Raw genomic sequence first — 55,784 nt, forward strand, 5'->3', positions numbered from 1 at the left:
TATTAAATTTCAGTTCTTATAATGAAGATATCATTTTAAAAGGAGGATACTACAATGGAGTTTAGCAAACTAGGAAACAGTGGATTAACAGTAAGCAAGATTGCATATGGGAACTGGATAAACCATGGTGGAAAAGTAGATGAGGATACTGCAAATGACTGTGTGAAAGCCGCACTAGATGTCGGAATTACAACGTTCGATACTGCTGATGTTTATTCAGACACTATAGCCGAAGAAGTACTTGGCCGATCTTTGCAAGGTATACGCCGAGAAAGTATAGAACTATGTACAAAAGTATGCCATCCGACCGGACCTGGAAAAAATGATCGTGGATTATCACGAAAACATATTATAGAAAATTGTAATTCATCATTAAAACGGTTGCAGACAGACTATATCGATGTCTATTATGCACATAGATTTGATACAACAACTCCCCTTGAGGAAACGATGTTAGCTTTTGCAGATCTTGTAAGACAAGGTAAAGTCCTTTATTTGGGCGTAAGTGAGTGGACATCAGAACAAATTACACGCGGTGCAGCACTTGCACGAGAATTGAACATTCCACTTATCGCTAGCCAACCTCAATATTCGATGTTGTGGCGAGTTATTGAAACTGATGTAATACCAACATGCCAACGTGAGGGACTTGGTCAAGTTGTTTGGTCTCCCCTTGCACAAGGTATTCTCACAGGAAAATATCAACCTGGTAAACCAATACCGAATCAATCACGTGCTAACTCAGATGCTGGTAAACCATTTTTCCAAAAACTCGTGCAACGTTGGATGAGTGATGATGTACTCACTGCTATCCAGAAACTCAATCCCATCGCGCAAGAAACTAATCTTACCCTATCTCAACTCGCAGTTGCTTGGGTGCTACAAAATCCAGCTGTTTCCTCTGCAATTATTGGCGCATCAAATCCGGAGCAAATAAGAGAAAACGTAATTGCTTCTAGTGTTAAATTGCAACCTGAAATTATGTATCAAATTGATAGCGTACTAAAAGGTTTTGTTGAGTACGATCCGAGTAAAACAGGTTGAATCATCAGTGACTTTAAAATAAAAATAGAAGTTTTCCTTTCCAAATTCCCCACTGCCCATCCCATCAAGATGGGCTTTTACTTTTCAAATTCAAATTGTGAAGTCATATAAACCTCTCTAACAACTGTTAAAAAGTTCTCTAACACAACAGACTTTTCATCTAGTCTCCATCCAGCATATAAATTTATTTTCGGGGTATTTTCTTGTATTGCTTTATATATGACTCCCGATTTTTTATAACTTTCCACTGATGATGGAACGACAGAAATCCCCATTCCTGTAGCAACTAAATTCACAATCGTTTGCATTTGAATCGCTTCTTGAACGATATTCAAACTTACTCCATGTTCCCAAAAGTAACTAATAATTAAATCATAAAAATTTGTACCAAAATGACGGGGAAATAAAATAAATGGTTCATTAACTAACGATTTGATTGAAATGTTAGGTAACGAAACTAAAGGGTGACCTTGATGTAAAACCAATTTTAAACACTCCTCAGAACAAACTTCGGAAGACAATATTTCATTATTCTGCTTAGAACGAATAAATCCAATATGAATTTGTTTTTCATAGAGTGCTTTTATTTGCTGGTCTGTTGTCATCTCGCGTAATATGAGCTGTATTTTAGGAAAACGTTCTCGGAATTTTTTTAATATCTCTATAACGGTTTCTGTAGAATCGACAAAACCAATTATTAAATGTCCTATCTTCCCTTCATCCGCAAGCTGTGTTTCTTTAATGGTTCTATCTACTTGAAGCAACGTTTGCCGTGCACCTTCTAAAAATATTTTCCCAGCATCGGTAAGTTCAACCATTCTTTTTGTTCGATGAAAAAGTTGAACCCCTAATTCTTCTTCTAATTTACGAATTTCTTGGCTTAAAGGAGGTTGTGCCATCATAAGACGTTCTGCTGCACGACTAAAGTTTAATTCTTCTGCCACCGTTATGAAATACCTCATTTTCCGAATATCCATTTCAATCCCCCTATCATTTACAACTAATAAAGCTTTCTATTTTATTATTAAAAAGTGTTTATATATCTAGTATTTCATTTATTCTTATCAGGTTCGTTTTGCTTCTCTTAGGTATATAATATTTCATTCTCTAATTTTATTAAGAGTACAAAACAAGGCTAAAAAACTTATCTCAAAAGTTCTTTAGCCTGAATCACTTTTTACACATTACAAAATTTAATTCGTACAACGGTACCTTTACCAACTTCTGAATGGATCTCTACACTATGTCCTAATTGTTTTGTAATTTCATATACAAGATATAGTCCCATTCCAGTTGATTCTTTAAAATCTCTACCGTTTTCTCCTGTAAAGAAAGGTTTAAACACTCTTGGTAAATCTTGCTTCGGTATCCCTACGCCACTATCGATAATTTCAAGTGCAACTGTAGTACCTTCCTTACATGCTTTTACTTTAATCTTTTCTCTACTACCTGATGAATATTTAATCGCATTCGATATAATTTGTCCGATTAAAAATTGTAACCATTTCGCATCACTTTCTACAGTAATACCTTTATCAATTTCAAGTTCTGGATATACAAAATTTCGGATAAAAAAGCGTTTATGTTCATGCACGGAATCATTCACTATTTGATGTAGTTGCACTCTTTCTACATAGAAATCTTGTGTAAATGCTTCTAAACGTGCGACATACAAAGCCATCTCTAACCCTTTTTTCAACCGATCTGTTTCTTCATTAATACTTTCAAAACGCGAATCCACTTCATCCTGTGTAATTAATTCTATTACAGATAAAGGTGTTTTCATTTGATGAATCCACTGATTCATAAAGGTTAAATGATCATTATTTTTTCTCTCTTGCAATTGGAGCTGATTTTGATAATGGCGATATTGCACTTCAAGCAGATCTTGAAGTGCAGTAGATACAGCTGCAAAATCAGATTTTTGAACAGATTCATCTAAAGATTGCATCGGATTTGCTAAGCGCTCATAAAAAGAACGATGTGTAAAATAGCGAAATAATAAATAACTTACCATAAAAAAAGCACCTAAAAACATTGCATATAACGCTGTTGTAATGTGGTTATGCCCATCAAACCAATACACAAGGAATATGGACAGAAGTTGAAATACTGTAAAACAAATAAGTGGTATATGATCACGTATAAACAGTTTTATCATTTTTCCATACCAGTATCCCAAGTAATATGCAGTCTATATCCAACACTACGAATTGTTTCAATCGCTCCTTCAATATGTAACGTTTTTAATTTTTTACGCACCCGTGTTGTATTTACACTTAACGTATTATCGTCAACATAGGATTCACTATCCCATAATTTATTTAGTAACACTTCTCTACTCACAACACGCGGATAATTTTTCATTAACGTCTCTAATAAAATGGCTTCGTTTCTCGTAATATCAATCTCTTGATTCATAAGTTTTAATACAAGTCTTTCGGGATATAAACAAAGACCTTGTTGCTCAACCATACGTTCTTCTAGTTTCGGTGCATAATCTCCGTAAGCACGTCTTAAATGACTACGAATTTTCGCCATTACAACTTCATAATGGAAAGGCTTCGGAATAAAATCATCGCCACCATTTTCTAACGCCATAACTTGATCCATCGTGCCTTCACGAGCCGAAATAAATAATATCGGGCATGTAGAAACCGCACGAATTTGACGACACCAATAGTATCCATCAAAACTCGGTAAATTAATATCTAATAAAACTAACTCTGGTTGTTCTCCTAAAAATATGTCTAACACATTTTGAAAATCCGATACAATAATTCCTTGGTAACCGTATTTCGCAACATAAGTTGATAATAGCTCTGCAATTTTCATATCATCTTCTACAATCATAATTTTAACCATTGTTTTACTCCTTTTCGATCCACAATCTCATATACCATTATACAAAATAAATACTACCTCTTTTCATTAAATACGTAAATTAAAAAAGGATGCTTTTATACAAAAGTATCCTTCTTCTATTTTTCTTATTTAATATTAAATTCACTCAAAGTAAATCCAAGTTTCTCCACATAATCCATTCCTAGTTCCATCCGCGCCGTTTTCAGCGGATCCACAACTTGACAAATTTTCAAATTACCTGCTGCTGATAATAAAAGAGTTGCATCAGCTTTAGGCATTTCTAATTCTTCATGTAAAAATGTCACCATATTATGTACAGCACGATTCGCTGCATCATCTAACAATTTCTCTGAAGCAATGGTCATCATTTTTTCTTTTTGGATAGCCATCGGTAGTGGCCATTGCTTTCCTTTTATAATTTGAACTGTTACAGTTACTTCCCCAGCGACTTCTACTCCACTTACACCAATTTCACCGTCACCCATCGCAGCATGTAAATCACCTAACGCTAATAGTGCCCCAGGGACATTGACTGGTAATAGTAATGTTGTTCCTTCTTTTATCTCTTTACAATCCATATTCCCGCCGTGATCATGCGGCGTACCACATGAAATACTGTCTTCTTTAGGGGCCGTGCCAATGACACCAATCATCGGATTAACTGGTATTTGTAGTTCATCCGAAAATATTACATGTTCATTTTGGATTGGAATAATTTTTACTGTATTTTCATTTAGCTCATTACCTATTACACCCAGGTTCGCTCCTGTAGTTAAAACACCCTGCTCTGAAATTTTAATCTTTTCAATCATTACGACTAATATATCACCAGGTTCTGCCTCTTTAATATATACAGGTCCAGTCGCTGGATTAATTCGATTCCAATCTAGTTCTTGAAATACGACATTTTCCGAATCAATTTGATTTTCAAAGCAATCATATGTTTCAAATACAAGACGGCTCCCAATTTCTACTTCAATACATGGATTATTTTCTGGTGACATTGCGTAAATGATATGTTCTTTATGTATACGATGCATAATACCTCTCCTTTTTCGTTTTTTATCTTCCATATAATAATTAGCTTTTTTCCGTATAAGCTCCTTTTTAAAATTAGTAGTTATTTTCAAGAAAAATGCACTTAGCTCATTTTGAAACATACACTCTTTACTATAACAGGTAAAGAAAGGTGGTATTACAATGCCCCTTATTCCATACAACGAAAGTGACGTTGATTTACTAGCACGTTTAATCCGTGCTGAAGCTGAGGGCGAAGGACGACAAGGTGAACAACTTGTTGGATGTGTTGTAGTAAATCGTGTATTTTGTGATTGCTTAGATTTTAAACAACTTCGATCTGTAAGTGATGCAGTATATCAAAGTCCTGGTGGATTCGAAGCGGTACAATACGGATACTTTTATCAACGTGCTCGTGACTCAGAAAAAGAAATCGCAAGAAAAGTGTTACAAGGTGAATGGCGATGGCCAGCCAGATGGGCTCTTTGGTATTTCCGTCCAGTCGGATCTTGCCCACCTGAATGGTATAATCAGCCATTTGCAGGACAATTTAAAAGCCATTGTTTTTACGAACCACGTGGTGATGAATGTCCAAAAATGTATTCACGATAGCAAAAATTAAGCAACGCAATTACCTATTCTTTTTAGTACTTGCGTTGCTTTTAATTGTATTTTAGAAATCTAATAATGTGACGAATTTTCTGGCGCCTACCACATGTATTAATAAAGGTATACGTGGACCACTTGATTGATTCATAATGAGCCTATATATAATGGTAAATAATTGTTTTTGATTTTCTTTCATTATTTTTTTATTTTCATGATGGCAAATCGGATACAATTGTTCCATTAAGTTAGAATAATCTTTATTAGAGCGAAGTATTTTACAAACTTCTACTAGCCATTTTTTCTGCCTTTCACCTAATGTGTTATAAAACTCCGTATTTTTCTCTTGATTTACCGCAATTAATTTTTCAGATTGAAAGTTTCTTATCCAATACTCTGCACGATTACTTATCGCTATCATTTCAGGTAATCCATAGCTCCTATCTATTTTCTCTAATATATCTTGTAAAATAGATGAATCAAAATTTAATAAAGGTAAAGTTCCTGCTACTTGATTAAATTTTGGATACTCTTTAAATCGGCTATCAACTCTAGAAAGTTTAATTGCATCAAATAAATCTTCATTTCTGAGCGTTTTATTTTCATAACTGTCCCTCAGTCGTTCATATTCTGTATAATTTCGAATCACATCTTCATCAAGTCCGATATGAAAAGCTGCGCCCGGCTTATATTTTGCAAACATAAAAAGAATTACTTCTGGTAAATACACTTTTAATAAGTCGCTAGGTGTAATACTATTCCCTGAAGAACCGGACATTTTTTCATGATGCCCTTTAATTCCAATGAAATCATAAGCAACGTAATGGGGAGCTTCATAATTGAATATTTTCCTTGCAATTTCTTTTGATACATTATAACTACCCGTTTCAGATGAGTGGTCTCTCCCTCCAGGTTCAAAGATAACATCTTCTACTTCCCATCTCATCGGCCAGTCTATTTTCCAATTCAGTTTCATTTTATTTGTCTCTAATATTGATAATTCATTTTTATTTCCACATTCACATTCATACCGAACTGTTTTTAATAGTTCGGCAAAATGGGTAATAGTTGTTGCATCTTTTCCACATCTCTCACAATACAATGTAGCTGGATAAAAGCTCTCTCGTTCTTCATCGCTACACTCTCCAGTTTTAAAACCCATTAAAATATCATATATTTCTTTTCTTTTATACAAAGACTCTAATATTTTTTCGTTGTACCTTCCACTTCTATACTCAGCATGCTGATAAATGAATTCCACTTCAATCCCAAATGCTTGTAGCGATTTCTCAAACTCTTTTTCAAAATGCTCTGCATATGAGTTATGACACCCATGGGGATCAGGAATATCACAGTACGGCATACCAATGTATTGTGCAAAAGATAGATCAATATTTTTGGGAACTTTTCTAAACCTGTCGTAATCATCCCACGAAAAGATAAAACGAGTCTTCTTCCCTAAATCTTGAAGCGCCCTTACAACAAAATAAGTCGTTAATATTTCACGGAAATTCCCTATATGAACAGAACCAGATGGACTAATTCCAGATGCACAAACAAAGGTTTCTTTGTTTGGATTTTTTCTAATCAATTCATGTGCTACTTCATACGCCCAATGCATATGTTACTCACCTCAATTGTATTTTTGTTTTCACATTTTCAGTTTTATGCAATAAAAAAACTCCCACCCCCAAGATTATTCATCTTGAGGACGAGAGTTATTAGCTTCGCGGTACCACCTCAGTTTGTTAATACGTTACCATATTAACCTCTTCAGGTACGGCAAAACATGCTTATACCCTATCTCTATAACGGGAGAACCCGTCGCATCATCCCTAAATGAATTAGTTCCTTGCGCAGCTCTAAGTCTTTTTTCATTAAGATTTTTACCTCCCCTTCTCAGCTACCGGAGCTCTCTGTATGTATTCATTCTTAACTACTCTTCTCTTCAACGCCAAATTATATATTAGTTTTTTACATATAATAATTTATAACGTATATATTGTCAAATTTTTCTGAACCCATGTTAATCAAACATTTTTTTACTATCTAAAAAAATGTTTGATTGCTTCTAATTGTATCTTGTGACTGCACTCATCACAACAATATGCCCCTTTTCGTTTCTCCTTAAATCGCTTATACTTTTCACTTCCTTCATATACGCGAAATACATTTTTACATGAGAAGCAAATAATTTCATAAAACATCATATGCATTTTCCTCCCCATAGTTATACGCTATTTTCGGATTATTTGAGAAGGTATTCTTTTTTATAAGTACATCTTTATTTCAATCCAACAAAAGGTTTACCTCCCTTTTTATCGAATTTTATATGTATCTTTATAGGATAGAGGTGAATCATATTGATTAGAAATATAGAATTAATTGTTGATGCAAAGTCTAGCTTAGCTGAAGGCCCTTGCTGGAATGAGAAAAAACAAATTCTATATTGGGTTGATATTATTGAAAAGAAATTATGCCTTTATAATCCCGTTAATAATACAAACCGAGTGATAACTTTTGACCAACAGATTGGTTGCGTTGTTCCATATTTAGATAATATAGTACTTTTAGCTATGGAAAGAGGCTTTTACTCTCTTAATCTAAATACAGAAAAACTTACGCATATATATGATCCTGAACCACATTTATTAGAAAATCGTTTTAATGACGGGAAATGCGATCCAGCTGGCCGTTTTTGGGCGGGCACTACTGACTTATATGGTATAAATGGCGCCGGTTCCTTGTATTCTTTAAATAATAATCTCAACGTAGAGAAAAAAGTGTCCCATGTAAATACATCAAACGGCATAGCATGGTCGCCTGACAATACATACCTTTATTTTATTGATACACCTACTAAAAAAATAGCCCGTTTTCATTATGACATACATACTGGTGTAATTAGCAATCCAACAGATGTTATCACCTTCCCTGAAAATGAAGGTCTACCCGATGGTATGACAGTTGATGTAGAAGGTTGTTTATGGATTGCACATTGGGGAGGCTCGAAGATTACTAGATGGAATCCCTTGACTGGAGAACAGATTTTAAGTATTCCGATTCCTGCGTTATATGTAACGTCGTGTACATTTGGAGGGCCTAATTTAACTGATTTATATATCACAACCGCCAGAACAAGAATGACGGATGCGGAACTAAAACAGTACCCACATGCCGGTGGTATATTTCGGATTCAAACAAATGTGAAAGGTTGTCCAACATATTCATTTCGTTATGAAACTATTGGAGCTAAAACATTATGAACAGAATCAATTACATAAGACAAGAAGAGAAAAAGTATCATGATTTATGCTATGAACAATACAAATTATTCGAAGCGGGATCTTGGCTGTATAAACCTGTTAAAACAGTTATGGGCATGCTGAACTATTTTGAAGGACAGAAAGACCTACAAATACTTGACCTTGGCTCTGGTGTCGGTAGAAACAGTATTCCGATTGCACAAAAAATCATGAATAGTGGCGGCACTGTTACTTGTGTTGATCTACTTGATTCGGCTTTAATGAAGTTACAAGTTTATAGTAAAGAATATGGTGTATTTGAATACATAAAAATGGAACAATCAGCAATTGAAGACTACTATATTGCTCCTAATACTTATGACTACATCGTTGCAGTATCAAGTTTAGAACATGTTAGATCAATAGACGATTTTAAAAAAGTGCTTCAGACTATGAAAAATGGGACAAAGAGTGGCGGTATCAATTGTTTAATAGTTAACTCTAACATTCAAGAAATAGATTTAGAAACAGGAGAAGAATTAGATGCTTTAATTGAAATTAACCTTTCTACGGAAGAAATGATACGTACACTAAAAAGCGTTTATAACGAATGGCAAGAAGTAAAAGTTGAAATAAAAAATTTATCGTATGATATTGTACGTAACGGAAAACCCATTAAATTAAAAACGAATGCGATTACTTATGTCGTTCAAAAAATGTAGTATATGCGAGTGGGGGCAATCTTTATTTTATCCAGTCACCACTCGCATATTTATGTAAAGTTTATTCCATTTTAATTACAATTTTCCCTCTAGTATGCTGACTTTCACTCAAAATATGAGCTTCTCTAACTCCTTTTTCATTAAACGGCACAACCTTACTAATGATTGGTTTGATTTTTTCAACTTGGATCAAACTAGTTAATTCGTCTAATTGATTTCCACTTGATTTTAACCATAAAAACCCTGATTTTATGCCCTTTACTTCATGCAGTGGTTCATGAACGATAGAAACTAGAACACCACCAGATTTAATAATTCGAAAACTTTTTTCTTGTACTTCTCTGCCGATTGTATCTAACACAATATCATAATCTGATAGTAACTCTTCAAATTTATCTTTTTTATAATCAATAACAAGGTCAGCCCCTAAAAACTTTAAAAACTCTTCATTTTTACTACTTGCAGTTGTTGCGACAAAGGCCCCCAATGATTTTGCGATTTGAATTGCAAAACTCCCTACTCCGCCCGCTCCAGCATGAATTAATACTCGGTCATTTTCTTTTATTTGTGCATAATCAACAAGACTTTGCCAAGCTGTTAGTCCTGCAAGAGGTATAGATGCTGCCTCTTCAAAATTAAGATTATTTGGCATTTGCGCTACTAAATTTGATTTCACTGTAATGTATTCAGAATAAGAACCTTTCCCTATATTTTCGGGTTTCGTAAATACTTTATCTCCTATTTTAAAATGATTCACATCTTCTCCAACTTCTTCGACTACTCCAGCAACATCTAATCCTAATGTAATTGGAAATGAAAATCGCAACTTTTCTTGTAAGTCTCCCTTTCTTATTTTCCAATCAACAGGATTGACAGATGTTGCATGTATGCGTATTAATACTTCATTACATTTAACAACCGGCTTTGGAACTTGTCTTTCTTGTAGTTCTTCAACACTACCGTATTGATTAATAACAATTGCTTTCATTTCCTCTCCTCCTTGCTGTTTATTTTAATAACAAATAATTATTTTTCAAAATTTTTCGCCTTGAATGACAATAAATATATTTGGAGGTGATATTTATGCTACTCTACTAATTAAGCATCATGAGTGCAAAAAACATTTATTTCACTTAAATACAATCTAATTTACGCCTAAGAAACACCCAAAGTTATATTTCTCTTTATTTATTAATGACCTTTAAATGAAACGGAGAGTGTGCTATGAGTGAACAAGTTTTCAAAGTAAACGGTATTGATATATGCACAGAAAGCTTTGGCAATCCTAATAATCCAGCAATATTATTAATTATGGGAGCTACGTGTTCAATGGTTTATTGGGATGAAGAATTTTGTGAAAGGTTGGCTAGCACAGGAAGGTTTGTCATTCGCTATGATAACCGTGATGTTGGGCGTTCTGTTACATATGAGCCTGGGACTTCCAATTACACTGTAGCAGATATGGCTGAAGATGCAATCGGAGTACTCGATGCGTATCATATTGACAAGGCACACCTTTTTGGCATGTCATTAGGAGGTATGATTGCTCAAATTGCTGCAGTAAAACACCCAGAAAGAATTTTGACCTTAACATTACTAGCAACAAGTGTTATTGGATCTGATAACAATACTCGTGATTTGCCTCCAATGGATGAAAGAATTTTGACACATCATGCTAATGGTGCAAATTTAGATTGGACAAATAAAGATGTTATAGCGAAATATTTAGTTACAGGATCACGTCTACTATGTGGATCAAAGCGTATATTTGATGAAGCAAGAACTTTGAAACAAGTAAAACAAGAAATAGAACGTGCTAACAATTTATTAAGCATGTTTAATCACACCCTCCTTACAGGTGATGATTCTTATGAAGGTATACTTAAATCATTACTAGTACCTACTTTAGTAATTCATGGTACAGACGATACAGCTCTTCCACTTGAACATGGACTCGCACTTATTGATGAAATTCCGAACTCAAAGCTATTCCCCCTTGAAGGTACAGGACACGAGAATCATCCAGATGACTGGGATAAAATTATTAAAGCAGTTTCAGAACATATATCCCATATAAGATAAGAACAACTATTAGAAGGGGCACAATTTTTTTTGTCCCTTCTATTTATAATGATTACGATACAATAACAAAAACCCATCACTGCATTCTTATGTATAGTGATGGGCTCTACCTATATTTTTCTATGTTCAAAAGAATGGACAATCTAACTGATCAACAGATTCCCACGATTTTTTTTTTACGTTTTCGGCGGATTTACTATTTTCTAGTGGTACGTTTTTAAATGGATTCATTTCAACTTTTAATAGAGATGATGGTTCTACATATAAAGAAAAAACATGGCTACTTGGCAAGGTTTTTGATACATCAATATCTCCTACTTGTTTAAATAATTGCTGGGCCGCAAAGAAAAAGAAATTAGTTGGATTAGTTTGTTTATTAAGCCAAGCAATCATTTCAGGCGATACTGATTTATTAATATTAATTTTCACTCGATCACCACGTTTATATCGCCTAGATCGCATACTTCCACCAACTAACTTATCGTTAAGTTTGTAAACCCTAACTCTTTTTGCTTATGCTCTCTATATTTTGGCGAGCATGTATATACTAATAACCCACGAGCATTAGTGAATAACGGGTTATCTACAAAAATCACATTTTTCAAGCGTCCTTTTTGTTTCAAAATCATTTTTAAGCTATTTTTAATAATAACTGCGCCCCCACCATAAATAAATACATATGGATCGTCTTTCATATCATCAATTTTGTTAATAATATCCGTTGCAACGCGTGCTGCTAAACCTAAAAACGCTGGCTGCGATTCCTCAACTAACAATGCATTTCTTGGATGCTTTTCATTTAAATAAATTTGGTTGAATTCTGTAATACTATCAATTGTTTTCGTAGGATATTTCCGATTCCATCTCGTAATAATTTGTAGTAACGTTTCTTTTACACCGTACGATAATCCTTTACTTAATTGCGGACGGAAATTTACTCCTAATGAAACAACTTCTTCCGTTGTCCCCGCGCCAATATCAAAAGACAATAAAGTTTTATCTACAAAATCAATTTCTGAAACTTGATTTTGTTCACATTCTATTTTATGTTTCACAACATTTCCGTCCTCATCATATACAATCCCCCACGTCCCAGAAGCGCCTTCAGGTAGACATTTACAAAACTCAATAGAAACATTAATCGTAACATCGCGTCCATTTGGATAATGGAATATGACCTTGTGATTACCCATATACCGTTTCGCATTTTCAACAGCGATTTCCTGTGTAATAAGTTGCATTGGAAGAGCAACAGATAAATCATAACGAATATTAATATGACTTGAAGTTGGACTTTGACGCATAGCACTTATCGCTAAACCTGAAAGGATTGTAATGACCATTAATTCATCAGTAGATTTATTTGATTTCTTCTCCACTTCTGTACCTTTTAATTGATCTTGAATCACTTTTTCTCCAACGATGTATCGTACATTATTTAACATTAGCGATGGAGAACTAATGGTCACATCAATGTGATTCTCTAATTCTGACGATGAAACTTCACCCTCATCTAACAACCCCGTAGGCTCACCTATATATAAGGAATAAATACTCGGAATAAAAATGGGTTCCTGCCCTTTCACCATTAACTTCAAACCATTATTTCCTGCATCTGCACCAGCTTTTAAAAGAATAGACATAACTACCCCCTAAATTAATCTGACATCCCTTCCAAATATATGCGAGCCCATTCTTTTACATTCAAATGTAATGTAATTTTTTATTTATCCCAAAAATAAAATATTATAAACACTCACTTCATATGTAAAAAACATTTGACATAAAACTTTTCCAATTTTATACTATGGGTGTAAAGAGTTTTTTACAACGGTGGAGGTGCAATTATATATTGAATACTAAAAAGATTATTTTTGTAATCATTGTTTTATCGTTAATCGCGATACTCGGACATGGCGCATACAAATATGCAACTGAAGGCTCGATTTTGGGCGGGACAATTTTCGCTGCTTCTTTAATACTTAGTAATTTAATAAATCATATTACATGGGGAGATCCAAACGGAGTATCAAAAGAAAGTCAAGATGAACTGGGACAACAAATTACATATAAAAGCTTTAAAATCGCGTATTTTGTGCTTGTAGGTGTTATGTTTCTTATATTATTCTGGTCAGAAGGATTTTCTATGGGTTCCAATTTGGATGGTGTAAAAAACCTTCCACTCTTTATTGCACTCTGTTCTTCCTTTCTTATTTTCCCTATCGTTGAACTCATTGTCGCCAAACAATATAAATAAAAAAGTGGTTTTCTGTAAATAGAAAACCACTTTTTTATTTATATCTCTTCTGCTATTGCTTTCAGCTTATTCACAGTCCGCCAGTTCCTTACTGTAGCTGGCGTATGTAATTTTTGAAACTGGTTCATTAGTTTAGAATTCCGAATGCTTTTTTTGAAAAATAAATACACTACTCTTCCTTCGATATGACAATCTTCTATGTCACTATTAAGCCTAAGTAACTGATTCCACTCCCCTTCAGAAAGGGTATTAGCCAAAAAGGCCACATGTACACTTTCTCCTTCTAACAATGAATTGGTCTCGTAAGGACATTTTTTAATAATATTAATAAATTCATCTTTTGTTCTTAACATAACTGGAACATCGAAATCAAAAACATTCTTAATTTCACATTCAATTCGTTCCTTTAAAAAGCTTATCTCTTCTTCTGACTCAAACACTACATTTCCACTTTGAATATATGTTTTCACTTTTTTTAACCCTATTGATTCAAAGACTTTTTTCAAATCCGCCATTTTGATTACTTTATGCCCACCTACATTTATTCCACGTATTAATGCAATATAAATTGTCATATGATTACCCCTCGCGTATTTACATGCTTAGCAATCGAATTGTTTTGCACCTTCATACTTCTCGAATACTTACCTTAATGCCTCTAACATATCATGTTTGGAAAATATCTCAAATGAAAAAACTTACTACATGATTTTTTTCAAGAGTAAGCTTTGTTATCTTATTATCTCGTTATAGGTAAATGTAATATGAATTGTTGTCCAATTGGTCCCATTCTTCTAAATCCTCTATCTTGAAATCCAACTTTCTCATATAACTGTTGTGCCGGAATATTTTTTTCATTTACAGCAAGAATCACTTCGTTTTTTATTGGATAATAATATTTTACAAAGTCTTGTAATAACGCCAATGATTTTTTAGCATATCCTTTCTTTTGTTTATTATGATTAACAGAAAAAGAAGTTAAAAGTATAGCATCCTTATTTTCTGTAAACTCCTGTACTCTGCCACCTGTTTGTAATATAAATACACCGACAGGTACTCCGTTATAGTCTAAAATAACAACTACATTTTTCGTTCGATCATTTTTCGCTTTCTCCAGTAATTCACCTGGATTCGCCGTAAATTGAACTTGTTCACTTGGTAAAGTAAATGATTGTATTATCTCTTTATACTGCTCCTTATATGGAACTAATTGTATTTCCCCTGTATGTATGTTCATGCTTAACTCTCCCATTCCTTCGAGTTGTTAACTTAAACCTTGCTGTGTTTTAGAATGCACTTTTCCATCCAAAAATGTAATTTCAGCAAATGATTTTGGATCATTGCCTTTCCAAGCAAAAATTTGTTTAATTCGTGTAGAATGTTCTTCCCCTTCTTCTATGAGTAAATCCCCTTCAAAACCGATTAAATCTTTCACTTCTAAATATGTCATTCCTTCATTAATATTTGAGAAATGATTTACATTAATGGATTTTTGATTTTGATTTTCCGTTATAGTAGAAGATGTAGCAGTTTTCTTCTTCACTTCTTTCTTCTGGTCACACGCTGTCATACTAAAACCTATGCATAAACTACACAATATGAGTGTGCTTTTTTTCATCATAACGGTTGTCCCTCCCCTCATTATTAAAACATATTTTCCCTTAAAAATAAACTGAATATTTAATTTTAAAAAAATCCCGTACAATTTAGTACGGGATTTTCCCTATTTTTTCAAATGATTATTGGACTGATCATTTTGTTCTTTTCGAAGTTCTTGTTCTTCATCTTTTGGTAATTGTTTATCATTATCTTTAATCGGGTTTGTTTCTCTATTTTCAATCATATCATTTGGAACTTGCGGCATTACACGGCCAACAATTGCTGCTAATTCATCAAGTATGCCTTCACCAGTTTTACCATTCTTAATTTGCTTACCTATTTGTTTTAGTCTTTCATACGTATCAACATCTGCTACAACGACTGCATTCGCACCATTTGGGTCATTCTTCAAACTTTCTGCAACAGAATACTTAATTGACTCAACGCGAGTTCGATCAAGTTTCGCTTTTACATCAATACCTACAACAGCATATTTCCCAACTACTACTGCTGTCGCATCGTTTACACCAGGTATACTTGCAGCTAAAGATGCCAGATGATCAGCTGCTTTTTCATTTGGCTTATTTGATTTATTTGTATACGTAACATTTTTCATCGAGACATTTTTTTGTTCTGGCTTTTCATTAGGATTGTCTTTTTTTCCAATGCTACATCCAGTAATAACGAAACAAAGCATTAACATATATATAATGATTTTCATTATTTTCACCACTTTATCATTGATGTTTAATCATAAATTTTTTCAACAGCTTGCATCTTCTTCACTTTTTCTTCTGCCCCGCTATTTGCGTTAATGAAAATTTGATACGTATCTTTCCCTAAAGTACCAACAAACTCATAGCAAAGTACTTCATTATGCAAGTCATTTACTACTACAGCTTTACGTTCTTCCATAACTTTTACATCGGGATTAATTTTCTTTCTCGCCTCAGCAGCAGTTAGCTTCGCACTCGGAATTGTTCGTTTTTGATGCGATGCTAAATATTCCTTTGCCGAAAAACCAACAATCGATCCGTCATCTAAAGCAATTTTCATTTGAATTGCTTCTGGATAAATACGCACTCCATTTTCATTTACAACGTACGTAAACACACCGATATTATCATATTGAGAACTATCAAATAGCTCCATATTTGTAAACTTATGATCCTTTAAAAATGTTAATCCTTTACTTCCTGCATCATTTAAACTAATTTTTTGCTCTTTAATTTCTCGGTTATTCATTACCCAAATTGGATATCCACCTTTTCCCGTAATATCCATATAAAATTCATTATTTGTTGCTGGGTCTTTAATTTTCACACTGTAGAAAGATTCTTTTGCACCTTTTCCACTTTTCTCAACATCTACTTTTTCATTTCCTTTTAAATTCAAAAATGATTTTGCAATTTTTCCTGCCTCATCTTCTGAAATCGCTTTTCCTTCTGCTTCAAACCCACCTTTTTTGTTCTTTTGTGCACTTGTAAAAGTAGGTCCGAAATTAGTAGACGAGTACGACGTTACATTCTTTTCAACTGTTTTTAATCCATCAATAATTGTGTTATCTGCTGGATCTCGGTTTGATGCAAGTGCCATTTCAACGTCCATCCAGCGTAAGTTGTTTTTCAACACAAGGTGTTGCACTTTTCTTAGTTCATCTTGTATATTTCCTGCATTTGAATATAACGTTTGCAATGTTTTATATTCTTGCTCATTTAATGGTTCTTTTTCTAAATCACGAATTGCTGCACGATAGCTAAAATCACCGATATTTGCTAAAAATTCTTCCGTTTTATTAAACGGCATTAATGTTAATGGTAGTTGACCTACATCAGAACGAGCTTCAGATGTTAAACGCCAAACATCTGCTAATGCAGGTGATAAAGATGTGCGTGAATTCATGGCAAGCGTTGTGCCAATTTTATCGTGTAACAAATCAACCTCGTATGCTAAATCATGGAATGCTCGTTGATAACTATTTTCCGCTCGAATTAAAACCGCATTTTTCTCTTGGTGTTCTTTATAGCCCCAATATCCTGTTCCAACTACACCGACTGTTAATAACACAATGATAATACCTCTTAACATAGTTCCACCTCCGCTCTATTTACAGAAAATATGTTTACCGATTTTTTTAATTTGTGGACGACTCCAAATCCATTTACTTGTCGCGGTATCTGGATTGAAATAATATAATGCATTCCCGGTTGGATCCCATCCATTGATCGCATCTAATACAGCTTTTTTCGCTGTTTCATTTGGCGTTAAATATATTTGTCCGTCTGCTACTGCTGTAAAGGCTCTCGGTTCAAAGATTACACCTGAAACGGTATTTGGAAACGATGCACTTGTAACACGATTTAAAATAACCGAAGCCACTGCAACCTGTCCTAAATATGGCTCGCCACGTGACTCTCCGTATACAGCGTTTGCCATTAACTGAATGTCATTTTGAGAATAACCGTTTGGAACATTTGTCCCTTTACTTTGTGGTGGTTTATTTTCTTGTGCAGTACCACCGCTATTCCCTTTATTAGTTGTAGTACCTTTATTAGCGGTCGACTTATCATACTTCGTCGCTTTTACAAGCATTTGCTTCGTTTTAGCACCCGCTAAACCATCAACCGGCAATCCAAATTTTTGCTGAAAGTTTCGAAGCGCCCAATATGTACCCCATCCGAAAACACCATCTACTTTTCCTGTGTAAAATCCGTTATGTTTCAAACGAGATTGTAATTCAATGACATCTTCTCCAGATGCTCCCCTTTGGATTACTTGATTAGAAAAGGCTTCTACATTTTTGGTTTGTATACTACTTACCATTAAAGATAAGCCAATAAAGGTAAGTAAAACCGCTATCTTCAAAAAACCTTTTTGAATCATATATTTCCCTCCTTAATTACAGTAATGAATTCATGGTTATGTTTTGTAAATGTGAAGCTTTTATGTAAAGAAGACAAAAAAAGCCAAGCTTATATGCTTGAAGATATATGCACACAATATAAAAAAGAGTAAAAGGAGCTTATTATGAAGTATTTCTTCACACGTATAGCATTCGCAATTTTTTTACTAACAGCATGTTCAAATATATATACTGATCCGTCTATCGTTCACGCACAGCCGCCCTATGCAAAATGGGGTAAACTAGCCGTTGAAAAAACGAAAGAACAATATCCGAAAGCTGAGATTATCGATTACCTTCATATAGGTAGAAAACCAAAAACTGTTCAAATAACAGTTGAAAAGTTTAAATTATGGCTACGTGAGGGTGGAAAAGAGTATGGTGTTTTTGTGGATGTAGAGTTTGATACGAAAACAGAGAAATTTTTAAAGATGTCCTTTCAGAAGACAAATCGGTAAAACAAAGAAACCTCCGTCTTTACATACAGACGGAGGTTTCTTTATGTACTTCTTCCTTAATAAGGAGGATTATTTTTTAAATGCAAAGATCGATTCCCTAACATTTTTACTAATCCGCAAATAGCTCCAATAACAACGGATATCCCTATACTATATAAAAATACTCTCCCATATCCACCTATTCTGGGATCTAAAAACGGATATGGATACCAATTCACGAATGAACCACGTATTAAGCTATAAATAACATATAAAAGCGGGAAAATTAGCCAACTAGTTGCTTGTTTCCACGTGATTGTCTTCGTAGGTGGATTTATAACCCAATCTAAAATCATCGCTAATGGCATGATGTAATGAAGCACAGTATTTACCCACGGTATCGCTGTTTGAAGTGACTCTTCTAATCCCCTTAATAACAAAAAATAAATAAGTCCTGTTGTCAGTATGTATACTGTAGCTGCGCCGCGAAGAACTCCAAACTGCTCGGAACGTCCGAATGTGGCTGTCCCCAAGCTACTTAATAGTAGAATTACCGCCACTAAAATATTACTTTCGATTGTAAAGAAACTAAAAAAATTAACTGGATTGAACGGTTTCACTTGTGCCCTTTTAACAAATTGTGTAATAAGTGCGCTAAACGCTAGAAGACTTAATAACAGTCTATAAACCGCTATCATTTTTGCACTTCTCATACAACACCCCATTCCTCTTCTTATTTATGATTGGAATTCTCTATTATATGCTCTATAAATAACTTTAATGGTACGAGGCCACGTTTCGGCATGTGACTACTAATAACCGCTACGAGCTCTAACTGCGGAATGATAATAATGTATTGCCCTCCGTATCCCATAGCAAAATACATACAATACGGTATGTGAAATCTTTTGTTATGTAATACCCACCAGTGATATCCATATGCCCCGACATGTTCATACGTTTCAAATAGAGCTGTATTTGATTCTTCTAACCATTTCGATGATACAATTTCATTCCCCTTCCAATATCCATTGTTCAAACATAATTTCCCTAACTTTAATAAGTCTATAGATTTCATTTTCATACCGAATCCGCCAACATATATACCTTGCGGGTCTTGTTGCCACTCATACTCCGTAATGTTTAACGGCTCAAATAAATACTTTTTCGCGAATTGCTCCGTCGACATTCCAGTTGCTTCTTGAATAATGTAACTAAGTAAATGAGAAGAGCCTGAATTATAATTCATTTTCGTACCCATTTCTTCAATGAGCGGCTTTTCTAAAATATATTGCACCCAATTGTCTGATTCCACAAAATCATTTGGGAAAACAACACCATTTCCGAACTCTTGCCAATCTTCTCCTGTTGTCATCGTTAATAAATGATACAGCGTTAATTCCCTCTTATTCTCCGGTACATTTGGAATCCACGTTGTGATTTGTGTATGTATATTATTTATAAATCCTTTATCAATTGCGATACCAATTAATATAGATACGATACTTTTTGTAATCGAATTAATTTTAAATAAGTCATTTGCACAGTCTATCGTTTTATAGTACTCAGTCGTTAATTCCCCTTTTTGATAAACAAGAAATGTATTAACTTTTTTCTTTTCAAATTTATTTTGTAATTGCTCAAAGTTCAAGAAATCTTCCTCCATCTAAATGATTATGTAATATTTGTTGTTCATCTCGTTCTCTCTATTAAATCATATTTGTTTTTAAAACAAAAAAATAAACTTGCCAGCATTTAATAGCTGACAAGTTTATTTTATAATTTCGTTCGAACATTCCAAAGCTCTGGGAAGAAGCATTGATCAAGCACTCGCTTTAAATAAGATACGCCAGAAGAGCCACCTGTTCCCATTTTATGACCAATAATTCGTTCTACCGTTTTCATATGACGGAAACGCCATTGTTGTAGCCAGTCTTCAATATCGATTAATTTCTCTGCAAGCTGATATAAATCCCAATATTTCTGCACGTCCGCATATACTTCTATCCAAGCCGCTTCTACAGTTGCATCCTCTTCGTAAGCCTGCGTAATATCACGGTTTAACACATCTTCATGAATTGGGAATCCTTCTTTAACAAGCGCTTGTATCGCCACATCATACAAACTTGGTGCATGAAGTGCTTTATGAAGACGAGCATGTAATTCTGGGTCCTTTTCATAAATCTTTAATGCATGTGGTGTTTTATAACCAAGTGCATACTCAATCATTCGATATTGATACGATTGAAAACCGGAAGCCTGACCAAGTGAATCACGGAACTCAATATATTCTGATGGCGTTAATGTCGCAAGAATATCCCAAGATTGAATAATTTGCGACTGAATTTTTGATACACGTGCTAACATTTTAAAAGCTGGTGGTAATTTATCTTGTTTAATAGATTCAATTGCTGCATTCAGTTCATGTAAAATTAGTTTCATCCAAAGCTCACTCGCTTGGTGAATAACGATAAATAACATTTCATCATGATGATCTGATAATCTTTGTTGACTAGATAATAAGCTATCTAGCTGTAAATACTCTCCGTAAGTCATATTTTCCTTAAAATCAGTGTGAATCCCTTTTTCCATAATTACCTTTTCGTTTTCTTTCATATTAATCAAACGCCCCTTTTATATATTTCTATTTATATTGGTCTAATAACAGCGCGAACTGGGCTCCCATCTGCATCTGTTAATGCAAGTGGTAAGGCAATAAGTTCGTAATCGCCGTCTGCTACGTGATCGAGTACGACATTTTCTAAAATGTGAATTCCGTGTTTAAATAATTGATGATGTGCTGCTAGTTCTTTATCATCTAAAGGATCAACAGAGGGTACATCTACCCCAATTAAACGAATGCCCTTACTTGATAGAAAATCTGCAATATCAGCACGTAAATACGGGATTTTTTCTGGGAATTCTTGCGCTTTACCATGTGAAGATGTACGTAATAATAATCGCTCTACACCTTCTAATTTAAAACGTTCTAATTCCTTTTTACCGATACTCTCCAGCCCTGACACATCGATAACTCGTGCTGCGCCTACATATACGTGTATATCTAAATCTAACACCTTCTTACCGTCATTATCGAAATGAAATGGTGCATCAATATGAGTACCTGTGTGGATACTCATCGTTAACTTTCCGACATTTACTGAACCACTGTCTTCTTTTGACCATGAAACTTCATACGAGAACGGTGTATCCCCTGGCCACGTCGCGATATCATTATTTAGCGGTTGTGAAATATCAATCCACTGCGATGTTTTCATGCTTATGCCACAACCTCTCGCTTATTTTCAAAGTTTTTATATTCTTCATTTTTCATAATTTTCTTTAAGGTTTGTACAGAGTTCCATACTTCCTCATACGTATTGTATAAAGCAACTGGCGCAAGTCTAACTCCATTTGGAGCTCTAAAGTCTGGAATCACTCCATTTGCTTTTAACGCTTTACATATACGTGCCGCCTCAGCATGTTCTAAATAAATATGTCCGCCTCGTTTTTCATCCTCTAGCGGATTTCCGATTGTAAATCCCATATCATTTAACTCCAATTGAATTAAATCAAGCATATATCTTGTTATATGTAATGACTTTTCACGTAATCTTTCAATACGGGCATCTTTAAAAATTTCAAGAGAACCGATTAATGGTGCAATACTTAATACGTGAGGTGTCCCTATTTGATAGGCTCCAGCATGATCAGCCGCAGTTAATGAATGTTCCATATCAAACTGCTTATCCTTTCTAGAGCTAAACCAACCAGATAATCCTGGAAGTCTATCTAAATGTTTTTTATTCACATATAAACCTGCAACACCACCAGGACCTGCATTTAAATATTTATAATTACACCATACAGCGAAATCTACATCCCATTCGTTAAAATGATGCGGAATAGAACCGATTGAATGACATAAGTCAAAACCGATATGAATACCACGTTTATGAGCTTCAGCTGTTAATCGCTTCATATCGAGAATTTGTCCGCTTCTATATAGTACAGAAGGCAATAAAATTAAAGCGATATCATCTGTCATTGCCTGAATAATATCATCTTCAGAAAGTGTTCTTCCATCTCGACTTTTCACTCGTACTAAATGCTCATCTGGATCTAAGCCTTTTAAACGAATTTGACTTTGAAGCGCATAAATATCTGACGGAAATGTTAATTCATCCGCAAGAATTTTTGTACGTATTCCTTTCGGCTCATAAAACGTCGCAATAACTTGATGTATATTCGCAGTCGTGGAACCGGTTACAATTGTTTCTTCCGGCAAAGCTCCAATAAGAGGTGCTGTCAATTCACCTAATTTCTCCGAAAGGAAAAACCACGGATGCTCACCTTCAGTCCATCCATTAATTCCAAACTCTTTCCATGAATCTAGCAAAGTAAGTAACGATTTCTCTGCTCTTTTTGAAAGCAAACCTAAAGAGTTACCATCTAAATATATTGTTCCTTCTTTTTTATAAAATTCAGTTTGAAAATCTTTCAGTTCATCATGTTTATCACATTCAAGCGCATACTCATAAGTTGGTTGAAATGGTTCTTTATACATGGTGTCACCTTCTTTTAATTTTCTTTTTATTCTAACTAGTTGAAATATATCACTTAAATTGATATAACGTCAATGATATTATGTCAGTTGACTTTATATACGAACTTCTTTTACAATACAATTATATTTTCAGATATTTCAGTATAAAGAGGTGATTCCTTGAAAAACACTACTCTTTCAACAAGAAAACACCGCTCCTTAGAAACGAAAAAGAAACTATTACATTCCGGTTATACTATTTTTATAAAAAACGGATTTCAGAAAACTACAATCACGCAAATTATTAAACATGCAGAAACTGGTTATGGAACAGCATATGTATACTTTAAAAACAAAGATGCTCTCCTCGTCGTTTTGATGGAAGGTGTGATGAATCGCTTTTATGATATTGCTGATCGCTCTTTTTCCCCTCAAACAAAGGCCGAAGCACGAGATATGATTCAGAATCAAGTGCGCGCTTTTTTACAGTTAGCACAAGAAGAAAGAGCTATATTGCAAGTTGTTGAAGAAGCAATAAGAACCTCAAAAGAAATACGTCAAAAATGGGATGAGATTCGCGAACGCTTTGTAACACGGATTATACAAGACATTACTCATTCCCTGGAAAATGAATTAGTACGAACTAAGTTAAATAAAGAGATTGTCGCATGCGGCTGGTTCTCTATGAATGAAATGTTCCTTTGGACAATCGTTCAAAATGATAAAAAAATTGATGTAGAAGAAATAGTGTATACATTGACGGAAATGTATACGACGGGGTTATATAAATAGCACATTATAACCTCAAATAAACCGTTACTAAGTATATTGAGTAACGGTTTATTTAAAATATTTTATTAACGATACAAAAATACAAAATAGCGATGCAAGTAAGAGAATAATCCCCAGATTTTTATTCTCTTTTTCATCTTTCTTAAAATTTTGTACCCCCATACCAGCTAACATAAATCCTAGAAGCAATTGTAGAATAAGCATACTTTGTTTCGAATTATCATTCCAACTATAGATGGAATAGACCATTACAATAATTGCGAGTATGAATGTGGTAATTCTAATCATAAGAACACCCCCTGTTTGATTCTATTGTTTTAACCTACTCACCATTCCAACAATAAACTTATACTCAGCTCTACTTTTTCTTACTTTCTTAAAGCCCTCTCTCGTATCAAAAATAAAACACGTTTTCCACAACCAAATTCGTACATATAAAGACTCAAAATAAATAGGTTTTATAATGCCGCGTTCCTCAAATTCAGTTCCGTCTTTATTTTCAGTTTCTGTTCGAACGAACCACCTATTCCCGATTCCAATTTCAATATACTTCACATGCTCCCCCCCTTCAGGAAATCTTCTTTCTAACTATTCTATTATTTCCCCGGTAAGCGCACATTCCGACAGAACGTGAGCCCACAAAGAAAAAGTAGATTACAAAAATCTACTTTTATAGCCTAATTTTTTGCATTCGTTTATAAAATGTACTGCGTGGCACAGCAAATAATTTTGCAGCTAATGAAACATTTCCGTTTGTCTTTTCTAGCGCTTCAATCATGCTATAACACTGTAGTTTTCCGTGAAAATTCAGCGTATATTTTTCTTTATTTCCATTTTGTAACTCAATTTGTTTTTGATTTCCTATCACCGTCTGTAATAAAATGACATTTGCGTTTCGCATATTTCCCGTCCATTTATATTTTGAAAATTGATCACAAATAACAACTTGTCGATCACTATCAATTACATCTAAAAAGCGGTGAATTACATGTAGTTCGTTTTGATGTATTTGAATGCTACATTCACGTTCAATCGCATGGGCAATTGAAGTTAACATACCTAGCATATACGGATGTGAAAACTCAATCGAACAGGAAAAATAGCATTTTCAACACAATTAGAAAGACGACACAAATATGTTAATAATTTGAATACCTTAATGAATTTCTTTATGTGTTTTTATCAACACTATATTTTGTATAATGGAGCCTACTAAAATACATAACCAAAACCACTTTATCGGATTGTTATTTAAAAAGAATATTGCCACTGCTATTGCGAATAAAATAGTGGATGCTAAACTAATATATAATTTCGTTCTCATCCCCATTTGGCTTCACTCCTCTATCATTTTACAGTACATAGTAACTTTTCATTTTTCATCTCTATTATGTACTCTCGTAAAACATATTCTTTCCCGCCATGTTTATCATACCAATCATGTATTCTTTTAACATGCATTTTATCATTTATAATTTCCGTTTCAATTTCTACATATTCTTCATAACTATCATATTCCCATATTGCAAATACTTCAGTCGTACCATCATTATTATCTTTCATCCAGCGTCCTATTAAACGAGAACCATATTTTAATTAATTAGGTAAATTAGTATCATTGAAATGATCATTAAATATTTCTATGAATTCATTTTTTACTACATAGTACTTCCTTCTGTAAAACATATTTCTTCACCTCTTTTATGAAAAGTATCAGTAAACCTTCCCATTACTACCGTATTATAATACTTACCATCCGACAGTTTTTTATCATTTTTTAGAATACCTTCTACCCCAAAACCTAAATTTTTATAAAGCTGAATGGCTTTCTTATTTGTCTCTAGCACTTGTAATGCTATCTTTTTCACTGCATTTTCATCAGCCCAATTAATAGATTGTTGTAATAGGCACTTACCCATTCCATATCCCCAAAACTCTTTTAAAATACAAACTCCGAATTCTACTTTATGAGATAATCTCGTTAAATCAGATCCTTCACATCTCGAAAATCCAACGACACGGTTATGAACTTCCGCAACTAAAAAGAGATTTCTTGTTTTTTTACTATCCGTTTTTATTATTTCCTGGAATCCCTTCGTATCTATAAATCCCTCTCCAACTTCTCTATCCATATTTTCAGTTTCTCCATCGATCTGAACTCGTATTTTCGATAACTGCTCTGCATCTGTCTCAGCTGCAGAACGAATTGTATAAGTTAATCCATTTATATGAAACTCTTGTCCTTTTATAATCATTTCAAACTCCTTTTAAATGCAGTCTATTGGCGCTATTACAATTTGTTTACCTTGTTTCTCAAATTCTTGAATAATTTCTTTACTAGCCCCTTCATCTGTTATTATAAGGTCAATTTCTTTAAGTGACTCTCCTTTTATAAAGCAGTCTATTCCGAGTTTATTATGAGGAGCTAAACAAATATTTCTTCGAGCGATTTTGCTTACTGTTTTTCCAAAATGAGCAACTTCCGGTGTTGCAGTACTTATACCATGTAATGAAACTCCACCACCTGTAGAAAAATAAAGATCAATAGTAAAACTACTAATCAATTCCGAGGCAAGTGTATCAGTAATATTTCCTGAAGGTTTTACCTTACCACCAATTAAATACACTTCTATGCTTTTATATTCTCGTAACGAACTAGCTATCTCTATAGAATTCGTAATAACTGTAAATGATGTTTCGGGTAAAAATTTTAACATGGCACAATGAATTGAAGCCCCACCAATAAAAACGGAATCTCCTTCTTGTATATAAGAAGCTGCGATTTTTGCAATTGCATCCTCATATTTAGAGCCATTACTATAACGTTTAGATGGCTCTGCGGCTAAGTTCCTCACTCGGGCAAACTCTATTGCACCTCCATGAGTTCTTTTTAAAAAACCATCCTTCTCCATAATAGATAGATCTCTTCTTATAGAATCAATAGACATATCAAATATTTCTGCAAGATCTTTTGCGATTACTCTTCCGTCTTTTTTAAGTAGCTCTAAAATTTTCTCTCTACGCTCTTCAGTGAACATGTTCTCACCATCTTTATTGAAGATTCTGAAATTTAAACTTCATGTTAATTATATGCACGTTTCTTCCGTTTTACAATATTTTCAATTCTTATTTCCCCAGCTTTATGCGAGTTTTTTCTCTCTTTCTATTTCATTAATTTTAATACCAAATACATGCATATTTGCATATTCCACAAAAATACTTCCATTTATTTTCCTGACGATGTAAAATTATTCCTATGTTTTACTTTTTAATACAGAAAGGAATTACTATGAAATCTTTAATTAAAGTAACTTGTACAGCATTAATATTTACAGGAATAATGGCAGGATGTAATAGCAGTGCTACACCAAAACAAGAAAAGAGCTCTCTCGAAAAGAATGCAATGCACTATGGGGAAATATTTAAAAACGGATACTATAGAGCAACAGTTGAAAATGCAAAATTCGAAAAAATAGACAAAGAGTGGCGTCTTACAACTCGTGTTATGATTAATAATGTTCGAGCCGATGGACAAACTATTGATCTTTCAGAGATAAAATATTTCATAAAAGATGAAAAAACTGGTCAAAAATATGAAGGTGAAGTTCATCCAGTAGATGATGAGAAATATAAAAATGTTCCACTCGAATTTTCTTTAACTACTGACGTTGTATTTGAAATGAAAACTTCGCCTAAAGACTTAAATAACATGTATTTGTATATAGATAGTAAAGTTGCTCCATTAACAAATACATATTGGAAGCTTGATAATTTAGTATCAAAATAAAAAACAGTCTTAAATGACTGTTTTTTTGTTATCGAACTTGTAAACTTCAGCAAAAGAAACTCTCTTTATTATAAATTAATATACAAATAACCAAGTTATTTTTTCTCAAGCAAGACATCTTTTGCACAAATCGTTACTTCTTCAAATGGGCAATCAAATAACATACCTAATTCAAATCCATCTTCAGTAAGCTCTATTTCATGGTATAGCCACCAAGCACCTTTAAAACTTTCCGACATAGAACATTTCGTCACTCCTGTAAAAGTTAATTGAAGGTTATCGAAATCACTAAAAGTACCACTGCAATCTAATTTTATAGATAAAATATCTTTTGATTTTCTCTCTACAGTTGAAATTTCACTATCATGTAGTGATGCCTCATGTAACTGAATGACATTTGCCGGAAGCATTTCCTTAACGGAATTAAAATGTTCTAAGTATGATTGATCTAATTGAGCCATTCTTTTCTCATAATCTGCTGTCCACTCTAACAAAAGTTGCTTTAATTCATTAGGTGGATATTCTGAATCAATAGTGTTATTTTGAATGTATGGATGTAGTGTTTCAGGAAGAAAATCCAATAAATCTTCTTTCCTTTCTTCTACTTCGTCTTTCAAACTTTGTATATAATCAGGATCCACTTCTTTCCATTCTTCTATTAATTCTATATAATTTACAAATCCTGAAATTTGCATTTCTTTATACCAATCTTTTGTGAAATATTTCAATGACATCTCTCCTAAAACATTTTAACATCCAAGAAAAACAATATATCCACTTATTATATCATTCCAATAATCATTTTTTCTAAAGAAAAAATGTAAAACTATAAATATTCTGCCTATTATTTCTAAAACTTCAGAATATTTACAAAATTATAAAACTAGATTACATTTTACTAGTACAAGATTTTCCTGTACAAAAATCTAAACAAAAAAAGGGATGGTTATATGTTGAAGAAATTAGTAGCAGGGACATTAGTAGCAGGTTTTGCATTAACTGGAGGATTAGGAGTAGTAAGTGCTGCAGAAAAAGATAATACAATTAAATCATTTGATTATTTAAAAGTTGATGAAAAGAATGTTAATTCATTCACAAAATTAAGCGATCAATCAAAAAAAGACATCCAAATTACTATGGTACTACCTAAGCAAAATGAAAATGGAGATTGGTTAGCTTATGGCTTTACTAGCAGAGAAACATTGAATGCTTTTATTGAAAAGGATAAAAAGGCACTTAAAAATCAAATTAACCCTTTAGGTAGTGGTGCTGGTAGTACCGATTTTTATGAGCATCAAAATAAAGGTGGACAGTATATTTATTGGAGCAGCGGCTTTAAAAACTTACCATCTAGCTGGAACGACAGAATTTCTTCTGTAAGTACAGCATCACCTTCTGCAAGTTATTCAACAACGCTATGGGAACATTCTTCAACTCAAGGATATGGAAAAGGTGTCTCCTTTAGACACTCTGATTGGTATGGTCAAACTGCTAATTTAGCTGCGGATTGGAACGATATTACTTCAGCAATTGAAATCAAATAGTAACAGGGCATTTCAATTGAATAGTTGGAACTACATTTTTATATAGTTTCACACATATTGCTACTTAAATATTATTAGATAGTAGAAAGACCAGTCATTTTAGACTGGTCTTTCTCCCTTCAAGCATGCACAGCATTTCCTACCGCCTACAATAATGCTTCATGAATTGCTTCAGATAAATTAGAGAACCATTACACTATTCACTATCAAAACTCTTCTGTAATTTCCGAATGTAAATAATTTGACCAATATGATACGCATTATGAGTTGTTACATTAGCTAATACTTCCCACCACTTCGCAGATACAGGAAATCCAATTACATCACTTTCAACCTTGTCTTCATTTATGAGATTTTGCCATTGTAACAGTTTCTCTAATAGTTTTTCTCTTAACTCTTCAAATGTTTGATTATCTGATAGCATAAAACTTTTGTTATTATCACCAATAGCGGGCACGGCATTAACATTTGATTCTTTATACCTTGTTTGCCACGTCGAGTTCCAATACAGTAAATGTTGTACAATTTCAGCTATACTATTACTCTCTTCATTCGGCTTCCAGAAAGCCTCTCTCTCAGATAAATCTTTTACTGCATCTGAAAATGGAATATACCAACTAGGATCATTCGCATTTGCTAATAACTGATCTGCTAAAACGTCTTTAACATGGAACACTTTGCTTCCCCCCATTTTAAAAACTTAATTTCATCATCATGAATGCAATACTCACTTTTCTATATACGCTAAGTCTGTGCGATTCCCTCTTTTTATCACCATTCCCATACTTAGGTACTTAAAGAAACTTAAAGCACCTAATCTATAAACCACCTCGAAGAATACAGAAATACTACTAATTGCTATTACTTGTATAAAAACAATATGTAAGATTAATAGATTTTCTCCTTAATACTCGTTATGATAAAAGAAAAAGAAAGCGAGCGACCAATGAATAAAAAAATCGCGGTTATTACAGGGGCATCAAGTGGATTCGGACTATTAACGACACTTGAACTTGCGAAAAAAAACTATTTAGTCATTGCTACAATGCGAAATCTTGAAAAACAAGTAGACTTAATATCTCAAGCTACTAAACTCAACTTACAGCAAAACATAAAAGTTCAACAATTAGATGTAACAGATCAAAGTTCTATACATAACTTTCAATTATTTTTAAAAGACATGAATAGAGTAGACCTTCTCATTAATAATGCAGGATATGCAACTGGGGGCTTTGTAGAAGAAATTCCAGTAGAGGAATACCGTAAACAATTTGAAACGAACCTTTTTGGAGCTATATCAATCACTCAACTTGTCTTACCATATATGAGAAAGCAGAAAAGTGGAAAAATCATTAATATAAGCAGCATTAGCGGCCAAGTCGGATTCCCTGGTTTATCCCCTTATGTATCTTCAAAATATGCATTAGAAGGCTGGAGTGAATCGCTTCGCTTAGAAGTAAAACCTTTCGGAATAGACGTTGCCTTACTTGAACCTGGTTCTTATAACACGAACATATGGGAAGTTGGTAAACAATTAGCTGAAAACCAATCTGATACAACCTCTCCTTACAAAGAATATATGGATAAAATACAAAAGCACATAAACAATGGCAACGATACACTTGGTAATCCGATGGATGTTGCAAATAAAATCGTAGAAATTGCTGAAGCAAGGCGTACTCCATTACGATACCCAATTGGGAAAGGTGTAAAATTTATGATCTTTGCGAAGAAGGTTCTTCCATGGAGATTGTGGGAATTTCTTGTTTTGAGGAGTTTTAGGAAGATGTAAATAAAAAGAGTAGCTATCAAGATAAGTAATGGTAGCTACTCTTTTTGAATTTTTATCATTGTATTTTCCAATATCATTATGTCGATATAGGATCAAAATAAAACAAAATCGAAACCATAAAAATAAATACGAAAAATCCAATAATAGAGAGAATATATTCTTTTGTCTCTCTATTATATTTCCACTCCATCCATATGCGTAATAGGCATGTTGTTCCAAAATAAGTAAGCATAGCAATTCCTATATTAGCATTTTCTGCTTTGAACAGATAAATAAAACTTACTATAAGATATACGATAAAAAGACCTATTTCCAATTTTACATGTAGACTATTCACATGCTTATATCCCCAAAAACCGCTCTTTGACATATTCAACTTTTTTCTTAAAAATTTTTCTATAAAGTATCCAACAATAATTAGTCCTATAGCTATAATCCAAATAGTAGAGTTACCCATTACTTTCCCTCCTATTACTTTATTTATTTTTAGAAATAAAGTGGACTATATTACGGTTATTCCCTTCTAAATAACTTACGATTCCTTGTGCAGTGATGTCCTTTTTCTTTGTTCCACTCAAAAATGTTTTCATTTACAATTGCTAACTCTTGAACATCAACTTTCAAATCGTATTCTTCCATTAACTCTCGAATTATTGCTTCTTGTGCCGTCTCACCAAATTCAATAGAGCCACCTGGAAAACGGTAAAGTGATTCATTCTCGTCACATTGAACAAGCACTTTAGATTGATCTTCATTTACAATCATTGCTTCAGCACGTAATCGAGCACTTTTCATTTCTTCTCTCCCTATAATTGCTCATTATATGATATTGCCATAGTGTCGTAATCAATACGTATTAAATAAGGAAATATAGAATTATCCCCGTTATCATTAGTGATACAGCCCCGCCTAAGGACATCAAAAACTCCCTCGATTCTCTATCGTATTTCCATTCCATATATGATTCGAAACTATATAACGAAATTAAAAACAGAAAAGGTAGAAAGCCCATGTATAGGGGATTTGAAAGAGAAGGACATATAATCATAACCACTATATAAGAAAAAATAATAATTCTGTTTCCCCATTTATGCAGCTTATTTACATATTTATTATTCCATCCTTTTTGTTTCGGTATATTTAGCCTTTTTCTCACTATATTTTCTAAGAAAAATAAGAATATGATCCATAAAACTAATACAATTACTTTCACATGCAATAGAGGGATCGCCTCCTTTACCTTATCGTCTGGATTTTCTCCGGCTGATTACTCGGATACGTAGCATTGCCTTTGTTTTCAACATCCCAACTAATAATTGTCGCACTATCTCGCCCTAACTGATGATGAACATGCTCTAAAACATTGCGAATATTGGCATTAATTTCGTTATTATTTCTATTCATTTCACTATACAGATTTTCAGGGGTTTCATATCGGCGGTCCCCACATTCTAATACCCCATCTGTCACCATTACAATTCGATTCTTTCCAGTACGTAATTCACGAATTCCTGATGAATAGCAAGGTACAGGTAAATTAAATGTATTTACATTACCAATCCATTCGTAAAAGTGGCGTTGATTCAATGCATATTGTCCTAATTTATGTAACTCTTCATGAAATACATAAACTAGGCAATCGCCAATAGATAGCCACCATATGTAATTTTCTTTTCTTACGCATATTAAGCAAGCAGTTTCACCTTTTATTTTTTCGCACTTTTCTTTAAATGAGAGGGATTGAAAAATCGTAAGTATATAATTTTCAACAGATCGAAATACGGTTTCAATTGATTCTTTCATAATCACTTTTATATTTTCATATTCTTTTTGGATTGTATTTACTACTAAATCAACGCTTTCTGCACTATGATGTCCGTCTAATATAACGGTGAATTCCCAATCACCATTCGACCAAACTAATGCACCGTCTTCATTCTTTTTTGCTCCGGCACTTATATTCCCGCCGTATTTACCAAGTAAGATATCACCATATTGCTTTACTGAAACTTCGTCTAAACACATTTCCCTACTTCCAACCCATGAATATTGTGTATTATTTGTTGTATGCATACTCATTTACCATATACTTTCGTATTCTTTCGCATAGTTTTTTAATTTTCTCTGAATCTCCATGTGGTGCACCAGTCCAATTTGCTACTTCAGTCGGTGACCAAAACTCTTTTGGTGTATTTGGATAACGCGGTATAATGTGCATATGCATATGTGGTACACCATTTCCTGAAACGAAAGTATAAATATGTTCTGCACCTTCGCATTCTTTTAGCGCTTTACTTACTCTACTTGTTATCAGCCCGAATGCTTTTGCCTCATTTTCAGTTAATTCAGCGAGACCAGGTACATGTCTTTTTATATCAATCATTACATAACCAAGATATGTTTCTTCTTTATCCCAATGGACATGCCCAACGTATATGAGAGCATCTTCATAAATAGCACCACCTGGAACTATAATGTTTCCTTTATGTTTTTCGCAAATAAAGCAGTTTTGTTCTGCTTGCTTGTTTATTGGCATATCCATCACCATCCTTTTCATATATAATATCATAAAAAAAAGGAAAAATAGGTTTTATATTCCGAAAATTCAATCTCTTAAACCCGCATTTTTTCTATTAAATTTATATGATACGATTTAAACAAATTTCATTTTAAAAGTTTACAACTCATTATTTCTTCAAAAGCGTAATCCCCATTCCAACTGCAATCCCAATCGCTATTCCGATTGCTATATTATCAGTAAATACACCAGGAATTACACCAATTACAACACCTATAGCGACACCAATTGTCATAGCATCATTTCTTTTTTTATTTTTAGACAAAATTGCATCTCCCCCATCATTTCTCTCTATATAATATCTATTTACATAAACGTGGTAATATTCTAATATATTTGCTATTCCACTTGAATATTTCCAAAAAATGTACTTTAAACTTTAAATATATTACTTTTCCATCCTCCGTACATACTCCTCTTATTATGAAAAAATTTTCAAGTAACCATTAAATATACATAGGCATTTACTATAAGAAAGACCAGTAATTCATTTAAGGAGGAACAATTCATATGCATCCTCATTGGAACCCAAATTTAAATCATCAATATGTTTACTCGCCCCATACTGCAAGGAATACACTGCATTATGATTCGCAATACATGATGCAGCGCATCGCAAGTCTTGAAAGTCAATTAGCTAAATTAATCTCTTTAATCGAAGAAAATAATCATTTAATTAAATCAATGGAACAACAGCAAAACCAAGTTTGTGCACCAGCTGGAGGTTCTGTTATTGTTCGGATGTAATTCGAATTCAAAAAAACACACTTTGTTGTATAAAGTGTGTTTTTTGAATTATTTTCTTTTTGTATGAAACCCTTGCGTAATTCGGTCTAATATAATCGCAATCACGACGATAGCTAGTCCAGCTTCAAATCCCATTCCGATGTTTACTTGTGTTACAGAGCGATATACATCGACGCCAAGTCCTGGCGCTCCTACAAGTGAAGCTGTTACAACCATTGATAACGAAAGCATAATACTTTGATTCACTCCAGCCATGATCGTTCCGGTTGCGAGTGGTAATTGTACTTTAAATAATTTTTGTGATGCGGTAGAGCCAAACGCATTCGCAGCTTCAATTAAATCTTCTGGAACTTGTCTAATTCCTAAGTCTGTAAATCTGATTGTCGGTGGCATAGCAAAAATAACGGAAGCGATAATGCCCGGTACGACGCCTACTCCAAAAAATGTAATCGCGGGAATGAGATACACGAATGCGGGCATTGTTTGCATAAAATCTAATGTCGGTTTTAAAAATTTTGAGAAACGTTCATTTTGCGAAGCTAAAATTCCAATTGGGATTCCGATAATAATTGAAATAATAACGGAAGTAAGTACGAGCGCTAATGTTTGCATCGTTTGTGCCCAGTAGTTAATATTTAAAATAAATAATAATCCAATGAGTGTAAAAATGACTAAAGATAATTTTCTCGTTGTGTACCAAATAAGGAAACATAGGATAATAATCATCAATATGGCTGGTATTATTGTTAAAAAATTAGTGAGTAAATCAACGAATCCGCCGATAATATAGGAGAATCCTCGGAACAGTCCTTCAAAGTGCTCATATAAACTTGCAACAAATGAATCGACCCATTCCCCTAATGGAATACGCGGTATACTATTCATCGTCTTTCACCTCTTCCTCAATGTTTCCTGCAAGAGCCTGAATGACACTTTCACGTTTAATAATTCCTCTTAGCCTTTTCTTCTCATCAATTACGGGTAACGGATATTTCATCTCCGCCATTTTTGCATACGTTTCTTCAAGTAAAGTATCTAAATACACATGCGGAATATCGTTAAGTAATAAATCAGCAATCGGCCACTGTTTTTGTACTGCTTTACTTGCATCATCCGCAGTTAATATACCTAAAAACTCATACTTTTTGTTTACAACATATACGGTAGAAACACCTGCATTCCTCATAATTTGAAGTGCTACACGTGGTCCACGATCAATTAATAAAGTCTCCGGTCGTTTTAATATAGATTCCGCCGTAATTACTTTTCCTAAATTCACGTCCGCCACGAATTTCTCTACAAATTCATTGGCAGGACTCATCATAATTTCTTCCGGCGTTCCAATTTGAACGATTTCTCCATCTTTCATTAATGCGATACGATCTCCAATACGAAGCGCTTCATCTAAATCGTGTGTAATAAATATAATTGTTTTTTCCATTTTATCTTGTAACTCTAACAATTCATCTTGCATTTCTTTTCGAATTAGTGGATCTAATGCACTAAATGACTCGTCCATTAGTAATACATCTGGATTATTCGTTAGTGCCCTTGCGATTCCAACACGCTGCTGCATACCACCACTAAGTTGACTTGGGTAATTATCTTTATGATGATCTAGCCCTACTAACTGTAGTGATTCTAACGCCTTATTTTCTCTTTCCTCTACTGGAACTCCTTGAATTTCTAACCCGTACGCAACGTTTTGTATCACTGTACGGTGCGGAAATAAAGCGAACTTTTGAAACACCATGCTCATCTTCGTTCTTCTTACTCTTCGCAACTCTTCTTTTCCCATCGTTGCGATATCTTCACCATCTATGTATATATGCCCCGCTGTCGGTTTAATTAATTGATTTAGCATTCGAACCAATGTAGATTTCCCACTACCAGATAAACCCATAATAACGAAAATTTCTCCAGTGTATACTTCAAACGTTGCCTTTTTCACACCAACGTTCATTCCTGTCTCCTTTAAAATTTCGGATTTGCTTTTTCCTTCTTTTAATAAGGTAAGCGCTCGTTGCGGATGTTTCCCAAATACTTTTGTTACATTTTCAACACGTACCTTTGTATTATCCATGTCACTACTCCTTTTCTGCCCATCTATTTACATAGTGTTGCGATTTTGCAAAGAAATATTACATAAAAATGACATTCATAAGCTTTCTTTAAAATTCTCGTTTCCGTTCATAATAAGAATGCTTACTTATACATTTATTTAAAAAGGCAAACGTTTCTTAGGAGGGTTTCGATGAAAAAGAAAATATGGCTTATATGCCTTGCATTATTTATTACTATGATTTTCACTTCATGTAATGCAACAAATGCAAATTCGAAAGGGAAAATTAAAATAGGTGTAACAAGTTGGAAAGAAAATATCGCAACCGCAAACATGTGGAAAGTTTTATTAGAAGAAAAAGGCTACAAAGTTGAACTCATGTATTTAGAAAAAGCTGCGATATGGACTGGCGTCGCACGTGGTGATGTTGATGCAAATCTAGAAGTATGGCTTCCTGTTACGGATAAACCATTAAATGCTCGGTATAAAGATGACATTGTCTTAAAATCAAAATGGTATGAAGGTACTGGACTTGGTTTAGTCGTCCCTTCTTATGTGAAAAACGTTAACAGTATTGAAGATTTAAATGCACATAAAGATGAGCTAGATAATAAAATTGTTGGGATTGAACCTGGTAGTAGCCTTATGAATTTAACGAATAAAGCAATGAAGGAATATGATATAAAACTAAAACTTGTCCAATCTTCAGAAGCTGCGATGATGAGCGAACTAAAGAAGGCATATACGAAAAAGAAACCAATCGCTGTTACGCTTTGGAATCCTCATTGGGGCTTTTCAGAATTTGACTTAAAATATTTAAAAGACCCTAAGAAAGTATATGGTGAAAAAGATGACATTTATTACTCCGTTCGTAAAGGTTTCGAAAAAGATCATCCTGCTATTGTAAAATACTTTGATCAATGGAAAATGAACGATGAACAACTAGGTACTTTAATGGTCATGCTAAATAAAACGAAAGATCCGGAAGAAGCCGCACGAAAATGGATTAAAAAAAATCAAGCTGTAGTTGATGAATGGGTAAAAGAATGACAAAAACAGGCTAGGGAAATTATCATATTCTCTAGCCTGTTTTATGTTATTTTTTCTCAATAACTGCATCGACAATTCCATATTCCTTCGCTTCTTCTGCCGTCATAAAATAATCTCTTTCTGTATCATGTGCTACTTTTTCAACTGGTTGCCCTGTTCGCTCTGCGATAATTTTATTAATATCGTGTTTTAACTTTAATATTCTTTTTGCTGTAATTTCAATCTCCGTCGCTTGCCCTTTTACACCGCCGAGCGGTTGATGAATCATGATTTCACTGTTAGGGAGCGCAAATCTTTTTCCCTTTGCGCCAGCTAATAGTAAAAGCGCACCAAATGATGCCGCAAAGCCCATACAAAGTGTTTGCACATCTGGTTTAATAAGGTTCATCGTATCCAATATTGCAAATCCCGCTGTCGTTGAACCGCCCGGACTATTGATATACAGGAATATATCTTTTTCTGCATCTTCCGCTTCTAAAAATAATAATTGTGCTACTACACTGCTTGCAACTTGATCGTTAATTTCTGAACCAATCATAATAATTCGGTCTTTTAATAATCTTGAATATATATCATAGGAGCGTTCTCCTAATTTCGTTTGTTCTACTACGTAAGGAATTGCATTCATATTAAATCCCTCCATCTATTTTATGCCGCACTAAGCATACAACTGTAAGAAGAAGGTTTTTTCATACTGAAGAATAACACCGGTTGTATTGATGGTAACTTAGTGAAATCTATTGTTGGGAGAAGTTTCGTCAACAATTCAGGTCTTTCTTCACGAATAGAAGTTACAACGATTTCAACATCATCCGTGTACTCCACTATTTCAATCCCTTCTTCACTTACCGTTTTCAGCCTATTTCTACTCCTAAATAACGATGCTTTCACTGCACCTTCTGATACCGAACATACTTTAGCAATATCCGCGATACTATATTGAAAAACATCCTTTAATAATAAAATTACGGATTGTTGCACATTTAACGAAGATAATACTTTCCCTACCATTTCATGCAAATCTGCAATTTTTTCATGTGGTTCTTCAAATGTATTTTGCTGTTCTAACTTTTCTTGAACGGATTTTGATTTCATTTGATCTAACCATTGATTTCGAGCAATTTTATACAGAAGCGTTATACAAATTTTCTTCTCACTATACTTTTGAAGAACTTTGCAAATTGCTTCTTGGGCAAGGTCTTCCCCATCCCATTTATTCTTCGTCAAAAACGTACAGTACCTTTTTACCTCTGCATAATGTTCAATTAATAAATTTATATTTGAATGATTCATATCGATATGATCCTTTAAAACCTGAGTTACTTTTGTGCACAAAATAACCACTCCTTTTCAGCGCTTACTTATTAAACGATTGAACAAATAAAAAAGTTACGGGGCTTATAATAAATTTTATGTTTATGTTCATGAATACGGGTCATAAATATGTTATATAGCATTTTACATGAGGAGGAATCAATTTGCCAAAATTAACAGTTGAAGGTACCGGAACTTTTGATGTTGAGGAAGGAACGAAATTAGTATTAGCACTTAAAGATAACGGTGTACACATTCTTCATCGTTGCGGTGGCAAAGCAAGATGTACAACTTGCCGAGTTGAAGTCATTGCAGGTGATTTTTGTGAGGCTACAAATGATGAAAAACAAGCTATTACGGAAAAAGGAATTGAAGACCACTTACGATTATCGTGCCAAATGCGTGTACATAAAGATATTACTGTTCGCCCTATACTTACAGTTGAAAATTCCGGTTTAGATGCTGGACCACGTCCGGCGGAGTAAAATGATGAATTTAAAACAGCTAGCCGGTGAATATGCTGCTGGCTTTGTAAAAGATGGTATGACGATTGGACTTGGTACGGGTTCAACTGTATATTGGACAATACAAAAACTAGGTCACCGTGTACAAGAAGGGTTATCTATTCAAGCTGTACCGACATCAAAAGAAACTGAAGCATTAGCAAAACAACTATCTATTCCGTTAATCTCTTTAAATGAAACCGGCATACTCGATCTTACAATCGATGGTGCAGATGAAATCAATAATGATTTACAATTAATAAAAGGTGGCGGTGGTGCATTACTTCGCGAAAAAATTGTTGCCACCTCCTCTAAAGAACTTATTATTATTGCAGATGAATCCAAACTCGTTGCACACTTAGGTGCCTTTCCACTTCCTATTGAAATCATCCCCTTCTCTTGGAAGCAAACTGAAAAGAGAGTTCAATCTTTAGGATACGAAACACGTTTACGTATGAAAGATGGCGGACCATTTATAACTGATAACGGCAATTTAATTATTGATTGTATTTTTCCAAACAAAATATTGAATCCAAATGACACACATACAGGGTTAAAGATGATTACCGGTGTAGTTGAAACAGGATTATTTATCAATATGACGAACAAAGCGATCATCGGAACAAAAAACGGGCTAAAAGAATATTAACCATTTTAAAGGCTGACTTTTGCAAGTCAGTTTTTTATTTTTCATAGTATAACATTACATTATGATATACTATGAAAACACATTCATGTCACACTAGAAAGGGCTGAACAATTTGCAATCCAAACTCATAACAGAACTTACTGATTTAGAAACTGCCTTTTACATTCGAAAAGAAGTATTCGTAAAAGAGCAAGGTGTCCCTCTTGAGGATGAATTCGATACATATGACCAAATTGGCGAGACATGCAAACATATATTAGTTTATTATAATGAACTTCCTGTAGGAACTAGCCGTATACGATTCATTGACGGAATGGGTAAACTAGAACGAATTTGTATTTTAAAAGACTATCGCAAATACGGATTAGGAAAAGTAATAATCCAGGCACTAGAAGAGATTGCTCGTAACAAAGAAGCAAATAAAGTGAAACTACACGGTCAAACACAAGCTGAAGGATTTTATGAAAAATTAGGCTATCAAACTTCTTCTGATGTATTTATGGAAGATGGAATTCCGCACGTTCTTATGACGAAAGTATTAGCGTAATAAAGTGAAACTTTAATCAGCGGGGGTTTTACGGGCAGTTGATCTCCGCTTTAACAGCCGATTTTTAAAGTTGGAGTCTTACTGCCCGCAAATAGCGGGATAAAAAGGGTATTATATGAACCCATACTGCAGGCTCATATAATACCCTTTTGTGTCCTATTCGTTTGTTTCATGAAACTTATCATATTCTTCACTGTAATGGATTTTTAATTTCCCTATTAAATTTGCATCAATTTTTAAATTATTGTCTTTCAAATTGTTGTTTAATAGCTCTTTGATAATACTCATGATTACTTAATAACTCATCATGAGTTCCAAAACCTGTAATTCTACCACCTTCTAATACAATAATTTGATCAGCATTTATAATGGTAGACAACCTATGTGCTATTACAAAAGTTGTTTGTTTATGAATTAATGTATTTATTGCCTTTTGTACTTGTTTTTCTGAATCAGAATCGAGATTTGCTGTAGCCTCATCTAATAATAGAAAATCTGTACCACGCATTAAGGCTCTAGCTAATGCAATACGTTGTTTTTGTCCACCTGAAAGTTGATTACCTCTTTCTCCTACTTGCGTATTATAACCATCCGATAAACCGCCAATAAATTCATGTGCATTTGCAAATGTTGCAATTTCTATCAATTTATCATCTGTAACCTTTTCATTTTGTCCATATAAAATGTTATCTCTAATTGTACCTGAAAAAATTGGAGTATCTTGCGAAACATAACTGAATTTCTGTCTCCATTCTTCTACATGTATATTTTTATAAGATACATCATCTAATAAAATATCTCCGTTAGTTGGATCATAAAATCTTTCTATTAACGAAAATACCGTACTTTTTCCAGAACCACTTGGTCCAACTAGTGCTGTTAACGTTCCTTTTTTAATTTTAAAAGAAATGTCTTCAATAACATTCTCTTTTTCATCATATTTAAAAGAAACATTTTTAAACTCTAATTGTGTTGGAGATCCAATACCTATTTTAGTAACAACTTGAACTTCCTCTTCTTCTTCTAAAATTTCAAATAATCTTTTCATAGATCCTTTTGCTTCTTGAAAACTTGTTAAAAAATGATTCATTTGTATAAAAGGAGACATAATTTGAAACAAATACAATAAAAATGCTACTAACTCACCAGAACTAATTAGACCTTGATCTACCCTCCAGGCACCAAAACCTATTACACCAATTAAAACAATAGTAGTAAATGTCCCTAAAACTGGAGTTAATATAGAATTAATTTTAGCCCTCTTTATTCCATTCATATAAAGAAAATCGAAATGTTTTTTTCCATTTTCCGCTTCTTTCAATTCAGTATTATAAGATTTTACAAGCTTAATTTCAGAAAGAGTCTGTGATAAATAAGCTGTCAACTGAGACATTTTATTTTGTTCTTGAAAAGAAAGATCATATACCTTCTCTCCCAAAGGAATTACAACAAAAAGAGTTATCGGTACTACTAAAATCAAAACCAATGTCATTGGAATATCTAAAGTAAATAATATAATTAAAGAGAGTACTAATGTTATACAACTCGTGATTAAATCAACAATTTCAGATGAAATAATATTTACTATTGCTGTTGTATCACTAGTTATTCTACTTACCATTTCACCAGATTTATTATCATTGTAATATTTTACAGGTAATTTTAATAACTTATCCCAGAGTTTATCACGCAAGTTTTTCACTATTTCTTCCCCAACTTTAGATAATAAATAAAGAGAAAAAGCTGAAAAAATTATTTCCAAAATTAACAAAATAGAAATTTGACTTATTAAACTAAAAGATATGCCTTTTGAAAGTTCATCCATTATATCTTTTATTAATAAAGGTATTATCAATGAAATTGCACTTGAAACAATAGATAATACTAATCCTGAGATAAAATGAATTTTAGAAGGGTTAGTTATCTTCCACATTTTCTTAATTGAAAAATTATTTTTCTCTTCCATATTCTAATTACTCCTTTATATCGATTAATTTAAATAGCTTTTTAATAGGGTGATACGATTTCAATAACCACAAAATACCATTTTATCATTATAAAGCGAAATATGGAACAAACACAAAAAATTAACTTCATATATTAATATTAGGGACATTCGTTTTATGTTTTTAAAAAGGGGTGATATAAATGGATAGCACCACCCACCCATCCATCAACTTAAGGATGGGTGGAATTCCCCACTTTATATGACACGAAACTGTTAATATGTATACTAACAAAAAAAGCCTATATCATGTAATATAGACGCTTTTTTATACAACTAGGTTTTTAATTAGATGTTGTATTGACTTTTATTTTTAAAAATCTCATCAACAGCTTTCTCATACCCACCTGACTTTCGGAAAGATTCCTTCATATTCAAAGCAGCTTCTTTAAATGATATATCACCTAACACAAAATCTACACTTTCACGTAGTTGACTCTCCACTAATCCTTGCATTTGTAATGTAACTCCTGCTCCGAGATTCTCAACTTGCCTTGCAATTACTGGCTGATCCGCACTTTGCGGAATTACAATTAGTGGCACCCCATTATAAAGTCCTTCATGTGTACTATTCATCCCACCGTGTGTAATAAATAATTTTGTATATGTAAGCACCTTAGTTTGTGGAACATAATTTTTCACAATGAAGTTTTTAGGAATCTCACCTAAATCACTTATTTTAGTCTTTTCACCGATAGACATAACAATAGTATAATCGGTATTCTCAAACGCTTTAAAACAAAGTTTATAGAAAGTAATGGCCTCGTTAAAAACCGTACCTAGTGAAATATAAATGGGACTTTCCCCTTCGATTGCAGTAAAATCGAAGTTTTCTTTTCTTAATTGTGTAGAAAGAGATGGTCCTACAAATTTATATGATTCATCAAAAGCTTCTCCAAAAGGTTGGAACTCCCTAGTTGTATAAACAATTGTAAGTGGTGCAGGATTACAGAAAATTTCATAAGGTGATTTAATTTCAACACCATATTTTTCTTTAATTCCTATCGTTAAGTTTTGATAATCATTTTTAATTTTTTCAATAGATTCCTCTGATATATTTTTCGAAAGATGTTCTAACATTCTTGTAAATGATTTTTCATCCTGCGCAAAAGATGTACATGAATTAATTGCTGGCAGCTTAAGAATTTGAGCAATTAGATGTCCACAGCCAAACATAGAATCGTGAATGATGTAATCAAAATGTTCTCCTTCAATTTGTTCAAGAACACTCGGTATAATAACATCTGCTGTATGTAAAAGACCATTTATTCTTTCTGGTAAATAATTTCGACCACCGGAAAGAAAAGCTTTTATAAACTTTTGGTCGTCAATTGTTCGTACAGTAGCCCCTGTTTTTTCAATACGCTCCCTGAAAGCTTCTATTGAAAAATAAACTACCTCTTCACCGCGGGAGATTAGTTCTTCTACAACTTTAATGGTTGGATTAATATGTCCTTCTGATCCAGCGTTAATGAATAAAACACGTGCCAATGTAAACACTCCTTAAGTTAAATGATTTCTATGTTGTCATTAGGAGTACAGACACTTTCCGTACTCCTATCTTTTATTCTCCTTCTAAATGGACCTAGCAAGCCTAAAACCAAGATCATCTATATGAAATGTAGGATGGCTACGGCGGCGACAAGTAGCACCGCACCCTCTCGCTCCTTCAGCCCAGCTACCACCCCGGAAAATTCGGTACGATCCATACACCTTTTCATCATACAAATCGTAACACCATTCCCAAACGTTCCCTAACATATCATATAATCCCCATGCATTCGGTTCTTTTCCCCCGACCTCATGAATATGTCCATCTGAATTTTCATTATACCAAGCAATCTCTTTAAGCTCTCCATATATGTATCCAGTAGTTCCTGCCTTACACGCATATTGCCACTCTGCTTCAGAAGGTAATCGGTAGCCATTGGAATCTAAATTACAACTAACAATTTGACCGCTATCACTAATAGAATAATACTCTTTTAATCCCGCTTTTTTTGAAAGTAAATTACAAAACACAATCGCATCATTCCATGAGATACTTACAACTGGTTTATTATTATCTTTGAATATATTTGGTGTATTATTCGTAATAGCATCATATAATTCCATCGTTACAGCATATTTTGCAAGAAGAAATGGTTTAACTTGAACTTTCCATTCTTTTTTTATTCGATCATCTCTTAATACTACCTCTCCTGTTGGAACTTTTACCATATAAGAATCAGTCGAGCGAATGATTTCATTCAATATTATCCCTCCATTCAAAATGGAACATAAATTAATGCTTTTAACGCACCAATTTATACTTACTGCACTTCCTTTAAGAATCGTTGAACCTCATTTGGTGTTTTTAAAATAATAACTCTTTTATCCTTATTTAATTGATCGAGTCTTTTTAAAATTGCAGGTCTTTTCGTCTTAGGATATTCCCATATCCATTTAAAAAATTGCAAGTCAAACCTTTCTTAACATCCAGCACCCATATCCGGTCTTGTTTTATTCCGATATTGCACAATTCTTTTAAAAGCACGATAAACACATATTGTTCTATGAATATCAAGAAAGATAATTGTATCCGCTGCGTTAATTCTTATGTCCATTGTCCCGCCATAATTCCCATCAATAATCCACTTTTCTTCTTTAATTAAGTCATTTTGAACTGTTCTTTGTTCCTCCCTCGGAACACCTACCCAATTCGGTTTCCAAAATAACGCATCAAGATGATACACCTGTATTTTTAGTTTATTTCCTAACTGCTTTGCTAATGTAGATTTTCCTGAACCACCAGAACCAATTAATATTATTTTTTTCATATTAGTAGGACTCTTTCTATAGATTCTTCAATAGCTTCTTTATTAGCAAAAATCCATAAAAACATCTCTTCATTTAACTTTAGTAAATCTTTTAACTGAACAAAATAAGTAATAAAAATAATTTGTATAGAAAGCATAACATACCATATAGACTGTATTTCCTCTCTTGTTAAAGGATTTTTCTTATTATATCCTTCAAAGATCTTTCCAACTATACGTAGCCATTTCCCTCTTAATATTTCATCAGTATATAACTCACTCAAAATGCTCGTACAACAATAGCATAAATCGAATACTCTAACGTTTTCTTCTAAAAGTTCAAAATCTATAAACCCTTGAAATTCATTCCCTTTAAAGATTACATTCGATAAGTGCATATCGCGATGAATAATTTGTTTTGGTAATGAGTGAACCGTTTCCTTGAAAGCTGTATGTATTTGACCCATTTTTTGAATTACATTCCGATGAACATGCTCATTCTTTTCTAAAATTGGTAAAGCCCATCTGTATACTACTTTATACAAATCTCTTTTTATTAACCCGCTTGTACTGTTCACTGAATCTAGTGCTTGATGTAGATTCGCTATTTCATCTCCAATAGTGCTCCCTAGCTTTATCAGCTTTTCTGTATCTTTTATTTCTAGCACACTTCCAGTAACATATTCGTACAAACAATAATAATTCTCTTTATAAAATATGTACCCTTCATCATTTCTCGTTTTTACTAATTTTTGTACTTTAATACCTTTCTCATCAAGCTGTTCTAATACATTTAATTCATTTAGAAGCTGCTTCATCGATCCCTTTCCCTTTAAAATATACACTTTATTATTACAATGAATTTTCGTTACGTTTGGTTGAATTTCAGTAGCTGCAACATCTTTATATTGAAACCAAAACTTTGCAATTTCTAATATATCCTCCATATACAAATACCCCTTTTAAAATTCACTTATTTCTTCCATAGCATAAACTCACCAAGCATTCCTACTCCAACACCAATTGTGTAAGCCACTAAATCACTCCATAAAAATCCGTACCCTAATACGAGTCCACCTAAAGTCGTTGCGCGAATGCTATCTATCCAAGTCTCATGGTACAATTGGCTAATTTCAATCCCGTAGCAAAATATCAAACTAATAAAAGCTAATTTCTTCGTTTCTATTTTAGAAAATAAAAATCCGAATCCAGTGAAAATCATTAATGCCCATAATGCATCACCTAAGTAGTCATTTAATAGATCAGGTAATGCAAAAGCAAACTTTCTGGAAATAAGACCTAAAATAACAACAACTATAGTAAACAGTGCATATAGTAATCTGTTTCGTTTCGTATTCATTTCAAAATCTCCTAATATATAATCTAAAACTGCAAATAGCTAGTAAAATATAATCATTTTACTAGCTATTTATGGTCGACTTCACTTTGTATTTAATCCAATAACTCTTGCTGCTTTTTCTTTGAAAATGATTGTAGTACTAAATCATACGACCAATCAATCATTTTATTAATTTGTTCTTGTTCTACACCCTTATGTATATAAACTGTATTCCAATGTTTTTTATTCATATGATATCCAGGAATAATTGTTTCCGGATAATCTTCTCTTATTCGCAAGGCAAGTTCTGGATCACATTTTAATGTAATCGCAGCTTTTTCACCTTCTTCATGATTCACTATCGCAAATATTTTATTATTGATCCTCATACATGTTGCACTCCAGCCATCTGGAGAATCTGCTGTCGCTTTTCTTTTCGATAAACAATATGCTTTTGTTGCATTCATTCTAATTGGCACCTCTTATTCTTTCACTATTTGATTACGATGCATCACAATTTGCTTCGTCGCTTGAAACTGCTGTTCCCCATAAAACTTTATTAGTTTCTCTCCGCAAAATAGACTAACAATATCAATATGAGATATCTCTTTCAGTAACATTGTTAGCATCTTCTCACCAATACCTTTATTTCTTACACTTTCATGTACGACAACATCTTCAATATACGCCCGAAAAACACCGTCAGTAACAACTCTAGCAAATCCAATTAATTCGTTTTCTTCCCATACTCCAATTGCTATACTATTCTTTAACATTTTTTCAATATCAATTACTTTTCTTTCTGGCCACCAGCCAACAGAATCGTAAAGTTTCTTTATTTTTTCTACACAGATTGGTTGTTCATGTTGTAATTTATACGTGTACATTCTCCATTCTCCTAGTAAACATAATATAATTATATTAAAGTCTTTTTTCTAAAAAATGTTGACTATATCCTTTAGGATGATCTTCAACGACCCCAAACTCTCGATAACCATGCTTTTTATAAAATTCTGGTGCTTGGAAACTAAATGAATCTAGTAAAATGAGTCTACATCCTTTTTCCTTCGCAATTTCTTCTATTGTATGTAACAATTGACTACCATAACCATCATGGCGAACTGATTCATCAACCCATAAAAAATCGATGTGTAGATGATAAAAATACATCATTCCTGTTACCCCACCAAAGATTTTCCCTTCCTCATCTTTCACTACGAAACTTACTTGTTCCATTGGCTGTTTTACTTCATCTGACAGCGCAGACATATTATATTGAATTACTTTATTTTTTATGTATTCGCCTTCAGTGCGAGTACCGTTCTCTATACGTTTCATATGTACTTCTTCCTTTCAATTCTTATAATATTTACATATTTTTATTTCTTCATTTTAATAGACTAATCCATACAAATCCACCATATGTAACAAAACATGAAAAACTAATTAACCCCGGCATTGATACATACCCTTTTCTTGCATAACTTATGACGGTATAACTAGCAATTAATGGAATAGATTTATATCTGTAACATAAGGGTATATGCCTATTTTTATTTTTAAAGGCTTTTTCCTTATACTTGCGTGTTAGCTAACTCATAAACTATATTGTGTAAGTTGGGTTAATGATAAGGATGGTGTAAAAATGAGTAAATTTAATAAAAAATTTCATATTCCATGCGAATGTTTTGGTCCCCCTTTACCTCCACCTGAAATTGGTCCAACGGGTCCAACAGGACCAACAGGACCGACAGGACCAACAGGACCAACAGGACCAACAGGACCGACAGGACCAACAGGACCAACAGGACCATCAGGAGGACCGTCAGGACCGACAGGAGCAACAGGACCAACAGGAGCAACAGGACCAACAGGACCAACAGGAGCAACAGGACCAACTGCAGTAGCGTGTTGCCCATGTACTAATGTTCTTGACAATCCTGGATTTGACGAACCACCATTAGTAACCGATCCAGTTCCTGGTTGGAATCAAATTGGGGATGTTGAAGAAGTAGGTGTTCCAAATGCTCATAGTGGTCGTATTCTTTCAAATGGGGCACTTAGTCTCTTAGCTGCGTCAATTGGACCAGGTGGAAGTATTAATCAATCAGTTGATGTTGACGAAGGTTGTTGTTTTACGTTTTCTTTTGCTGCGGATGTAAGGGATAATGCATTTCTTATAGCTTCTGTATCTTTTCCAGAACTTGGACATGGATGTCCTCCTCTCGCTACAACTCTCGGTACATTAAATATTCCACATATTATACCTGTTGGGAATCAACCGCAATCCCTTTTCCAACATTATACTCTTGTTGTGTGTATACCTGCTGGTGTGACTACAGCATGTGTTGCTTTCCAAAATATTGCTACAGGTGGGCAAGGCGCAACAGCTTTTGTTGACAATGTTGTATTTCAACCTACTGGTGGACCTTGTACTTCATGTTCACAAAATTTCTAATGTATTGAAGTACTTGAATCTTTTCGTTTTGCTGGCGGATCACAAAATCATTAAGGAGAGCCTTTGTGCTCTCTTTTTATGTTAGAAATCACCAGACACTCCCATATGCTGAGCACATTCCTTTATAGTCCCGATACATATGAGCGATTCACTTTTGTAAACGGTATACTCCTTTAGGTGCACTATTCCCCTCCCTGCTATTAAAATAACGTTTTTATTCAATTATCGGTTACAACGTTTGTTTGACTTGTCATCTTATATTCTTTATATAAGCACTTCAAAGCTTCTAGAATTGTTTCATCAACCTCTTTATTATCAAATCGATTAGGTAAATCTCTTCCCCCAATTACATAAAGAAACGGAAATTCATGAAACATCCCTATTATACCAATATTTATTGTAGCGGTGGATAAACCACCTGTCACATGCGCTAAATGATAATACGGTATCCCTTCATAATTACCTTGTTGCCTTACCATTCCACTAATAATGGGTTCCCATAATTCTGGTTCTGCTTTATACCCTTGAAAAATATGTACTAAAAGTGAAAGAACTTGATTTAACTCTCCGACATTTTGCTCATCTCTAGGGTTTTCCTGTATATGAATCTTTGAAAAGTACGTTAAAACATTTTCTCTGACAGTTTCCCATCCTCCGTAGTGCATTACAACCGAGTGAGCAATATAACTGTCGTGGCAAGCTATCATTACTTCAACCGCTTTACTAAGTGTTAATGTAGTTCTTCCTTGTAAATGAGGATATAACTGCACACTATCCTCATTTGGATTAAACTTAATGTGATGAAGTGTATCATTCCAATTAATTTGTTTGTCCTTTACCATCCTCGCTACTGCAAATCCAATTGCCACTTTTGCTGCTGATGCTAATGGAATATAAAGATTATTATTATAGGAGGCAACTATATTTTCATATTTTGTAGAGTAAACAGCTACTCCAACTTGACCAGATTGTATTTCTTTTATTTTTCGTATGACAGTTTCCATATTCATCCCTCTTTTTATATTGTTATATCACCCTCTGAAAATTCGAGATAAAATGTCAAAACCCTCCTTTGTTAAATTATATTGGTGAATACAAAAAAGATAGCATGAGATTTCTTCATACTATCTTTTGAAATATACACAATTTCTTTTTAAAATTATTTTTACAGTAATAGATACAGCTATTCTTCAGTAGGATTTTTAGGACCATTAAGCTCCAATTGATAAAAAGCTAAATCTAGCCATCGATTGAACTTATAACCGGCTTTTTTTATTGTCCCTGCATGAACAAATCCATAGTTTTGATGCAGGGCAATACTTTTCTCATTTTCTACGTCAATTCCAGCAATTAAGGTCATATATTCTCTTTCCTGTGCAATAGCTATTAGTTCTTTCATTAAAGACTTCCCAATTCCATTTTTTCTATATTCCTTATCAACGTATATGGAGTGTTCAATTGAATATTTATAGGCAGGCCACGCTCTAAATAGACCAAATGTTGCAAATCCCACTACTTTATTATCTAGTTCGTATACTAAAATTGGATAACCGTCAGTCTTTTTTTGTTCATACCAATCTATTCTATTTTCAAGGGTTACAGGTTTATAAGCATATACAGCTGTTGTATAAACTATCGCATCATTATAAATATCTAAAATACATGCTAAATCTTTTTTCGTTGCTTCCCTTATCATTGTTTTCTTCCTTTCATAATGGTTATCTTCTAAATGGTTTCATATTATCGGAATTTCTGATTCATTTCCACATACGAATACTAGCTTTTCGGAAACCATCAAATATATTTATTGCAGCAGACAGTGTGTAAATAAAAATTCCACCGCCGATTAACCACGTTTTAAATTCCTCTGGGGACATAGTAAACACATTTGCCACATACGTAATAAATCCTTCGTTAAATAAATGCGAATTTACTACAATTACAATGAATACTATTGTTCCAGCTACTTGAAGAATAGCATTCCCAATTGCCAACCTTTGCGTCCATTGTCCTTGTACTAATTTATAAAGTGATATACCTATTTCGAAAACGATCATAATTACAACGATTGGCCAGTACTGAAGTAAAACATCTTGATTGAAAGTTGGCGCGACAAAATTCAGTCCATTTTCAGTACCTTCATATACGCCTACAAGATGATTGGCATAAAAATAAAGCGTTGCCCATACTGCCGTCCACATCAGCCCTCCAAAAACTTCAAACTTTGAGATTGACTTTTTCTTTGGCACATACGAGATATTTTTCAAATCATCAGGCGTCCATTTTTTTAAACTTGTCGTCAACGGTTGGGTACCTTTGTCTTTATCTGTTCTTTCTAAAATAGCAAATACAAGGGTCAACCAGAAAAATACATGGAGGCCTACTTCGACAATTTCCCCAATGCCTTTACCTATCAATTGTAAAATAACATTTAATACTGCTTGATCACCAGTATAGCCAATAAAATTTTCTGCAACCATTGAAATAAGCGCAATAACAACCGCAATCGGTATAATCATTTTTAATAAAGTCATATACACATCAAAATAACGTGGTCCAATTAAATGCATCGGTCTATCCAAGTACCCATTAGCCAATGAGACTGGACTCCCTAATTTTTCAAGAACACTTTTTTCATCTTCTTCATTATAATCATCAGGTAACATATCCTCGATTGTTGACCGTAGTTCAAGTATAATATCTTCACGATTTTTTTCAGGTAATCTCTTCGCAACTTCCTCGACGTAGATATCAATCAAACTCATTCTTGTCCTCCTCCTTTAATAAGTTATAAAGTTCTTTCGAATCCTTTATCCATTCCTTTTTCAACTGCAAAAATATATCTAATCCATATTCACTTAAAACATAATATTTACGAGGTCTACTCTCAGTTTTATCCCAACTACTCGTCACTAGCTCCTGCTTTTCTAATCGGCGAAGTAGTGGATATAAAGTACTTTGATCTATCATGATTCCTGATTGCTCCAATAATTGGACAAGCGAATATCCATACTGCGGCGTTCTTAGTTGACTTAAAACCGCTAATGTCAATGTCCCTCTCCTTAGCTCAGTAATTAATGAATTTAATAAAGTATCCATTCATCCACCTCATTTCCATTACTATATGTCATACAGTATGTGTTTTATACTATGTATCGTACAGTATTAGTGTGACAAAAACAATGATTTTTCAAAAAATATACAATAAAAAGCACAAACGATATGATTTGTGCTTTTCTAGCTAACTTAAATGCCTATATAACACGCTTAACTTTGTACCTCTGGTAATATAAACTCTCCTTTTTCTTTTGGAAATGGGACAACATCTACAATTGCATCTACATTGATTACTCCGTATACATGCGGATATTTTTGACCGTTAGAAGCAAGTTCATATTTTATTTCTGCTTTTAACAGGGATGGATCAATTGTAAGTAATAAAACATCTTCTTCATGACTGAAATGTTTTTGAGCAACTTTTAAAGCTTGGTTTAATAATGAACAATGAATAAACCCCTCTTTTATAAGTGATTCTTCATTAATTTCTCCCGTTGTTTTCGCGATTTCCCAATTTCTTTTTGTTATTATTTTTGTAATCATAGCTATTCCCCCTTTTTAATATATGTAATGATATAATAATACTAAAATTTCCAACACATGATTAATAGATTGGAGACTTATAATGGATAAAAAATTAGAAGAGATAATTGTAAATTCCTTTTTTACTAAGCGACTTCAAAATAGGATCATGTTTGAACTTTCTTCAACTAAGAAACGTAAAGATGCCATAGGTCGCCTTTGCCATAATTACAGAACTACGCTACGTGAAGAATATATGATTGAAATTCCTAAACCTAATTCGTGTCCAATTGATATAGGTCGTCTGTTAAAAAAACATGGGGCCGATGATTCTTGCTACGCCATATCATGGGACACTAAAATCGATGGGAAAATACTCCCTTTGCCGGACGCATTAGAGGCTGCTGTTGGAATGGGAATGCCTTCTATTCTATACTCAATTACAAATCAAGTTGCGTATTTTGAAGCAGAACAAGAAACACTTCCATCACCAAGATTTATACTTAAACGCACATATTAAATCATATAACTCCAGTGAATTTTTTCTATATGCTTACGTTATTCAATTAAAATAGCATTTTATCGGGATGGAGATACATATAACTAATGAGTAAAAATCACACTGCACTACAAGCCATTATTATACATATGAATACAAATGAGAACTGGCATGATTTTATTTCTTACTGTCAGCAGCTCGAAGCAGAACTACGAAAATTAGCTTTTAAGCATTTAGATATATTTATTACAAATGCAAAGAAATGGGAATCCAAAGATCAACAAGAGTTTGCTATTACGCTTTTTACTATTTTAGATACATCCAACGAGAAAAATGAAGTATTAACTTTCCCGTTAAATTGTTTTCTAATAGACATTCTATATCAATGGTTAGAAAAGGATCCATCTGATTCAAGACCTTTTAAATGGATGGGACTTTATATGGGTTCCGGAAATACTGATGAGGATTTGGAACAACTTCTCCAAAAAACCATTGAATTAGGTGGCGATACCGAACAAGAGGCAATGATACATCTTGTTTCTTACTATATAAATAGCTTAGAGTTTTGTACGCATGAATTTCCATCAGGTTATTGCGGAGATTTAAACGAATGTAAAGAAAAACTTCCCTATATGATTCAATTAATTGAGAGAATTCAGGATGAGAACATAAAAGAACAAATATTGTGGCAAATACAAGAGCAACTAGACTTAATTCTAGATTGGTTAAAGAATGCACAAAATCCGGTAGATGCTGTTCGTCTATGGGAAAAAGAACAGACTAAGGAATTAGAGAGGATGATAGTATATTATTTAAATAACAGCTTTGATCGCTAATTCATATACCATTTAAATATAAAAAAGAGAATTTTCATGAACTATTAGAAAATCCTCTTTTTTATTTATTTTATCCCTTAATTAACGGAGATATTTCCCCACTATAGAAAATCCATAAATCATGAAGTGATCTCGTACATCCGACATACAATAATTTCGCATCATGTTTTGTATTTTTGTAATGTTCTTCATCAACGTCGATTAGAAGTACGGCATCAAATTCTAACCCTTTCGCCAAGTATACTGGTACTACCGAAATACCACCTTCATACTTACTTTGATCTGCTTCAATGACGTTAACAGACAATCCAGCATTTGTTAACTTCTCATATATATCACGGCATTCATCGTCTGTTCTTCCTATTACCGCGATTGTTTTCACATCTTCATTTTGTAGATGTTCTAATGTCTTCACAATTTCAGTAAATTGGTCCTCTCCCCGAATTACTTTCACGTCTTCACCACTACGGAAAACTGGTGTTGCGAGTCCTACTGGAATCTCTGCATTTTTAATTATTTCATTCGCGAATTCAATAATTTCTTTTGTAGAACGGTAACTTCTCGTCAGTTCATAATAACCTGTTTCTTGGAATACTTCCTTAAAAGCATTCCAGTCTTCAATTCCTTGATAATCATAAATCGCTTGAGATAAATCACCTAATATAGTGAAAGAATTACCTAGTGTAATTTCTTTTAATACATAAACTTGGAAAGGCGAGAAATCCTGAGCTTCATCAATAACGACGTGATGGAACTTCTGTCCGATTTCAATTCCTGTTATGCGATGATGTATGTAAATTAAAGCTGGTAAGTCTTCTACATATACTTCTTTTTTACGAGAATTCTTTTCTGTTTCTTGAACAAGCTCTTCAGGTAATACTTCGAGTATTTCTTTACTCTTCAACATTGAACTATACAGTGAAAGTGGGCTCATTTTCGGCCAAAAATTCATATATGTGCTCAATCTCTTTGTCGCTTCTTTTTTTAGTAACTTTTTCTCGTTTGTTTCTCCAAACTTTTTCAGTTCAATTTCAATCCAGCGCTTCATTCTGCCGACTAAACGTTCTCGTCTTTTCTTTAATGGATAGTGTTTATATTCAACCTGCATCCATTTTTTAACGTCTTCCACTGGAATAACTGCTTTATCCCATGCCTCAAAATCTTTTGTCGGTACTAATTCTTTTTCAAATTGAATCATTCTTTCTTCAATAAACGACTTGAATTCCAGCGTGCCTTTTAATTTACCGAGCATAACTTTTTTTTCATCGCGATTAATTGAAAAAGCTTCTTTCATTTTTTCTTCTGTCTGCTTCAGTTTCACCGAACCATCTAACGTACGTAATGCCCAATCTGGAAACGTTGTTTGACTAATATTTCCTACCCCTAACTCAGGAAGTACACTCGAAATATAATCTAAAAACAAACTGTTTGGAGCGAATACGATCATTCTCTCCGCTTCAAGTTGTTCACGATATTCATAAATTAAAAAAGCAAGGCGATGTAAAGCGATTGTTGTTTTTCCGCTCCCTGCAACCCCTTGAATTAATAATGGTAAGTTTCTTTCCGCACGAATAATATCATTT

Annotated in this window: 70 protein-coding genes, 3 pseudogenes and 1 other annotated feature (1 of these 74 cut by a window edge); of the genes and pseudogenes, 19 read left to right on the forward strand and 54 right to left on the reverse strand. The window is 33.7% G+C overall.

What is annotated here, in order from left to right; all coding sequences use genetic code 11:
• Nucleotides 1-54: 54 nt before the first annotated feature.
• Complete coding sequence (locus tag EXW56_RS12920; RefSeq protein WP_215597557.1) at nt 55-1,044, forward strand: aldo/keto reductase family protein; 990 nt, start codon at nt 55-57, stop codon at nt 1,042-1,044.
• Between the two features lie 77 nt (nt 1,045-1,121).
• Here the strand turns inward: EXW56_RS12920 and EXW56_RS12925 are convergent, their stop codons facing one another.
• From EXW56_RS12925 to EXW56_RS12940, 4 genes are all read right to left on the reverse strand, one after another.
• Nucleotides 1,122-2,021: a LysR substrate-binding domain-containing protein gene (locus tag EXW56_RS12925; protein WP_215597558.1), complete on the reverse strand. Its 900-nt coding sequence runs from the start codon at nt 2,019-2,021 to the stop codon at nt 1,122-1,124.
• Between the two features lie 200 nt (nt 2,022-2,221).
• Nucleotides 2,222-3,205, reverse strand: a complete 984-nt coding sequence (locus EXW56_RS12930; protein WP_215597559.1) for a sensor histidine kinase — start codon at nt 3,203-3,205, stop codon at nt 2,222-2,224.
• Nucleotides 3,202-3,909, reverse strand: coding sequence for a response regulator transcription factor (locus EXW56_RS12935; protein ID WP_215597560.1), 708 nt, complete (start codon nt 3,907-3,909; stop codon nt 3,202-3,204). Before EXW56_RS12935 ends, EXW56_RS12930 begins: the two co-directional genes overlap by 4 nt.
• Nucleotides 3,910-4,034: 125 nt before the next feature.
• Nucleotides 4,035-4,949: an acetamidase/formamidase family protein gene (locus EXW56_RS12940; RefSeq protein WP_215596594.1), complete on the reverse strand. Its 915-nt coding sequence runs from the start codon at nt 4,947-4,949 to the stop codon at nt 4,035-4,037.
• Nucleotides 4,950-5,109: 160 nt separating this feature from the next.
• Here EXW56_RS12940 and EXW56_RS12945 point away from each other — a divergent pair, with 160 nt between their 5' ends.
• Nucleotides 5,110-5,538 (forward strand): cell wall hydrolase, encoded by a 429-nt coding sequence (locus EXW56_RS12945; protein ID WP_215596595.1) that lies wholly within the window; start codon nt 5,110-5,112, stop codon nt 5,536-5,538.
• 61 nt (nt 5,539-5,599) lie between these two features.
• Here the strand turns inward: EXW56_RS12945 and lysS are convergent, their stop codons facing one another.
• Nucleotides 5,600-7,153, reverse strand: a complete 1,554-nt coding sequence (lysS, locus tag EXW56_RS12950) for a lysine--tRNA ligase (RefSeq protein WP_215596596.1) — start codon at nt 7,151-7,153, stop codon at nt 5,600-5,602.
• A gap of 83 nt (nt 7,154-7,236) precedes the next feature.
• Nucleotides 7,237-7,493, reverse strand: a binding site (T-box leader).
• An 84-nt stretch (nt 7,494-7,577) separates the two neighbouring features.
• The gene (locus EXW56_RS12955) at nt 7,578-7,748 is read right to left on the reverse strand and encodes a DUF2197 domain-containing protein (protein ID WP_215596597.1); all 171 of its coding nucleotides are present in this window, start codon (nt 7,746-7,748) and stop codon (nt 7,578-7,580) included.
• A gap of 147 nt (nt 7,749-7,895) precedes the next feature.
• On the opposite strand from EXW56_RS12955, the gene EXW56_RS12960 reads away from it, so the two are divergent.
• Nucleotides 7,896-8,798 carry an SMP-30/gluconolactonase/LRE family protein gene (locus EXW56_RS12960; protein WP_215596598.1) on the forward strand — a complete coding sequence of 301 codons (903 nt, stop codon included), beginning with the start codon at nt 7,896-7,898 and terminating at the stop codon, nt 8,796-8,798.
• Nucleotides 8,795-9,499, forward strand: coding sequence for a class I SAM-dependent methyltransferase (locus tag EXW56_RS12965; protein WP_215596599.1), 705 nt, complete (start codon nt 8,795-8,797; stop codon nt 9,497-9,499). Before EXW56_RS12960 ends, EXW56_RS12965 begins: the two co-directional genes overlap by 4 nt.
• Nucleotides 9,500-9,560: 61 nt before the next feature.
• On the opposite strand, the gene EXW56_RS12970 is transcribed toward EXW56_RS12965, so the two are convergent.
• Entirely contained in the window at nt 9,561-10,487 is a 927-nt protein-coding gene (locus EXW56_RS12970) for an NADP-dependent oxidoreductase (RefSeq protein ID WP_215596600.1), read from the reverse strand.
• Nucleotides 10,488-10,723: 236 nt separating this feature from the next.
• Between EXW56_RS12970 and EXW56_RS12975 the strand changes: the two genes are divergently transcribed.
• Nucleotides 10,724-11,581, forward strand: coding sequence for a BCA family alpha/beta fold macrolide esterase (locus tag EXW56_RS12975; protein ID WP_215596601.1), 858 nt, complete (start codon nt 10,724-10,726; stop codon nt 11,579-11,581).
• A 126-nt stretch (nt 11,582-11,707) separates the two neighbouring features.
• Here the strand turns inward: EXW56_RS12975 and EXW56_RS12980 are convergent, their stop codons facing one another.
• Both EXW56_RS12980 and EXW56_RS12985 read right to left on the reverse strand, forming a co-directional pair.
• Nucleotides 11,708-12,043: a hypothetical protein gene (locus EXW56_RS12980; RefSeq protein ID WP_002200286.1), complete on the reverse strand. Its 336-nt coding sequence runs from the start codon at nt 12,041-12,043 to the stop codon at nt 11,708-11,710.
• Between the two features lie 11 nt (nt 12,044-12,054).
• Complete coding sequence (locus EXW56_RS12985) at nt 12,055-13,224, reverse strand: ParM/StbA family protein (RefSeq protein WP_002110238.1); 1,170 nt, start codon at nt 13,222-13,224, stop codon at nt 12,055-12,057.
• 209 nt (nt 13,225-13,433) lie between these two features.
• Here EXW56_RS12985 and EXW56_RS12990 point away from each other — a divergent pair, with 209 nt between their 5' ends.
• Nucleotides 13,434-13,838 (forward strand): hypothetical protein, encoded by a 405-nt coding sequence (locus EXW56_RS12990; protein WP_215596602.1) that lies wholly within the window; start codon nt 13,434-13,436, stop codon nt 13,836-13,838.
• A 38-nt stretch (nt 13,839-13,876) separates the two neighbouring features.
• Here EXW56_RS12990 and EXW56_RS12995 read toward each other — a convergent pair whose 3' ends face one another.
• The 6 genes from EXW56_RS12995 to sleB all read right to left on the reverse strand — a co-directional run bounded on the left by EXW56_RS12995 (nt 13,877) and on the right by sleB (nt 18,320).
• On the reverse strand, nt 13,877-14,413 hold the full coding sequence (locus tag EXW56_RS12995) for a DUF1697 domain-containing protein (RefSeq protein WP_215596603.1): 537 nt from the start codon (nt 14,411-14,413) through the stop codon (nt 13,877-13,879).
• Between the two features lie 164 nt (nt 14,414-14,577).
• Entirely contained in the window at nt 14,578-15,075 is a 498-nt protein-coding gene (locus tag EXW56_RS13000; protein WP_215596604.1) for a GNAT family N-acetyltransferase, read from the reverse strand.
• Between the two features lie 27 nt (nt 15,076-15,102).
• On the reverse strand, nt 15,103-15,459 hold the full coding sequence (locus EXW56_RS13005; protein WP_215596605.1) for a hypothetical protein: 357 nt from the start codon (nt 15,457-15,459) through the stop codon (nt 15,103-15,105).
• A gap of 102 nt (nt 15,460-15,561) precedes the next feature.
• Nucleotides 15,562-16,158, reverse strand: coding sequence for a YhcN/YlaJ family sporulation lipoprotein (locus EXW56_RS13010; RefSeq protein WP_215596606.1), 597 nt, complete (start codon nt 16,156-16,158; stop codon nt 15,562-15,564).
• 26 nt (nt 16,159-16,184) lie between these two features.
• Complete coding sequence (ypeB, locus tag EXW56_RS13015) at nt 16,185-17,525, reverse strand: germination protein YpeB (protein WP_215556926.1); 1,341 nt, start codon at nt 17,523-17,525, stop codon at nt 16,185-16,187.
• 15 nt (nt 17,526-17,540) lie between these two features.
• Nucleotides 17,541-18,320: a spore cortex-lytic enzyme gene (gene sleB / locus EXW56_RS13020; RefSeq protein ID WP_002200281.1), complete on the reverse strand. Its 780-nt coding sequence runs from the start codon at nt 18,318-18,320 to the stop codon at nt 17,541-17,543.
• A gap of 144 nt (nt 18,321-18,464) precedes the next feature.
• On the opposite strand from sleB, the gene EXW56_RS13025 reads away from it, so the two are divergent.
• Nucleotides 18,465-18,797 carry a DUF3889 domain-containing protein gene (locus EXW56_RS13025; RefSeq protein WP_215556927.1) on the forward strand — a complete coding sequence of 111 codons (333 nt, stop codon included), beginning with the start codon at nt 18,465-18,467 and terminating at the stop codon, nt 18,795-18,797.
• A 56-nt stretch (nt 18,798-18,853) separates the two neighbouring features.
• Here EXW56_RS13025 and EXW56_RS13030 read toward each other — a convergent pair whose 3' ends face one another.
• The 5 genes from EXW56_RS13030 to kynU all read right to left on the reverse strand — a co-directional run bounded on the left by EXW56_RS13030 (nt 18,854) and on the right by kynU (nt 23,343).
• The gene (locus tag EXW56_RS13030) at nt 18,854-19,489 is read right to left on the reverse strand and encodes a Pr6Pr family membrane protein (protein WP_215596607.1); all 636 of its coding nucleotides are present in this window, start codon (nt 19,487-19,489) and stop codon (nt 18,854-18,856) included.
• 20 nt (nt 19,490-19,509) lie between these two features.
• Nucleotides 19,510-20,427 (reverse strand): serine hydrolase domain-containing protein, encoded by a 918-nt coding sequence (locus EXW56_RS13035; RefSeq protein WP_215596608.1) that lies wholly within the window; start codon nt 20,425-20,427, stop codon nt 19,510-19,512.
• A gap of 125 nt (nt 20,428-20,552) precedes the next feature.
• Nucleotides 20,553-21,392 (reverse strand): tryptophan 2,3-dioxygenase, encoded by an 840-nt coding sequence (kynA, locus tag EXW56_RS13040; RefSeq protein WP_215596609.1) that lies wholly within the window; start codon nt 21,390-21,392, stop codon nt 20,553-20,555.
• Between the two features lie 32 nt (nt 21,393-21,424).
• Entirely contained in the window at nt 21,425-22,054 is a 630-nt protein-coding gene (kynB, locus tag EXW56_RS13045; RefSeq protein WP_002161539.1) for an arylformamidase, read from the reverse strand.
• A 2-nt stretch (nt 22,055-22,056) separates the two neighbouring features.
• The gene (gene kynU, locus EXW56_RS13050) at nt 22,057-23,343 is read right to left on the reverse strand and encodes a kynureninase (RefSeq protein ID WP_215596610.1); all 1,287 of its coding nucleotides are present in this window, start codon (nt 23,341-23,343) and stop codon (nt 22,057-22,059) included.
• 159 nt (nt 23,344-23,502) lie between these two features.
• On the opposite strand from kynU, the gene EXW56_RS13055 reads away from it, so the two are divergent.
• Entirely contained in the window at nt 23,503-24,114 is a 612-nt protein-coding gene (locus EXW56_RS13055; protein ID WP_002110252.1) for a TetR/AcrR family transcriptional regulator, read from the forward strand.
• A 48-nt stretch (nt 24,115-24,162) separates the two neighbouring features.
• On the opposite strand, the gene EXW56_RS13060 is transcribed toward EXW56_RS13055, so the two are convergent.
• From EXW56_RS13060 to EXW56_RS13090, 7 genes and pseudogenes are all read right to left on the reverse strand, one after another.
• On the reverse strand, nt 24,163-24,402 hold the full coding sequence (locus tag EXW56_RS13060) for a YczI family protein (RefSeq protein WP_215596611.1): 240 nt from the start codon (nt 24,400-24,402) through the stop codon (nt 24,163-24,165).
• Between the two features lie 21 nt (nt 24,403-24,423).
• Complete coding sequence (locus EXW56_RS13065) at nt 24,424-24,669, reverse strand: DUF3977 family protein (protein WP_002110254.1); 246 nt, start codon at nt 24,667-24,669, stop codon at nt 24,424-24,426.
• A 115-nt stretch (nt 24,670-24,784) separates the two neighbouring features.
• Nucleotides 24,785-25,015 carry a helix-turn-helix domain-containing protein gene (locus tag EXW56_RS28100; RefSeq protein ID WP_433860949.1) on the reverse strand — a complete coding sequence of 77 codons (231 nt, stop codon included), beginning with the start codon at nt 25,013-25,015 and terminating at the stop codon, nt 24,785-24,787.
• Between the two features lie 255 nt (nt 25,016-25,270).
• Nucleotides 25,271-25,444 (reverse strand): hypothetical protein, encoded by a 174-nt coding sequence (locus EXW56_RS13075; RefSeq protein WP_215596613.1) that lies wholly within the window; start codon nt 25,442-25,444, stop codon nt 25,271-25,273.
• Nucleotides 25,445-25,461: 17 nt separating this feature from the next.
• Nucleotides 25,462-25,800, reverse strand: a pseudogene (locus tag EXW56_RS13080) (NIPSNAP family protein).
• Entirely contained in the window at nt 25,773-26,369 is a 597-nt protein-coding gene (locus EXW56_RS13085) for a GNAT family N-acetyltransferase (RefSeq protein ID WP_215596614.1), read from the reverse strand. Before EXW56_RS13085 ends, EXW56_RS13080 begins: the two are co-directional and overlap by 28 nt.
• A 12-nt stretch (nt 26,370-26,381) precedes the next feature.
• Nucleotides 26,382-27,152: a DeoR/GlpR family DNA-binding transcription regulator gene (locus EXW56_RS13090; protein ID WP_215596615.1), complete on the reverse strand. Its 771-nt coding sequence runs from the start codon at nt 27,150-27,152 to the stop codon at nt 26,382-26,384.
• A 251-nt stretch (nt 27,153-27,403) separates the two neighbouring features.
• On the opposite strand from EXW56_RS13090, the gene EXW56_RS13095 reads away from it, so the two are divergent.
• Complete coding sequence (locus tag EXW56_RS13095) at nt 27,404-27,901, forward strand: hypothetical protein (RefSeq protein ID WP_002200270.1); 498 nt, start codon at nt 27,404-27,406, stop codon at nt 27,899-27,901.
• A 95-nt stretch (nt 27,902-27,996) separates the two neighbouring features.
• On the opposite strand, the gene EXW56_RS13100 is transcribed toward EXW56_RS13095, so the two are convergent.
• The gene (locus EXW56_RS13100) at nt 27,997-28,629 is read right to left on the reverse strand and encodes a DUF4085 family protein (RefSeq protein ID WP_215596616.1); all 633 of its coding nucleotides are present in this window, start codon (nt 28,627-28,629) and stop codon (nt 27,997-27,999) included.
• A 222-nt stretch (nt 28,630-28,851) separates the two neighbouring features.
• Here EXW56_RS13100 and EXW56_RS13105 point away from each other — a divergent pair, with 222 nt between their 5' ends.
• On the forward strand, nt 28,852-29,445 hold the full coding sequence (locus EXW56_RS13105; protein WP_000914462.1) for a hypothetical protein: 594 nt from the start codon (nt 28,852-28,854) through the stop codon (nt 29,443-29,445).
• Between the two features lie 196 nt (nt 29,446-29,641).
• Here EXW56_RS13105 and EXW56_RS13110 read toward each other — a convergent pair whose 3' ends face one another.
• On the reverse strand, nt 29,642-30,121 hold the full coding sequence (locus EXW56_RS13110) for a DinB family protein (RefSeq protein WP_002110268.1): 480 nt from the start codon (nt 30,119-30,121) through the stop codon (nt 29,642-29,644).
• A 270-nt stretch (nt 30,122-30,391) separates the two neighbouring features.
• Here EXW56_RS13110 and EXW56_RS13115 point away from each other — a divergent pair, with 270 nt between their 5' ends.
• Entirely contained in the window at nt 30,392-31,237 is an 846-nt protein-coding gene (locus EXW56_RS13115) for an oxidoreductase (protein ID WP_215596617.1), read from the forward strand.
• Nucleotides 31,238-31,313: 76 nt separating this feature from the next.
• Here EXW56_RS13115 and EXW56_RS13120 read toward each other — a convergent pair whose 3' ends face one another.
• The 6 genes and pseudogenes from EXW56_RS13120 to EXW56_RS13145 form a co-directional block, all read right to left on the reverse strand.
• Nucleotides 31,314-31,694, reverse strand: a complete 381-nt coding sequence (locus EXW56_RS13120; protein ID WP_215596618.1) for a DUF4181 domain-containing protein — start codon at nt 31,692-31,694, stop codon at nt 31,314-31,316.
• Nucleotides 31,695-31,713: 19 nt separating this feature from the next.
• A pseudogene (locus EXW56_RS13125) lies at nt 31,714-32,032 on the reverse strand (NUDIX domain-containing protein).
• A 61-nt stretch (nt 32,033-32,093) separates the two neighbouring features.
• Complete coding sequence (locus EXW56_RS13130) at nt 32,094-32,456, reverse strand: DUF4181 domain-containing protein (protein WP_215596620.1); 363 nt, start codon at nt 32,454-32,456, stop codon at nt 32,094-32,096.
• 17 nt (nt 32,457-32,473) lie between these two features.
• The gene (locus tag EXW56_RS13135; protein ID WP_215596621.1) at nt 32,474-33,310 is read right to left on the reverse strand and encodes a PP2C family serine/threonine-protein phosphatase; all 837 of its coding nucleotides are present in this window, start codon (nt 33,308-33,310) and stop codon (nt 32,474-32,476) included.
• Nucleotides 33,294-33,785, reverse strand: a complete 492-nt coding sequence (locus EXW56_RS13140) for an HIT family protein (protein WP_070170223.1) — start codon at nt 33,783-33,785, stop codon at nt 33,294-33,296. The genes EXW56_RS13135 and EXW56_RS13140 overlap by 17 nt, the downstream gene beginning before the upstream one ends.
• A gap of 139 nt (nt 33,786-33,924) precedes the next feature.
• Entirely contained in the window at nt 33,925-34,050 is a 126-nt protein-coding gene (locus EXW56_RS13145) for a glycine zipper domain-containing protein (RefSeq protein ID WP_016091519.1), read from the reverse strand.
• Nucleotides 34,051-34,325: 275 nt separating this feature from the next.
• On the opposite strand from EXW56_RS13145, the gene EXW56_RS13150 reads away from it, so the two are divergent.
• Nucleotides 34,326-34,562: a hypothetical protein gene (locus EXW56_RS13150; RefSeq protein WP_098776168.1), complete on the forward strand. Its 237-nt coding sequence runs from the start codon at nt 34,326-34,328 to the stop codon at nt 34,560-34,562.
• 48 nt (nt 34,563-34,610) lie between these two features.
• Here EXW56_RS13150 and EXW56_RS13155 read toward each other — a convergent pair whose 3' ends face one another.
• Both EXW56_RS13155 and EXW56_RS13160 read right to left on the reverse strand, forming a co-directional pair.
• The gene (locus EXW56_RS13155) at nt 34,611-35,447 is read right to left on the reverse strand and encodes an ABC transporter permease (RefSeq protein WP_086423198.1); all 837 of its coding nucleotides are present in this window, start codon (nt 35,445-35,447) and stop codon (nt 34,611-34,613) included.
• Nucleotides 35,440-36,645, reverse strand: coding sequence for a quaternary amine ABC transporter ATP-binding protein (locus EXW56_RS13160; protein ID WP_000370622.1), 1,206 nt, complete (start codon nt 36,643-36,645; stop codon nt 35,440-35,442). Before EXW56_RS13160 ends, EXW56_RS13155 begins: the two co-directional genes overlap by 8 nt.
• Before the next feature lie 171 nt (nt 36,646-36,816).
• Here EXW56_RS13160 and EXW56_RS13165 point away from each other — a divergent pair, with 171 nt between their 5' ends.
• Nucleotides 36,817-37,674 (forward strand): glycine betaine ABC transporter substrate-binding protein, encoded by an 858-nt coding sequence (locus tag EXW56_RS13165; protein ID WP_215556935.1) that lies wholly within the window; start codon nt 36,817-36,819, stop codon nt 37,672-37,674.
• A 46-nt stretch (nt 37,675-37,720) separates the two neighbouring features.
• Here EXW56_RS13165 and clpP read toward each other — a convergent pair whose 3' ends face one another.
• Both clpP and EXW56_RS13175 read right to left on the reverse strand, forming a co-directional pair.
• Nucleotides 37,721-38,302 carry an ATP-dependent Clp endopeptidase proteolytic subunit ClpP gene (gene clpP, locus EXW56_RS13170; protein WP_070128426.1) on the reverse strand — a complete coding sequence of 194 codons (582 nt, stop codon included), beginning with the start codon at nt 38,300-38,302 and terminating at the stop codon, nt 37,721-37,723.
• A gap of 20 nt (nt 38,303-38,322) precedes the next feature.
• Nucleotides 38,323-39,009 (reverse strand): RNA polymerase subunit sigma-70, encoded by a 687-nt coding sequence (locus EXW56_RS13175; protein ID WP_002161519.1) that lies wholly within the window; start codon nt 39,007-39,009, stop codon nt 38,323-38,325.
• A 143-nt stretch (nt 39,010-39,152) separates the two neighbouring features.
• On the opposite strand from EXW56_RS13175, the gene EXW56_RS13180 reads away from it, so the two are divergent.
• From EXW56_RS13180 to EXW56_RS13190, 3 genes are all read left to right on the forward strand, one after another.
• Nucleotides 39,153-39,473 (forward strand): 2Fe-2S iron-sulfur cluster-binding protein, encoded by a 321-nt coding sequence (locus tag EXW56_RS13180; RefSeq protein WP_215556936.1) that lies wholly within the window; start codon nt 39,153-39,155, stop codon nt 39,471-39,473.
• A gap of 4 nt (nt 39,474-39,477) precedes the next feature.
• A complete protein-coding gene (gene rpiA / locus EXW56_RS13185; RefSeq protein WP_215556937.1) occupies nt 39,478-40,140 on the forward strand; it encodes a ribose 5-phosphate isomerase A in 663 nt (220 codons plus the stop codon).
• 112 nt (nt 40,141-40,252) lie between these two features.
• Entirely contained in the window at nt 40,253-40,687 is a 435-nt protein-coding gene (locus EXW56_RS13190; protein WP_215596622.1) for a GNAT family N-acetyltransferase, read from the forward strand.
• A gap of 241 nt (nt 40,688-40,928) precedes the next feature.
• Here the strand turns inward: EXW56_RS13190 and EXW56_RS13195 are convergent, their stop codons facing one another.
• The 9 genes and pseudogenes from EXW56_RS13195 to EXW56_RS13235 all read right to left on the reverse strand — a co-directional run bounded on the left by EXW56_RS13195 (nt 40,929) and on the right by EXW56_RS13235 (nt 48,167).
• The gene (locus EXW56_RS13195) at nt 40,929-42,653 is read right to left on the reverse strand and encodes an ABC transporter ATP-binding protein (RefSeq protein ID WP_016105070.1); all 1,725 of its coding nucleotides are present in this window, start codon (nt 42,651-42,653) and stop codon (nt 40,929-40,931) included.
• A gap of 327 nt (nt 42,654-42,980) precedes the next feature.
• Nucleotides 42,981-44,183 (reverse strand): macrolide family glycosyltransferase, encoded by a 1,203-nt coding sequence (locus EXW56_RS13200; RefSeq protein ID WP_215596623.1) that lies wholly within the window; start codon nt 44,181-44,183, stop codon nt 42,981-42,983.
• Nucleotides 44,184-44,267: 84 nt separating this feature from the next.
• Nucleotides 44,268-44,912, reverse strand: coding sequence for a formylglycine-generating enzyme family protein (locus EXW56_RS13205; protein ID WP_165497471.1), 645 nt, complete (start codon nt 44,910-44,912; stop codon nt 44,268-44,270).
• Between the two features lie 92 nt (nt 44,913-45,004).
• Nucleotides 45,005-45,511, reverse strand: a pseudogene (locus EXW56_RS13210) (DNA topology modulation protein).
• On the reverse strand, nt 45,508-46,437 hold the full coding sequence (locus EXW56_RS13215; protein ID WP_215596624.1) for a phosphotransferase enzyme family protein: 930 nt from the start codon (nt 46,435-46,437) through the stop codon (nt 45,508-45,510). The pseudogene EXW56_RS13210 and the gene EXW56_RS13215 overlap by 4 nt, the downstream one beginning before the upstream one ends.
• A gap of 26 nt (nt 46,438-46,463) precedes the next feature.
• Nucleotides 46,464-46,850 carry a ribosomal maturation YjgA family protein gene (locus tag EXW56_RS13220; protein WP_098988635.1) on the reverse strand — a complete coding sequence of 129 codons (387 nt, stop codon included), beginning with the start codon at nt 46,848-46,850 and terminating at the stop codon, nt 46,464-46,466.
• Between the two features lie 92 nt (nt 46,851-46,942).
• Nucleotides 46,943-47,296 carry an MmcQ/YjbR family DNA-binding protein gene (locus tag EXW56_RS13225; protein WP_215556944.1) on the reverse strand — a complete coding sequence of 118 codons (354 nt, stop codon included), beginning with the start codon at nt 47,294-47,296 and terminating at the stop codon, nt 46,943-46,945.
• A 15-nt stretch (nt 47,297-47,311) separates the two neighbouring features.
• Nucleotides 47,312-47,716: a GNAT family N-acetyltransferase gene (locus tag EXW56_RS13230; RefSeq protein WP_016105075.1), complete on the reverse strand. Its 405-nt coding sequence runs from the start codon at nt 47,714-47,716 to the stop codon at nt 47,312-47,314.
• Nucleotides 47,717-47,750: 34 nt separating this feature from the next.
• On the reverse strand, nt 47,751-48,167 hold the full coding sequence (locus tag EXW56_RS13235; protein WP_215556945.1) for a GNAT family N-acetyltransferase: 417 nt from the start codon (nt 48,165-48,167) through the stop codon (nt 47,751-47,753).
• A 307-nt stretch (nt 48,168-48,474) separates the two neighbouring features.
• Here EXW56_RS13235 and EXW56_RS13240 point away from each other — a divergent pair, with 307 nt between their 5' ends.
• Nucleotides 48,475-49,287 carry a collagen-like protein gene (locus EXW56_RS13240; protein WP_215596625.1) on the forward strand — a complete coding sequence of 271 codons (813 nt, stop codon included), beginning with the start codon at nt 48,475-48,477 and terminating at the stop codon, nt 49,285-49,287.
• Between the two features lie 218 nt (nt 49,288-49,505).
• Here EXW56_RS13240 and EXW56_RS13245 read toward each other — a convergent pair whose 3' ends face one another.
• The 5 genes from EXW56_RS13245 to EXW56_RS13265 all read right to left on the reverse strand — a co-directional run bounded on the left by EXW56_RS13245 (nt 49,506) and on the right by EXW56_RS13265 (nt 52,887).
• A complete protein-coding gene (locus EXW56_RS13245) occupies nt 49,506-50,291 on the reverse strand; it encodes a serine hydrolase (RefSeq protein WP_215556947.1) in 786 nt (261 codons plus the stop codon).
• 179 nt (nt 50,292-50,470) lie between these two features.
• Nucleotides 50,471-50,983, reverse strand: coding sequence for a GNAT family N-acetyltransferase (locus tag EXW56_RS13250; protein WP_215596626.1), 513 nt, complete (start codon nt 50,981-50,983; stop codon nt 50,471-50,473).
• Between the two features lie 61 nt (nt 50,984-51,044).
• Nucleotides 51,045-52,052, reverse strand: a complete 1,008-nt coding sequence (locus EXW56_RS13255; protein WP_215556949.1) for an HAAS signaling domain-containing protein — start codon at nt 52,050-52,052, stop codon at nt 51,045-51,047.
• Nucleotides 52,039-52,386, reverse strand: a complete 348-nt coding sequence (locus tag EXW56_RS13260; RefSeq protein WP_002110296.1) for a PadR family transcriptional regulator — start codon at nt 52,384-52,386, stop codon at nt 52,039-52,041. The genes EXW56_RS13255 and EXW56_RS13260 overlap by 14 nt, the downstream gene beginning before the upstream one ends.
• A gap of 168 nt (nt 52,387-52,554) precedes the next feature.
• Complete coding sequence (locus tag EXW56_RS13265) at nt 52,555-52,887, reverse strand: DUF952 domain-containing protein (RefSeq protein WP_199659543.1); 333 nt, start codon at nt 52,885-52,887, stop codon at nt 52,555-52,557.
• 82 nt (nt 52,888-52,969) lie between these two features.
• Between EXW56_RS13265 and EXW56_RS13270 the strand changes: the two genes are divergently transcribed.
• A complete protein-coding gene (locus EXW56_RS13270) occupies nt 52,970-53,386 on the forward strand; it encodes a hypothetical protein (RefSeq protein WP_215556950.1) in 417 nt (138 codons plus the stop codon).
• Between the two features lie 86 nt (nt 53,387-53,472).
• Complete coding sequence (locus EXW56_RS13275; RefSeq protein WP_215556951.1) at nt 53,473-54,201, forward strand: hypothetical protein; 729 nt, start codon at nt 53,473-53,475, stop codon at nt 54,199-54,201.
• Between the two features lie 70 nt (nt 54,202-54,271).
• Here EXW56_RS13275 and EXW56_RS13280 read toward each other — a convergent pair whose 3' ends face one another.
• Nucleotides 54,272-55,784, reverse strand: the 3' portion of a protein-coding gene (locus EXW56_RS13280; RefSeq protein WP_215596627.1) for a HelD family protein. Its footprint extends 557 nt past the window's final position; only the last 1,513 of its 2,070 coding nucleotides appear in the window; the start codon falls outside the window, past its right edge — the gene reads right to left on this strand; it ends in the stop codon at nt 54,272-54,274.

The organism is Bacillus mycoides, from assembly GCF_018742245.1.
In the GTDB taxonomy this organism is placed as follows: Bacteria; Bacillota; Bacilli; order Bacillales; family Bacillaceae_G; genus Bacillus_A; species Bacillus_A cereus_U.

Excerpts from the sequence above, each read along its gene's own strand:
- EXW56_RS13255 (WP_215556949.1), bottom strand. The coding sequence starts at position 52,052 with ATGAGTTTGATTGATATCTACGTCGAGGAAGTTGCGAAGAGATTACCT.
- EXW56_RS13160 (WP_000370622.1), bottom strand. The coding sequence starts at position 36,645 with ATGGATAATACAAAGGTACGTGTTGAAAATGTAACAAAAGTATTTGGG.
- EXW56_RS13165 (WP_215556935.1), top strand. The coding sequence starts at position 36,817 with ATGAAAAAGAAAATATGGCTTATATGCCTTGCATTATTTATTACTATG.
- EXW56_RS13120 (WP_215596618.1), bottom strand. The coding sequence starts at position 31,694 with ATGGGTAACTCTACTATTTGGATTATAGCTATAGGACTAATTATTGTT.
- EXW56_RS12955 (WP_215596597.1), bottom strand. The coding sequence starts at position 7,748 with ATGCATATGATGTTTTATGAAATTATTTGCTTCTCATGTAAAAATGTA.
- EXW56_RS13115 (WP_215596617.1), top strand. The coding sequence starts at position 30,392 with ATGAATAAAAAAATCGCGGTTATTACAGGGGCATCAAGTGGATTCGGA.
- EXW56_RS13030 (WP_215596607.1), bottom strand. The coding sequence starts at position 19,489 with ATGAGAAGTGCAAAAATGATAGCGGTTTATAGACTGTTATTAAGTCTT.
- EXW56_RS13095 (WP_002200270.1), top strand. The coding sequence starts at position 27,404 with ATGAAATCTTTAATTAAAGTAACTTGTACAGCATTAATATTTACAGGA.
- EXW56_RS12985 (WP_002110238.1), bottom strand. The coding sequence starts at position 13,224 with ATGTCTATTCTTTTAAAAGCTGGTGCAGATGCAGGAAATAATGGTTTG.
- EXW56_RS13060 (WP_215596611.1), bottom strand. The coding sequence starts at position 24,402 with ATGATTAGAATTACCACATTCATACTCGCAATTATTGTAATGGTCTAT.
- EXW56_RS12920 (WP_215597557.1), top strand. The coding sequence starts at position 55 with ATGGAGTTTAGCAAACTAGGAAACAGTGGATTAACAGTAAGCAAGATT.
- kynU (WP_215596610.1), bottom strand. The coding sequence starts at position 23,343 with ATGTATAAAGAACCATTTCAACCAACTTATGAGTATGCGCTTGAATGT.
- rpiA (WP_215556937.1), top strand. The coding sequence starts at position 39,478 with ATGAATTTAAAACAGCTAGCCGGTGAATATGCTGCTGGCTTTGTAAAA.
- EXW56_RS13195 (WP_016105070.1), bottom strand. The coding sequence starts at position 42,653 with ATGGAAGAGAAAAATAATTTTTCAATTAAGAAAATGTGGAAGATAACT.
- EXW56_RS13235 (WP_215556945.1), bottom strand. The coding sequence starts at position 48,167 with ATGAAACGTATAGAGAACGGTACTCGCACTGAAGGCGAATACATAAAA.
- EXW56_RS13140 (WP_070170223.1), bottom strand. The coding sequence starts at position 33,785 with ATGGTGATGGATATGCCAATAAACAAGCAAGCAGAACAAAACTGCTTT.
- EXW56_RS12970 (WP_215596600.1), bottom strand. The coding sequence starts at position 10,487 with ATGAAAGCAATTGTTATTAATCAATACGGTAGTGTTGAAGAACTACAA.
- EXW56_RS13220 (WP_098988635.1), bottom strand. The coding sequence starts at position 46,850 with ATGAATACGAAACGAAACAGATTACTATATGCACTGTTTACTATAGTT.
- EXW56_RS12965 (WP_215596599.1), top strand. The coding sequence starts at position 8,795 with ATGAACAGAATCAATTACATAAGACAAGAAGAGAAAAAGTATCATGAT.
- EXW56_RS13010 (WP_215596606.1), bottom strand. The coding sequence starts at position 16,158 with ATGAAAATCATTATATATATGTTAATGCTTTGTTTCGTTATTACTGGA.
- EXW56_RS13245 (WP_215556947.1), bottom strand. The coding sequence starts at position 50,291 with ATGGAAACTGTCATACGAAAAATAAAAGAAATACAATCTGGTCAAGTT.
- kynB (WP_002161539.1), bottom strand. The coding sequence starts at position 22,054 with ATGAAAACATCGCAGTGGATTGATATTTCACAACCGCTAAATAATGAT.
- EXW56_RS13270 (WP_215556950.1), top strand. The coding sequence starts at position 52,970 with ATGGATAAAAAATTAGAAGAGATAATTGTAAATTCCTTTTTTACTAAG.
- clpP (WP_070128426.1), bottom strand. The coding sequence starts at position 38,302 with ATGAATGCAATTCCTTACGTAGTAGAACAAACGAAATTAGGAGAACGC.
- EXW56_RS13260 (WP_002110296.1), bottom strand. The coding sequence starts at position 52,386 with ATGGATACTTTATTAAATTCATTAATTACTGAGCTAAGGAGAGGGACA.
- EXW56_RS12945 (WP_215596595.1), top strand. The coding sequence starts at position 5,110 with ATGCCCCTTATTCCATACAACGAAAGTGACGTTGATTTACTAGCACGT.
- EXW56_RS13250 (WP_215596626.1), bottom strand. The coding sequence starts at position 50,983 with ATGATAAGGGAAGCAACGAAAAAAGATTTAGCATGTATTTTAGATATT.
- ypeB (WP_215556926.1), bottom strand. The coding sequence starts at position 17,525 with ATGTTAAGAGGTATTATCATTGTGTTATTAACAGTCGGTGTAGTTGGA.
- EXW56_RS13225 (WP_215556944.1), bottom strand. The coding sequence starts at position 47,296 with ATGAATGCAACAAAAGCATATTGTTTATCGAAAAGAAAAGCGACAGCA.
- EXW56_RS13155 (WP_086423198.1), bottom strand. The coding sequence starts at position 35,447 with ATGAATAGTATACCGCGTATTCCATTAGGGGAATGGGTCGATTCATTT.
- EXW56_RS13275 (WP_215556951.1), top strand. The coding sequence starts at position 53,473 with ATGAGTAAAAATCACACTGCACTACAAGCCATTATTATACATATGAAT.
- EXW56_RS13150 (WP_098776168.1), top strand. The coding sequence starts at position 34,326 with ATGCATCCTCATTGGAACCCAAATTTAAATCATCAATATGTTTACTCG.
- EXW56_RS12995 (WP_215596603.1), bottom strand. The coding sequence starts at position 14,413 with ATGACAATTTATATTGCATTAATACGTGGAATAAATGTAGGTGGGCAT.
- EXW56_RS12930 (WP_215597559.1), bottom strand. The coding sequence starts at position 3,205 with ATGATAAAACTGTTTATACGTGATCATATACCACTTATTTGTTTTACA.
- EXW56_RS12975 (WP_215596601.1), top strand. The coding sequence starts at position 10,724 with ATGAGTGAACAAGTTTTCAAAGTAAACGGTATTGATATATGCACAGAA.
- kynA (WP_215596609.1), bottom strand. The coding sequence starts at position 21,392 with ATGAAAGAAAACGAAAAGGTAATTATGGAAAAAGGGATTCACACTGAT.
- sleB (WP_002200281.1), bottom strand. The coding sequence starts at position 18,320 with ATGATTCAAAAAGGTTTTTTGAAGATAGCGGTTTTACTTACCTTTATT.
- EXW56_RS12935 (WP_215597560.1), bottom strand. The coding sequence starts at position 3,909 with ATGGTTAAAATTATGATTGTAGAAGATGATATGAAAATTGCAGAGCTA.
- EXW56_RS13205 (WP_165497471.1), bottom strand. The coding sequence starts at position 44,912 with ATGGTAAAAGTTCCAACAGGAGAGGTAGTATTAAGAGATGATCGAATA.
- EXW56_RS13075 (WP_215596613.1), bottom strand. The coding sequence starts at position 25,444 with ATGGGGATGAGAACGAAATTATATATTAGTTTAGCATCCACTATTTTA.
- EXW56_RS13265 (WP_199659543.1), bottom strand. The coding sequence starts at position 52,887 with ATGATTACAAAAATAATAACAAAAAGAAATTGGGAAATCGCGAAAACA.
- EXW56_RS13025 (WP_215556927.1), top strand. The coding sequence starts at position 18,465 with ATGAAGTATTTCTTCACACGTATAGCATTCGCAATTTTTTTACTAACA.
- EXW56_RS13000 (WP_215596604.1), bottom strand. The coding sequence starts at position 15,075 with ATGAACATACATACAGGGGAAATACAATTAGTTCCATATAAGGAGCAG.
- EXW56_RS28100 (WP_433860949.1), bottom strand. The coding sequence starts at position 25,015 with ATGCGAAACGCAAATGTCATTTTATTACAGACGGTGATAGGAAATCAA.
- EXW56_RS13215 (WP_215596624.1), bottom strand. The coding sequence starts at position 46,437 with ATGGAGGATATATTAGAAATTGCAAAGTTTTGGTTTCAATATAAAGAT.
- EXW56_RS13240 (WP_215596625.1), top strand. The coding sequence starts at position 48,475 with ATGAGTAAATTTAATAAAAAATTTCATATTCCATGCGAATGTTTTGGT.
- EXW56_RS13145 (WP_016091519.1), bottom strand. The coding sequence starts at position 34,050 with ATGACAATTGGTGTCGCTATAGGTGTTGTAATTGGTGTAATTCCTGGT.
- EXW56_RS12980 (WP_002200286.1), bottom strand. The coding sequence starts at position 12,043 with ATGCGATCTAGGCGATATAAACGTGGTGATCGAGTGAAAATTAATATT.
- EXW56_RS13230 (WP_016105075.1), bottom strand. The coding sequence starts at position 47,716 with ATGTACACGTATAAATTACAACATGAACAACCAATCTGTGTAGAAAAA.
- EXW56_RS12940 (WP_215596594.1), bottom strand. The coding sequence starts at position 4,949 with ATGCATCGTATACATAAAGAACATATCATTTACGCAATGTCACCAGAA.
- lysS (WP_215596596.1), bottom strand. The coding sequence starts at position 7,153 with ATGCATTGGGCGTATGAAGTAGCACATGAATTGATTAGAAAAAATCCA.
- EXW56_RS12925 (WP_215597558.1), bottom strand. The coding sequence starts at position 2,021 with ATGGATATTCGGAAAATGAGGTATTTCATAACGGTGGCAGAAGAATTA.
- EXW56_RS13090 (WP_215596615.1), bottom strand. The coding sequence starts at position 27,152 with ATGTTCACTGAAGAGCGTAGAGAGAAAATTTTAGAGCTACTTAAAAAA.
- EXW56_RS13085 (WP_215596614.1), bottom strand. The coding sequence starts at position 26,369 with ATGATTATAAAAGGACAAGAGTTTCATATAAATGGATTAACTTATACA.
- EXW56_RS13005 (WP_215596605.1), bottom strand. The coding sequence starts at position 15,459 with ATGATGAAAAAAAGCACACTCATATTGTGTAGTTTATGCATAGGTTTT.
- EXW56_RS13105 (WP_000914462.1), top strand. The coding sequence starts at position 28,852 with ATGTTGAAGAAATTAGTAGCAGGGACATTAGTAGCAGGTTTTGCATTA.
- EXW56_RS13135 (WP_215596621.1), bottom strand. The coding sequence starts at position 33,310 with ATGCATACAACAAATAATACACAATATTCATGGGTTGGAAGTAGGGAA.